At 55.6% G+C, this 54,466-nt stretch carries 61 protein-coding genes and 2 tRNA genes (2 of these 63 cut by a window edge); 30 read left to right on the top strand and 33 right to left on the bottom strand.

What is annotated here, in order from left to right; translation table 11 throughout:
- The 4 genes from fdhF to ycgZ form a co-directional block, all read right to left on the bottom strand.
- Window positions 1–622: the start of a formate dehydrogenase subunit alpha gene (gene fdhF, locus P346_RS17600; RefSeq protein ID WP_032657806.1), read on the bottom strand. The gene continues 1,529 nt to the left of window position 1, outside the view; 622 of the gene's 2,151 nt are visible here — the first part of the coding sequence; its start codon is at window positions 620–622; its stop codon lies beyond the left edge, outside the window.
- Window positions 623–813: 191 nt separating this feature from the next.
- The gene (locus P346_RS17605) at window positions 814–1,092 is read right to left on the bottom strand and encodes a biofilm/acid-resistance regulator YmgB/AriR (RefSeq protein WP_023311323.1); all 279 of its coding nucleotides are present in this window, start codon (window positions 1,090–1,092) and stop codon (window positions 814–816) included.
- Window positions 1,093–1,121: 29 nt separating this feature from the next.
- Window positions 1,122–1,442 (bottom strand): hypothetical protein, encoded by a 321-nt coding sequence (locus P346_RS0121445; RefSeq protein ID WP_032657804.1) that lies wholly within the window; start codon window positions 1,440–1,442, stop codon window positions 1,122–1,124.
- Window positions 1,443–1,446: 4 nt separating this feature from the next.
- On the bottom strand, window positions 1,447–1,686 hold the full coding sequence (gene ycgZ / locus P346_RS17610; RefSeq protein WP_029739771.1) for a regulatory protein YcgZ: 240 nt from the start codon (window positions 1,684–1,686) through the stop codon (window positions 1,447–1,449).
- Window positions 1,687–2,023: 337 nt separating this feature from the next.
- Here ycgZ and P346_RS17615 point away from each other — a divergent pair, with 337 nt between their 5' ends.
- The 9 genes from P346_RS17615 to ldtE all read left to right on the top strand — a co-directional run bounded on the left by P346_RS17615 (window position 2,024) and on the right by ldtE (window position 11,102).
- Entirely contained in the window at window positions 2,024–3,244 is a 1,221-nt protein-coding gene (locus tag P346_RS17615; RefSeq protein ID WP_032657802.1) for a diguanylate phosphodiesterase, read from the top strand.
- A 188-nt stretch (window positions 3,245–3,432) separates the two neighbouring features.
- Window positions 3,433–4,161, top strand: coding sequence for a MerR family transcriptional regulator (locus tag P346_RS17620; RefSeq protein WP_032657801.1), 729 nt, complete (start codon window positions 3,433–3,435; stop codon window positions 4,159–4,161).
- Between the two features lie 312 nt (window positions 4,162–4,473).
- On the top strand, window positions 4,474–4,842 hold the full coding sequence (sufA, locus tag P346_RS17625) for a Fe-S cluster assembly scaffold SufA (protein WP_008500631.1): 369 nt from the start codon (window positions 4,474–4,476) through the stop codon (window positions 4,840–4,842).
- Between the two features lie 8 nt (window positions 4,843–4,850).
- Complete coding sequence (gene sufB / locus P346_RS17630; protein WP_032657798.1) at window positions 4,851–6,341, top strand: Fe-S cluster assembly protein SufB; 1,491 nt, start codon at window positions 4,851–4,853, stop codon at window positions 6,339–6,341.
- A gap of 9 nt (window positions 6,342–6,350) precedes the next feature.
- The gene (gene sufC, locus P346_RS17635) at window positions 6,351–7,097 is read left to right on the top strand and encodes a Fe-S cluster assembly ATPase SufC (RefSeq protein ID WP_032657795.1); all 747 of its coding nucleotides are present in this window, start codon (window positions 6,351–6,353) and stop codon (window positions 7,095–7,097) included.
- Window positions 7,072–8,343: a Fe-S cluster assembly protein SufD gene (gene sufD / locus P346_RS17640; RefSeq protein WP_032657793.1), complete on the top strand. Its 1,272-nt coding sequence runs from the start codon at window positions 7,072–7,074 to the stop codon at window positions 8,341–8,343. Before sufC ends, sufD begins: the two co-directional genes overlap by 26 nt.
- Window positions 8,340–9,560: a cysteine desulfurase SufS gene (gene sufS, locus P346_RS17645; protein WP_032657790.1), complete on the top strand. Its 1,221-nt coding sequence runs from the start codon at window positions 8,340–8,342 to the stop codon at window positions 9,558–9,560. The genes sufD and sufS overlap by 4 nt, the downstream gene beginning before the upstream one ends.
- 14 nt (window positions 9,561–9,574) lie before the next feature.
- A complete protein-coding gene (sufE, locus tag P346_RS17650; protein WP_028012869.1) occupies window positions 9,575–9,991 on the top strand; it encodes a cysteine desulfuration protein SufE in 417 nt (138 codons plus the stop codon).
- A 97-nt stretch (window positions 9,992–10,088) separates the two neighbouring features.
- Complete coding sequence (gene ldtE / locus P346_RS17655) at window positions 10,089–11,102, top strand: L,D-transpeptidase LdtE (RefSeq protein ID WP_032657787.1); 1,014 nt, start codon at window positions 10,089–10,091, stop codon at window positions 11,100–11,102.
- A gap of 60 nt (window positions 11,103–11,162) precedes the next feature.
- Here the strand turns inward: ldtE and lpp are convergent, their stop codons facing one another.
- From lpp to P346_RS17675, 5 genes are all read right to left on the bottom strand, one after another.
- Window positions 11,163–11,399 carry a murein lipoprotein Lpp gene (lpp, locus tag P346_RS17660; RefSeq protein ID WP_001082307.1) on the bottom strand — a complete coding sequence of 79 codons (237 nt, stop codon included), beginning with the start codon at window positions 11,397–11,399 and terminating at the stop codon, window positions 11,163–11,165.
- Between the two features lie 309 nt (window positions 11,400–11,708).
- Window positions 11,709–13,130 carry a pyruvate kinase PykF gene (gene pykF, locus P346_RS17665; RefSeq protein ID WP_029739779.1) on the bottom strand — a complete coding sequence of 474 codons (1,422 nt, stop codon included), beginning with the start codon at window positions 13,128–13,130 and terminating at the stop codon, window positions 11,709–11,711.
- Between the two features lie 7 nt (window positions 13,131–13,137).
- Window positions 13,138–13,434 (bottom strand): protein YnhH, encoded by a 297-nt coding sequence (gene ynhH, locus P346_RS23710; RefSeq protein WP_418921897.1) that lies wholly within the window; start codon window positions 13,432–13,434, stop codon window positions 13,138–13,140.
- Between the two features lie 73 nt (window positions 13,435–13,507).
- Window positions 13,508–14,653 (bottom strand): trans-sulfuration enzyme family protein, encoded by a 1,146-nt coding sequence (locus P346_RS17670; RefSeq protein WP_032657785.1) that lies wholly within the window; start codon window positions 14,651–14,653, stop codon window positions 13,508–13,510.
- A gap of 11 nt (window positions 14,654–14,664) precedes the next feature.
- On the bottom strand, window positions 14,665–16,035 hold the full coding sequence (locus P346_RS17675; protein WP_032657782.1) for a pyridoxal-phosphate dependent enzyme: 1,371 nt from the start codon (window positions 16,033–16,035) through the stop codon (window positions 14,665–14,667).
- Window positions 16,036–16,435: 400 nt separating this feature from the next.
- Here P346_RS17675 and P346_RS17680 point away from each other — a divergent pair, with 400 nt between their 5' ends.
- The 4 genes from P346_RS17680 to fumD all read left to right on the top strand — a co-directional run bounded on the left by P346_RS17680 (window position 16,436) and on the right by fumD (window position 19,400).
- Window positions 16,436–17,458 carry a methionine ABC transporter ATP-binding protein gene (locus tag P346_RS17680; RefSeq protein ID WP_032657779.1) on the top strand — a complete coding sequence of 341 codons (1,023 nt, stop codon included), beginning with the start codon at window positions 16,436–16,438 and terminating at the stop codon, window positions 17,456–17,458.
- Window positions 17,451–18,119 (top strand): methionine ABC transporter permease, encoded by a 669-nt coding sequence (locus tag P346_RS17685; RefSeq protein WP_008500617.1) that lies wholly within the window; start codon window positions 17,451–17,453, stop codon window positions 18,117–18,119. Before P346_RS17680 ends, P346_RS17685 begins: the two co-directional genes overlap by 8 nt.
- A 148-nt stretch (window positions 18,120–18,267) precedes the next feature.
- Window positions 18,268–19,080, top strand: a complete 813-nt coding sequence (locus P346_RS17690) for a MetQ/NlpA family ABC transporter substrate-binding protein (RefSeq protein WP_008500616.1) — start codon at window positions 18,268–18,270, stop codon at window positions 19,078–19,080.
- Window positions 19,081–19,190: 110 nt separating this feature from the next.
- Window positions 19,191–19,400 carry a fumarate hydratase FumD gene (fumD, locus tag P346_RS17695; RefSeq protein ID WP_008500615.1) on the top strand — a complete coding sequence of 70 codons (210 nt, stop codon included), beginning with the start codon at window positions 19,191–19,193 and terminating at the stop codon, window positions 19,398–19,400.
- Here fumD and P346_RS17700 read toward each other — a convergent pair.
- From P346_RS17700 to P346_RS17715, 4 genes are read right to left on the bottom strand one after another with little or no spacing between them, the layout of a single operon-like run.
- Window positions 19,381–20,067, bottom strand: coding sequence for an amino acid ABC transporter permease (locus tag P346_RS17700; RefSeq protein ID WP_032657777.1), 687 nt, complete (start codon window positions 20,065–20,067; stop codon window positions 19,381–19,383). The genes fumD and P346_RS17700 overlap by 20 nt on opposite strands.
- Window positions 20,051–20,827 carry an amino acid ABC transporter permease gene (locus tag P346_RS17705; protein ID WP_032657775.1) on the bottom strand — a complete coding sequence of 259 codons (777 nt, stop codon included), beginning with the start codon at window positions 20,825–20,827 and terminating at the stop codon, window positions 20,051–20,053. Before P346_RS17705 ends, P346_RS17700 begins: the two co-directional genes overlap by 17 nt.
- The gene (locus P346_RS17710; RefSeq protein WP_032657772.1) at window positions 20,827–21,642 is read right to left on the bottom strand and encodes an amino acid ABC transporter ATP-binding protein; all 816 of its coding nucleotides are present in this window, start codon (window positions 21,640–21,642) and stop codon (window positions 20,827–20,829) included. The genes P346_RS17705 and P346_RS17710 overlap by 1 nt, the downstream gene beginning before the upstream one ends.
- A gap of 2 nt (window positions 21,643–21,644) precedes the next feature.
- Entirely contained in the window at window positions 21,645–22,475 is an 831-nt protein-coding gene (locus tag P346_RS17715; RefSeq protein ID WP_193743809.1) for an ABC transporter substrate-binding protein, read from the bottom strand.
- A gap of 245 nt (window positions 22,476–22,720) precedes the next feature.
- On the opposite strand from P346_RS17715, the gene P346_RS23435 reads away from it, so the two are divergent.
- Window positions 22,721–22,888 carry a hypothetical protein gene (locus tag P346_RS23435; protein WP_014831607.1) on the top strand — a complete coding sequence of 56 codons (168 nt, stop codon included), beginning with the start codon at window positions 22,721–22,723 and terminating at the stop codon, window positions 22,886–22,888.
- Window positions 22,889–22,980: 92 nt separating this feature from the next.
- Here the strand turns inward: P346_RS23435 and P346_RS23095 are convergent, their stop codons facing one another.
- Window positions 22,981–23,121, bottom strand: a complete 141-nt coding sequence (locus P346_RS23095) for a hypothetical protein (RefSeq protein WP_003857665.1) — start codon at window positions 23,119–23,121, stop codon at window positions 22,981–22,983.
- Between the two features lie 125 nt (window positions 23,122–23,246).
- Here P346_RS23095 and P346_RS17730 point away from each other — a divergent pair, with 125 nt between their 5' ends.
- A complete protein-coding gene (locus tag P346_RS17730) occupies window positions 23,247–24,029 on the top strand; it encodes an MBL fold metallo-hydrolase (protein WP_032657770.1) in 783 nt (260 codons plus the stop codon).
- A gap of 72 nt (window positions 24,030–24,101) precedes the next feature.
- A complete protein-coding gene (locus tag P346_RS17735; protein WP_023311344.1) occupies window positions 24,102–24,737 on the top strand; it encodes a carbonic anhydrase in 636 nt (211 codons plus the stop codon).
- Between the two features lie 28 nt (window positions 24,738–24,765).
- Here the strand turns inward: P346_RS17735 and P346_RS17740 are convergent, their stop codons facing one another.
- The 4 genes from P346_RS17740 to mdtK form a co-directional block, all read right to left on the bottom strand.
- Complete coding sequence (locus P346_RS17740; protein ID WP_032657767.1) at window positions 24,766–26,361, bottom strand: FAD-NAD(P)-binding protein; 1,596 nt, start codon at window positions 26,359–26,361, stop codon at window positions 24,766–24,768.
- 118 nt (window positions 26,362–26,479) lie between these two features.
- Window positions 26,480–26,556: transfer RNA gene (locus P346_RS17745), tRNA-Val, on the bottom strand.
- Window positions 26,557–26,560: 4 nt separating this feature from the next.
- Window positions 26,561–26,637 (bottom strand) — tRNA-Val (locus P346_RS17750).
- Window positions 26,638–26,790: 153 nt separating this feature from the next.
- Complete coding sequence (gene mdtK / locus P346_RS17755) at window positions 26,791–28,164, bottom strand: MdtK family multidrug efflux MATE transporter (protein ID WP_032657765.1); 1,374 nt, start codon at window positions 28,162–28,164, stop codon at window positions 26,791–26,793.
- Between the two features lie 225 nt (window positions 28,165–28,389).
- Here mdtK and P346_RS17760 point away from each other — a divergent pair, with 225 nt between their 5' ends.
- Window positions 28,390–29,034, top strand: coding sequence for a riboflavin synthase (locus P346_RS17760; protein WP_023311347.1), 645 nt, complete (start codon window positions 28,390–28,392; stop codon window positions 29,032–29,034).
- Between the two features lie 32 nt (window positions 29,035–29,066).
- Here P346_RS17760 and cfa read toward each other — a convergent pair whose 3' ends face one another.
- Together cfa and punC are read right to left on the bottom strand one after the other, a co-directional pair.
- On the bottom strand, window positions 29,067–30,215 hold the full coding sequence (gene cfa / locus P346_RS17765) for a cyclopropane fatty acyl phospholipid synthase (RefSeq protein WP_032657763.1): 1,149 nt from the start codon (window positions 30,213–30,215) through the stop codon (window positions 29,067–29,069).
- A 298-nt stretch (window positions 30,216–30,513) separates the two neighbouring features.
- On the bottom strand, window positions 30,514–31,713 hold the full coding sequence (gene punC, locus P346_RS17770) for a purine nucleoside transporter PunC (protein ID WP_032657760.1): 1,200 nt from the start codon (window positions 31,711–31,713) through the stop codon (window positions 30,514–30,516).
- A 114-nt stretch (window positions 31,714–31,827) separates the two neighbouring features.
- Here punC and punR point away from each other — a divergent pair, with 114 nt between their 5' ends.
- Window positions 31,828–32,739 (top strand): DNA-binding transcriptional activator PunR, encoded by a 912-nt coding sequence (punR, locus tag P346_RS17775; protein ID WP_023311350.1) that lies wholly within the window; start codon window positions 31,828–31,830, stop codon window positions 32,737–32,739.
- A gap of 17 nt (window positions 32,740–32,756) precedes the next feature.
- Here punR and purR read toward each other — a convergent pair whose 3' ends face one another.
- On the bottom strand, window positions 32,757–33,782 hold the full coding sequence (gene purR / locus P346_RS17780) for an HTH-type transcriptional repressor PurR (protein WP_023335431.1): 1,026 nt from the start codon (window positions 33,780–33,782) through the stop codon (window positions 32,757–32,759).
- A 297-nt stretch (window positions 33,783–34,079) separates the two neighbouring features.
- On the opposite strand from purR, the gene cydH reads away from it, so the two are divergent.
- Window positions 34,080–34,169 carry a cytochrome bd-I oxidase subunit CydH gene (gene cydH / locus P346_RS23090; RefSeq protein ID WP_008500596.1) on the top strand — a complete coding sequence of 30 codons (90 nt, stop codon included), beginning with the start codon at window positions 34,080–34,082 and terminating at the stop codon, window positions 34,167–34,169.
- A 163-nt stretch (window positions 34,170–34,332) separates the two neighbouring features.
- A complete protein-coding gene (locus P346_RS17790) occupies window positions 34,333–35,499 on the top strand; it encodes an MFS transporter (RefSeq protein ID WP_032657758.1) in 1,167 nt (388 codons plus the stop codon).
- Between the two features lie 38 nt (window positions 35,500–35,537).
- Here the strand turns inward: P346_RS17790 and sodB are convergent, their stop codons facing one another.
- Window positions 35,538–36,119, bottom strand: coding sequence for a superoxide dismutase [Fe] (sodB, locus tag P346_RS17795; RefSeq protein WP_023311353.1), 582 nt, complete (start codon window positions 36,117–36,119; stop codon window positions 35,538–35,540).
- A gap of 122 nt (window positions 36,120–36,241) precedes the next feature.
- Complete coding sequence (locus P346_RS17800; RefSeq protein ID WP_032657756.1) at window positions 36,242–37,015, bottom strand: C40 family peptidase; 774 nt, start codon at window positions 37,013–37,015, stop codon at window positions 36,242–36,244.
- 338 nt (window positions 37,016–37,353) lie between these two features.
- Between P346_RS17800 and grxD the strand changes: the two genes are divergently transcribed.
- Entirely contained in the window at window positions 37,354–37,701 is a 348-nt protein-coding gene (gene grxD, locus P346_RS17805; protein WP_003832760.1) for a monothiol glutaredoxin 4, read from the top strand.
- A 77-nt stretch (window positions 37,702–37,778) separates the two neighbouring features.
- On the opposite strand, the gene rnt is transcribed toward grxD, so the two are convergent.
- The 5 genes from rnt to eptA form a co-directional block, all read right to left on the bottom strand.
- On the bottom strand, window positions 37,779–38,438 hold the full coding sequence (rnt, locus tag P346_RS17810; RefSeq protein WP_032657753.1) for a ribonuclease T: 660 nt from the start codon (window positions 38,436–38,438) through the stop codon (window positions 37,779–37,781).
- A 95-nt stretch (window positions 38,439–38,533) separates the two neighbouring features.
- Complete coding sequence (gene gloA, locus P346_RS17815) at window positions 38,534–38,941, bottom strand: lactoylglutathione lyase (protein ID WP_013096923.1); 408 nt, start codon at window positions 38,939–38,941, stop codon at window positions 38,534–38,536.
- 100 nt (window positions 38,942–39,041) lie between these two features.
- On the bottom strand, window positions 39,042–40,139 hold the full coding sequence (locus P346_RS17820) for an alkene reductase (protein WP_023311356.1): 1,098 nt from the start codon (window positions 40,137–40,139) through the stop codon (window positions 39,042–39,044).
- Window positions 40,140–40,192: 53 nt separating this feature from the next.
- Window positions 40,193–40,792, bottom strand: coding sequence for a TetR/AcrR family transcriptional regulator (locus P346_RS17825; RefSeq protein WP_029739798.1), 600 nt, complete (start codon window positions 40,790–40,792; stop codon window positions 40,193–40,195).
- A gap of 41 nt (window positions 40,793–40,833) precedes the next feature.
- On the bottom strand, window positions 40,834–42,459 hold the full coding sequence (eptA, locus tag P346_RS17830; protein WP_032657751.1) for a phosphoethanolamine transferase EptA: 1,626 nt from the start codon (window positions 42,457–42,459) through the stop codon (window positions 40,834–40,836).
- Between the two features lie 149 nt (window positions 42,460–42,608).
- Between eptA and P346_RS17835 the strand changes: the two genes are divergently transcribed.
- From P346_RS17835 to sodC, 3 genes are all read left to right on the top strand, one after another.
- Window positions 42,609–42,848 carry a DUF1289 domain-containing protein gene (locus tag P346_RS17835; protein WP_032658320.1) on the top strand — a complete coding sequence of 80 codons (240 nt, stop codon included), beginning with the start codon at window positions 42,609–42,611 and terminating at the stop codon, window positions 42,846–42,848.
- A 48-nt stretch (window positions 42,849–42,896) separates the two neighbouring features.
- A complete protein-coding gene (locus tag P346_RS17840) occupies window positions 42,897–43,793 on the top strand; it encodes an aldo/keto reductase (protein ID WP_032657749.1) in 897 nt (298 codons plus the stop codon).
- 81 nt (window positions 43,794–43,874) lie between these two features.
- Window positions 43,875–44,393: a superoxide dismutase [Cu-Zn] SodC gene (gene sodC, locus P346_RS17845; RefSeq protein WP_032657747.1), complete on the top strand. Its 519-nt coding sequence runs from the start codon at window positions 43,875–43,877 to the stop codon at window positions 44,391–44,393.
- On the opposite strand, the gene P346_RS17850 is transcribed toward sodC, so the two are convergent.
- From P346_RS17850 to P346_RS17860, 3 genes are read right to left on the bottom strand one after another with little or no spacing between them, the layout of a single operon-like run.
- On the bottom strand, window positions 44,372–46,405 hold the full coding sequence (locus tag P346_RS17850; protein WP_032657744.1) for an FUSC family protein: 2,034 nt from the start codon (window positions 46,403–46,405) through the stop codon (window positions 44,372–44,374). The two genes, sodC and P346_RS17850, sit on opposite strands and share 22 nt — an antisense overlap.
- Window positions 46,405–47,265, bottom strand: a complete 861-nt coding sequence (locus tag P346_RS17855; RefSeq protein WP_032657741.1) for an efflux RND transporter periplasmic adaptor subunit — start codon at window positions 47,263–47,265, stop codon at window positions 46,405–46,407. Before P346_RS17855 ends, P346_RS17850 begins: the two co-directional genes overlap by 1 nt.
- A gap of 2 nt (window positions 47,266–47,267) precedes the next feature.
- Complete coding sequence (locus P346_RS17860) at window positions 47,268–47,504, bottom strand: DUF1656 domain-containing protein (protein WP_032657739.1); 237 nt, start codon at window positions 47,502–47,504, stop codon at window positions 47,268–47,270.
- Window positions 47,505–47,690: 186 nt separating this feature from the next.
- On the opposite strand from P346_RS17860, the gene slyA reads away from it, so the two are divergent.
- Complete coding sequence (gene slyA, locus P346_RS17865) at window positions 47,691–48,131, top strand: transcriptional regulator SlyA (protein WP_032651029.1); 441 nt, start codon at window positions 47,691–47,693, stop codon at window positions 48,129–48,131.
- A gap of 35 nt (window positions 48,132–48,166) precedes the next feature.
- On the opposite strand, the gene P346_RS17870 is transcribed toward slyA, so the two are convergent.
- Together P346_RS17870 and slyB are read right to left on the bottom strand one after the other, a co-directional pair.
- A complete protein-coding gene (locus P346_RS17870) occupies window positions 48,167–49,528 on the bottom strand; it encodes a sensor domain-containing diguanylate cyclase (protein ID WP_032657736.1) in 1,362 nt (453 codons plus the stop codon).
- 199 nt (window positions 49,529–49,727) lie between these two features.
- The gene (gene slyB, locus P346_RS17875; protein ID WP_023311367.1) at window positions 49,728–50,195 is read right to left on the bottom strand and encodes an outer membrane lipoprotein SlyB; all 468 of its coding nucleotides are present in this window, start codon (window positions 50,193–50,195) and stop codon (window positions 49,728–49,730) included.
- Between the two features lie 255 nt (window positions 50,196–50,450).
- Between slyB and anmK the strand changes: the two genes are divergently transcribed.
- The 5 genes from anmK to pdxY all read left to right on the top strand — a co-directional run.
- A complete protein-coding gene (anmK, locus tag P346_RS17880) occupies window positions 50,451–51,575 on the top strand; it encodes an anhydro-N-acetylmuramic acid kinase (protein WP_032657734.1) in 1,125 nt (374 codons plus the stop codon).
- Between the two features lie 93 nt (window positions 51,576–51,668).
- Window positions 51,669–51,992 carry a C-type lysozyme inhibitor gene (mliC, locus tag P346_RS17885; protein WP_023335447.1) on the top strand — a complete coding sequence of 108 codons (324 nt, stop codon included), beginning with the start codon at window positions 51,669–51,671 and terminating at the stop codon, window positions 51,990–51,992.
- A 57-nt stretch (window positions 51,993–52,049) separates the two neighbouring features.
- Window positions 52,050–52,706 carry a pyridoxamine 5'-phosphate oxidase gene (gene pdxH / locus P346_RS17890; protein ID WP_024909355.1) on the top strand — a complete coding sequence of 219 codons (657 nt, stop codon included), beginning with the start codon at window positions 52,050–52,052 and terminating at the stop codon, window positions 52,704–52,706.
- 125 nt (window positions 52,707–52,831) lie between these two features.
- Entirely contained in the window at window positions 52,832–54,106 is a 1,275-nt protein-coding gene (gene tyrS / locus P346_RS17895) for a tyrosine--tRNA ligase (RefSeq protein ID WP_032657730.1), read from the top strand.
- A gap of 66 nt (window positions 54,107–54,172) precedes the next feature.
- A protein-coding gene (pdxY, locus tag P346_RS17900) for a pyridoxal kinase PdxY (protein ID WP_032657728.1) crosses the window boundary here: on the top strand, window positions 54,173–54,466 show its beginning. The gene runs 567 nt beyond the window's last position; the window shows 294 of its 861 coding nt (coding positions 1–294); the start codon lies at window positions 54,173–54,175; the stop codon falls past the right edge of the window.

Raw genomic sequence — 54,466 nt, 5'->3', positions numbered from 1 at the left:
TTTCAATACGCCGCGGATCGCAGACGATAATTTTTGCGCCGTTTTCCCGCGCTTTCAGCACCCGGCGGGCGACGATAGGGTGGGAGTCCGCGCAGTTATAGCCAAACACCAGAAGGCATTTTGAGTTTTCAATGTCGCTGATTGAGTTGCTCATTGCGCCGTTGCCGAGCGTTTCCTGTAAACCGGCCACGGAAGGGCCGTGACAGACGCGCGCGCAGCAGTCCACGTTGTTGGTGTTCAGCACCGCGCGGGCAAATTTTTGCATTACATAGTTTGTTTCATTGCCGGTTCCGCGAGAGGATCCGGTGGTCATGATTGACCGCGGCCCGTGCTGCGCTTTAATGCTGCTGAGCCTGTGGGCGGTGTAGCGGATAGCCTCTTCCCAGGTAACGGGAGTGAATGCCTCGCCTTTATGGTAGCGGATCATCGGCTGGGTCAGGCGCGGGGTGAGCAGACGGGTATCGTTGAGGAAGTCCCAGCCGTAAAAGCCTTTCAGACACAGGGAGCCCTGGTTTGTGACGCCTTCTGCGGCTTCGGCACGGATGATACGGTTATTTTCAATGACAAGGTTTAATTTACAGCCTGCACCGCAGTAGGGGCAGACGCTGGCGATCTTTTTCATCAATAACAGACCTGTTAAGAAATGAAGCAAAGTTGACTGGAAAACCCAGTCCCGTAAGCAGAGGTAAGCAGGAACCGTGCCAGGTTGGCTTTGCTGGTTTAACAGGGTGTTAAGCGGGGAAGGCGCGTGTCATCGTCAGAACATGCGTCAGTTTTGACGATGACACGAAAGCAGGATGAGTGGCCGTGAAATTACAGGTCGTCCATGGTGTAGCCCACGACAATTTCCAGCGTCTTGCGAATAACATCCGCCTGGACAACATCGTGTGTCGCTTCCAGCGTTTGAATGAGCCAGAGGATTATCGCTTTGTTGGACAGATGGCCTTCGGAGGCCAGAACACAGCGTACTGCAGTAGAAAAAACAGCGGACTCTTCAGCAAAACGATCGCCTGCGTGACGGAAATATTCCGACAGCGCACTGTCTAAAAAAGCAGAGTGGTATTCGGGTTGAAGCTGAATATTTTGTCTCATTTGTTCTCACCGTAGCTGTTAAATTGCAGTCAATGTATTTTTTTGGGGTCGGACGGTTTTCCACTTCCAAATAACGGCACAACATTGTCTCTGTTATCGTTGAGAGGTCCCTCTCTGTTCGTTCGTCCTTGCGCGGTTCTGCGACGTGTAAAGGCGATGCTGTTTGAGCCGATCTCGGCAATCACCACCGCAAGTGTCTCCCGCCGCCGGGGATCCTTTTCATGTTCTTTCATAATCCGCAGACGCTGCAGCAATCCTTCGGTTGTCACTGGCCCCCGCTCTTTCAGAAGAGAAAGAACGGCTTCACCGATAAGCGTGTCGATCAATCGGTCTGCGTCACTGCTATTCATCACGTTACCGTTCGAAGAGCAGACCAAGCAGCATGTGGTAGTGCTCTTCCTCTTCCGGACCATCGGCCCTTTCGAGGCGGCTGAGCAGTTTGGTACAGAGCGATTTGCGATTCAGGTTTCGCCCGTCGCTGAGGATTTCGACAACCACCTGGCCCAGCGTCTCCTGCTGGGTGGGAAGCGCCGCCTTTTCGAAGTACTGTGCGATCGCTGCTGCGGAATCTGTGGCGTAACCTTTCTGCTGCATGTTTCGCTCCTGTAAAATTTTGTAATCACTAACGTTACAATTAAGGTATACACAATTCTTAAATCTGTACACTTAAAATGTACAAATTTTTAATATTTTTATGATATATTTTATAAATTGCTTTATTTTCAGTTGGTTAATTTGCTGTTGTGAGCCGGTAATGTTACAGGATATATTGTACAAAAAGGTCTGGCACTGGTAAGTTGTACAGCGCAGAAAAATGTTTCATTAACTGCCGTAAATGATTGAGATGTAAATTATTTGTCAGGCAATGAATGTGCTATAAATGATACTTATCCACCTTTTTTGTGGCCAAAACCCTAACCCCAGGAATCGCATGCTCACAACCATCATTTACCGCAGTCATATCTGCGAGGACGTTCCAGTGAAGGCGCTGGAAGCCATGGTCGCTGCAGCAAATAGTAAAAACCGGCAATCCAACGTCACGGGGATCCTGCTGTTTAACGGCACGCATTTTTTTCAGCTGCTTGAAGGGCCAGTGGAACACGTCTCTGCTATCTATGAGCAGATCTGCAACGACCCGCGCCACCATAACGTGGTGGAGCTAATGCGCGATCACGGACCTGTCCGGCGTTTTGGCAACGTGGGCATGGAGCTTTTTGATTTGCGCCACTTCGACAGGGACGAAGTGCTGCAGCAGGTGCTTAACAGGGGGACGACACGCTATCAGCTGACGTATAACGACCGCCCGCTGCAGTTTTTCCGCACCTTTGTCGAGGCCACGGAAAAAGCGAACTATTTTGAACTGCCGCCTGCGGATTCCTGGGAGTTTGTTCGCGAGGAAACGCGTTTGTCCGCTCAGCCCGAGGTGGTCGCGAAAGGGGCGGATTGCAGCTTTGCGTTCCAGCCGATAGTCGATCCGTTTATGCAGCAGGTCGTCTCCTGGGAGGCGCTTCTCCGCACGCCTGACGGCGGCGCACCGGGAGATTACTTTGCCAATCTGCCGCGTGACGAGGTGTATGCCTCTGATTTACACAGCAAGCAGGTGGCGCTGTCCATGGCCAGCGCGCTGGGGCTCCAGGACCAGACGTTATCCCTCAACCTGCGGCCCATGACGCTGGTCAACATTCCCAACGCCGTGGATTTCCTGCTCACCGCGATTGAAGCCAATGGGTTTGTACCCGAGCAAATTGTGGTGGAGTTCACCGAGAGCGAAGCCATTTCCCGTTTTGATGAATTCACGGATTCGGTCAGGCAGTTAAAAAGCGCGGGCATCAGCGTGACGATCGATCACTTTGGCGCCGGTTTTGCCGGGTTACAGCTGCTGGCGCAGTTCCAGCCCGACAGAATTAAGATTAATCGCGATCTGGTCGCGAACGTGCATAAAAGTGGCCCCCGACAGGCCATTATTCAGGCGATTATCAAATGCTGTTCCTCGCTTGAGATCCAGTTCTGCGCGGTAGGGGTAGAGAAGGCTGAAGAGTGGATGTGGCTGGAGTCCGCGGGAATTTCCCAGTTCCAGGGGCATCTTTTTGCCAGCCCGCGCCACGGCGGTATTCCCGCGATTGCGTGGCCGGAGAAAAAGTTCGACTTCTGATAAAGCTGTACACATTCCGGCAGAGTTAACTGTACGAATGGCAAATTTTATACAACAATGTATTAACAGGTGAAGGGTGAAGCAGCCCATTCACCTGAGCAAAATGCGGTCTTAGTTATACAAATGGTGTGTACAATCTGATAAGGTTGGTGCAGTTAGGTATGGAAGTTCTGAGCGTGAGGGAGTTAATGGCCTATTACAGTATCGGCGAAGTGGCCGAACGATGCGGTATCAACCCCGTTACGCTGCGTGCCTGGCAGCGCCGTTATGGATTGTTGAAGCCGCAGCGCAGCGAAGGGGGGCATCGTCAGTTTGACGATGAAGATATCCTCCGCATCGAAGAGATCAAGCGCCTGATGAAAAGCGGCGTCTCTGTCGGAAAAGTCAAAGCCTTGCTGGAAAACAAAGAAGTATTGACTCAGGGCAACTGGGCCTCGTTCCAGGAAGAGATGATGACCGTTCTGCGTTACGCCAGCCCGGCGAAGCTGCGCGCCAAAATGGGCGAGTTCCGCCGCGATCACGCGATAGACGCGCTGATCGACAATATTATCTCTCCCGTTCGTCAGCGCATGAATCAGGATCAAAACACCGTGCGCCACATGGCGAGCCTGTTTGACGGCGTCCTGATCGAATTCGCGATTGCAAGCCTGGCGGAATCCCGCAAAAAACCCGGTAAAGACGCCCTCCTGATTGGCTGGGAATGCGATGACCGCACCCACCTGTGGCTGGAAGCCGCACGCTTATCGCAGAAGGGATGGCACATTGACGTCCTGGCGGAACCTATTGATTCGCCGCGTCCTGAACTGTTCCCAGGTCAAAAAATCTTCGTCTGGACGGGGAAATCCCCAACGCCTCGCCAGCAGGAACAGCTCGACCACTGGCGTGAACAGGGGTTTGCTGTCTCATTTCATCACTGATCGTCAGAGGCCCTGAGGGCCTTTTTTGTTTTTGTCATTTTCTGAGCAAAAGCTATCTCAAAAATAGGCATTTCCGATGCATATTTTACTTTTCTCTTCCCCGTCATAAATGCCGCGATGAAATGCATTATTAATCAATGCATTGAACAAATACATCCATCCTGACTGCATCCTCTCACAGGGTCTATGCTTAATAAAAGTAGGCAAAAAGGGCGGTTTAGCCGAATGCCCCTGCTGACAGAGGGTTGAAGTGATAATCGTTATCACTAACATGGTGTTATGCCCTGATGGCTTATCAGATGAGGTGGACCTATGGAACTGCATTCAGAAACCTTTAATCCTGCCGATTTTGCCTGGCGCGGTTTAACGCTCACGCCAGCGGCGGCGGCACATATTCACGAGCTGGTGGCGAAAAAGCCCGAGATCCTCGGCGTACGTTTGGGCGTCAAACAGACCGGCTGCGCGGGTTTCGGCTACGTGCTCGATACCGTCACCGAGCCCGAGAAAGATGACCTGGTGTTCGAAACGGACGGCGCGAAGCTGTACGTCGCGCTGCAGGCCATGCCGTTTATTGACGGTACCGAAGTGGACTACGTCCGCGAAGGCTTAAACCAGTTATTCAAATTTCATAACCCGAAAGCCCAGAACGAATGCGGCTGCGGCGAAAGCTTTGGGGTATAGGCGGTACTATGTCTCGTAATACTGAAGCAACGAGTGATGTAAATACCTGGAGCGGCGGGCACCTCAACTATAAAGAGGGGTTCTTCACCCAGCTGCAGACCGATGAGCTGGCGAAAGGCATCAACGAAGATGTCGTGCGGGCGATCTCGGCGAAACGTAACGAGCCGGAGTGGATGCTGGAGTTCCGCCTGAGCGCCTTCCGCGCCTGGCTGGAGATGGAAGAGCCGCACTGGCTGAAAGCGCATTACGACAAGCTGAACTATCAGGATTACAGCTACTACTCCGCGCCCTCCTGCGGCAGCTGTGACGACACCTGCGCCTCGCAGCCCGGCGCGGTGCAGCAAACCGGTGCGGAGAACAGCTTCCTCAGCAAAGAGGTGGAAGAAGCCTTTAACCAGCTTGGCGTGCCCGTTCGCGAAGGGAAAGAGGTGGCGGTTGACGCCATTTTCGACTCCGTCTCGGTGGCGACCACCTACCGCGAGAAGCTGGCAGAGCAGGGGATCATTTTCTGCTCCTTCGGCGAAGCGATTCACGATCATCCGGAACTGGTGAAAAAGTACATTGGGACCGTGGTGCCCTCTAACGACAACTTCTTTGCGGCGCTCAACGCGGCGGTAGCCTCTGACGGCACCTTTATCTATGTGCCGAAAGGCGTGCGCTGTCCGATGGAGCTTTCCACCTATTTCCGCATCAATGCCGAAAAAACCGGCCAGTTCGAACGCACGATCCTGGTCGCGGATGAAGGCAGCTACGTCAGCTATATCGAAGGGTGCTCCGCCCCGGTTCGCGACAGCTACCAGCTGCACGCGGCGGTGGTGGAGGTCATCATCCACAAAGATGCCGAGGTGAAGTACTCTACGGTGCAAAACTGGTTCCCGGGCGACGGCAATACCGGCGGTATCCTGAACTTCGTCACCAAGCGCGCGCTGTGCGAAGGCGAAAACAGCAAGATGTCGTGGACCCAGTCAGAAACCGGCTCTGCCATTACCTGGAAATACCCGAGCTGCATCCTGCGCGGGGATAATTCTATCGGCGAGTTTTACTCGGTGGCGCTGACCAGCGGCCATCAGCAGGCCGATACCGGCACCAAGATGATCCACATTGGTAAAAACACCAAATCGACCATCATCTCGAAAGGGATCTCCGCCGGACATAGCCAGAACAGCTATCGCGGGCTGGTGAAAATCATGCCGACGGCCACCAATGCGCGAAACTTTACCCAGTGTGACTCGATGCTGATTGGCGCAGACTGCGGGGCCCATACCTTCCCGTACGTCGAGTGCCGTAACAACACGGCCCAGCTTGAGCACGAGGCGACAACGTCGCGGATTGGGGAAGATCAGCTCTTCTACTGCCTGCAGCGCGGGATCAGCGAAGAAGACGCCATCTCAATGATCGTTAACGGCTTCTGTAAGGATGTGTTCTCTGAACTGCCGCTGGAATTTGCCGTTGAAGCCCAGAAACTCCTCGCCATTAGTCTTGAACACAGCGTCGGTTAAGGAAAGCACATGTTAAGCATTAAAGATTTACAGGTTAGCGTAGAAGACAAAGCCATCCTGCGTGGCCTCAATTTTGACGTCAAGCCGGGTGAAGTCCACGCCATTATGGGGCCGAACGGTTCCGGGAAAAGTACGCTTTCTGCGACGCTGGCGGGGCGCGAAGATTATGAGGTAACCCAGGGCTCGGTCGAGTTTAACGGCAAAGATCTGCTGGAGATGTCACCGGAAGACCGCGCGGGAGAGGGCATTTTTATGGCCTTCCAGTACCCGGTCGAAATTCCGGGCGTCAGCAACCAGTTCTTCCTGCAGACGGCGCTGAATGCGGTGCGCAAGTATCGCGGCCTGGAGGCGCTGGACCGCTTTGACTTCCAGGATCTGATGGAAGAGAAGATTAAGCTGCTGAAAATGTCGGAAGATCTGCTGACCCGTTCGGTGAACGTTGGCTTTTCCGGCGGCGAGAAAAAGCGTAACGACATTCTGCAGATGGCGGTGCTGGAGCCCGAGCTGTGCATTCTGGATGAGACCGACTCCGGTCTGGACATCGACGCCCTGAAGATTGTCGCTGACGGGGTGAACTCCCTGCGCGACGGCAAGCGTTCGTTCATTATCGTCACTCATTACCAGCGCATTCTGGACTACATCAAGCCGGATTACGTTCACGTGCTTTACCAGGGGCGTATTGTGAAATCCGGTGATTTCACGCTGGTTAAACAACTGGAGGAGCAGGGCTATGGCTGGCTTACCGAACAGCAGTAATGCGCTCCAGCAGTGGCACAGGCTGTTTGAAGCCCAGGGCGGCACGCGCTCTGAGCAGGCGCAGCAGCATCTGCAGCAGATGCTGCGTCTCGGCCTGCCGACGCGTAAGCATGAGAACTGGAAATACACCCCGCTTGATGGCCTGCTGAACGCCGAGTTTGTGACCCGTCTGGCGGATCTCACCCCGGCGCAGCGTGACGCGCTGGCCGTAAACGTGGATGCCGTGCGCCTGGTGTTTGTCGACGGTGAGTTCCGTCCGGAGCTGAGCGACGCCCTTCAGGGGAGCGGATTTGAGATTGAGATAAACGACGATCGCCAGCCCCTGAGCGCCCCGGTTCAGCCTGAGGTTTTCCTCCACCTGACCGAGAGCCTGGCCCGCAGCGTAACGCACATCCGCGTGAAGCGTAACCAGCGTCCGGCAAAACCGCTGCTGCTGATGCACATCACACAGGGTCTGGACGGCGACGAAATCAACACCGCGCACTATCGCCACCATCTTGAGCTAGCAGAGGGGGCGGAGGCCACGGTCATCGAACATTACGTCAGCCTTAATGAGACGCGCCACTTTACCGGCTCCCGTCTGACGATGAACGTTGCCGCCAATGCGCAGCTTCACCACGTGAAGCTGGCGTTTGAGAACCCGCAGAGCCACCACTTTGCCCATAACGACATTTTACTTGGGCAAGATGCCGCGGCCTACAGCCATAGCTTCCTGCTCGGCGGGGCGGTACTGCGCCACAACACCAGCACGCAGCTGAACGGTGAAAACACCACGCTGCGCATCAACAGCCTGGCGATGCCGGTTAAATCTGAGGTGTGCGACACGCGCACCTGGCTGGAGCACAACAAGGGCTACTGCAACAGCCGCCAGCTGCACAAAACTATCGTGAGTGATAAAGGGCGTGCGGTGTTTAACGGACTGATTAACGTGGCGCAGCACGCCATCAAAACCGACGGGCAGATGACCAACAACAATCTGCTGTTAGGGCGCCTGGCGGAGGTGGACACCAAACCGCAGCTTGAGATCTACGCCGACGACGTGAAGTGCAGCCACGGTGCGACGGTCGGGCGCATCGACGACGAGCAGATGTTCTACCTGCGTTCCCGCGGTATCGACCAGCAGGCGGCGCAGAAAATGATTATCTATGCGTTTGCCGCCGAACTGACGGAAGCGCTGAACGATGGTCAGTTAAAACAGCAGGTGCTGGCGCGTATCGGTCAGCGTCTGCCTGGAGGCGAAGCATGAGTTTTCCCGTCGAGAAAGTACGGGCAGATTTTCCGGTTCTGACCCGTGAAGTGAACGGTCTTCCTCTGGCCTATCTGGACAGCGCGGCCAGCGCGCAGAAGCCGAACCCGGTCGTGGATGCGGAAGCCGAGTTTTATCGCCACGGCTACGCCGCCGTGCATCGCGGTATTCATACCCTGAGCGCCGAGGCGACCCAGCGTATGGAAAACGTGCGCACGCAAATTAGCGCCTTCCTCAATGCAAAATCGCCTGAAGAGCTGGTCTTCGTGCGCGGAACCACCGAAGGGATCAACCTTGTCGCTAACAGCTGGGGCAACGCGCAGGTCCACGCGGGGGATAACATCATCATCACCCAGATGGAGCACCACGCCAATATCGTGCCGTGGCAGATGCTCTGCGAGCGCGTTGGCGCGCAATTGCGCGTCATTCCGCTCAACGTTGACGGGACGCTGCAGCTCGAGCAGCTCGACGCACTGCTGGATGATAAAACGCGGCTGGTGGCGGTCACCCAGGTCTCTAACGTGCTCGGGACTGAAAACCCGGTGGCAGAGATTGTCGAAAAAGCCCATCAGGCCGGCGCGAAGGTGCTGATTGACGGCGCCCAGGCGGTGATGCACCACGCGGTTGACGTTCAGGCGCTGGACTGCGATTTTTACGTCTTCTCAGGCCACAAGCTCTACGGGCCGACCGGGATTGGCGTGCTGTACGTGAAGGAAGATATCCTGCAGGCGATGCCGCCGTGGGAAGGGGGCGGATCGATGATCGCCACCGTCAGCCTGACGGAAGGCACCACCTACGCGCGCGCGCCGTGGCGTTTTGAGGCGGGTACGCCCAATACCGGCGGGATTATCGGGCTGGGGGCGGCGGTTTCCTACGTCTCCGCGATCGGCCTTGAGAGCATTCAGGAGTACGAACAGCTGCTGATGCACTATGCGCTTGCCGAGCTTGCCAGCGTGCCGGATCTGACCCTCTACGGGCCTGCCGACCGGCAAGGGGTGATCGCGTTCAATCTCGGAAAACATCACGCCTATGACGTGGGCAGTTTCCTCGATAACTACGGCGTGGCGGTCCGTACCGGGCACCACTGCGCCATGCCGCTGATGGCGTTTTACCAGGTGCCGGCAATGTGCCGCGCGTCGCTGGTGATGTACAACACAACGGAAGAGGTCGACAGGCTGGTGGCGGGGCTTAAGCGTATTCACCAGCTGCTGGGCTAACGGAGAGGCAAAAGATGGCAGAACTGCCGGACAGAGACAAATTGCTGCGCAACTTTGGGCGTTGCGCAAACTGGGAAGAGAAGTATCTCTATATCATCGAGCTGGGGCAGCGTCTGCCGCCGCTCGGTGAAGAGGCGCATAACCCGGAAAATATTATTCAGGGCTGTCAGAGCCAGGTATGGATTGTGATGGAACAGTCTGACGACGGCACGATAGCACTGCACGGCGACAGCGATGCGGCCATTGTTAAAGGGCTTATTGCGGTCGTCTTTATTCTTTACCACCGGATGTCGGCGCAGGATATTGTGGCGTTCGACGTCCGCCCGTGGTTTGAAAAAATGGCCCTGACCCAACACCTCACCCCGTCTCGTTCCCAGGGACTGGAAGCGATGATTCGCGCCATTCGCGCCAAAGCTGCAATCCTTAGCTAGACTTACAGAACAGCATTCATTCTGTTTCGCGAGGTGGTTCCCGCCTCGCTGGTTTTTCAGCTTTCTGGCGTCCTGCCAGTGAATAAGGAATCTCAGCATGAAGCGCGCGTCTCTCATAACTCTATTACTCCTCAGTTCGCTCGGCGCACTTAATTCGGCCCGCGCGATGGACTATCCGTTGCCGCCCGCAGGCAGTCGCCTGATTGGGCAAAATCAAACCTACACGATACAGGAAGGGGATAATAAGCTGCAGACCATCGCCCGCCGGTTTAATACCGCGGCGCAGGTGATCCTGGAAACGAACAACACCATTGCGCCGGTCAACCCCGCGCCGGGAACCGTGATTACCATCCCGTCGCAGATGCTGCTGCCGGACACGCCGCGCGAGGGCATTGTGGTGAACCTTGCAGAGCTTCGGCTCTACTACTTCCCGCCGGGAGAAAACATCGTTCAGGTCTTCCCGCTCGGCATTGGACAGCTGGGGCTGGAAACGCCGGTCACGACCACGCGCGTAAGCCAGAAAATCCCGAATCCCACCTGGACACCCACGCCGGGCATCAGAGCACGCTCTCTGGAGCAGGGAATTAAATTACCGCCGGTGGTGCCTGCCGGGCCAAATAACCCGCTGGGACGCTTCGCACTGCGTTTAGGCGTGGGTAATGGGGAATATCTCATCCACGGCACCAGCGCGCCGGACAGCGTTGGCCTGCGGGTCAGCTCAGGCTGTATGCGGATGAACGCCCCGGACATTAAAGCCCTGTTCGAACAGGTGCGGGTTGGCACGCGGGTACAGATTATCAACGAACCCGTGAAGTTCTCCGTGGAGCCGGATGGAAAACGCTATATTGAAGTCCACCGCCCGCTGGCGCAGGCTGAGGGAGAAAACCCGCAGGTCTCGCCCATTACCCATTCCGCAGACTTTGCGACCTTTGTTTCTCAGGCGGGAAGCGATAAGGTGCTGATTGAGAAAGCCCTGTCACGCCGCGCCGGGATCCCGGTTATCGTGTCGTCAGGGAGCGGCCCGTCGGCCAGCAATAGCGTGTTGTCGGTGCAGAACAGCCGGGTGTCTGCTGCGGTAGCGGAGAATGAAGGGGAGAAGGTGACGCAGTAGCCGTTTGACGCAGGCAAAAAAAATGGCGCACAATGTGCGCCATTTTATTAACAGGTACTATTACTTACGGTATTTAGTAGCCTGGTTGTCCAGACGCTGGTTAGCGCGAGCTGCGTCGTCTTTAGCAGCCTGAACGTCGGAACGCATTGCGTTCACGTCGTTGCTCAGCTGGTCAACTTTAGCGTTCAGAGTCTGAACGTCAGAAGACAGCTGATCGATTTTAGCGTTGCTGGAGCAACCAGCCAGCAGAGTAGAACCCAGGATTACCGCGCCCAGTACCAGTTTAGTACGATTCATTATTAATACCCTCTAGATTGAGTTAATCTCCATGTAGCGTTACAAGTATTACACAAAGTTTTTTGGGTTGAGAATATTTTTTTGATGGGAATACACCTATTTTTGATCGTTCGCTCAAAGAAGCATCGAATCGGCCCTTTTTAAGCAAAAATCTATGTAAAAAAAGGCATTTATCATCGGATTCATCTTAGATAAATCGCAATTAAATAGAGAAACCCGATTTGCAATTTGAATGACTTTGGCTAATGCCAGGAATAAAAAAAGCGCCCTGAGGGCGCTTTTTATCAAAATTAATTCGTTCGGGAATTATTACAGCACGTGAACAGATGCGGTATTGGTGGTTCCGCTTGGTACCAGCGCGCCAGAAACCATGACCACAACGTCACCTTTCTGTGCCAGACCGCGATCAACCAGCTCCAGCGCCACTTCTTTACCCAGACGGTAGAAATCATCCGTAGAGGCGATCTCTTTCACCAGGTGAGGGATCACGCCTTTGCTCAGCACCAGCTGACGGGCCGTGGTTTCGTTGGTGGTCAGCGCCAGGATAGTCGCATCCGGGAAGTATTTACGCACTGCGCGAGCAGATTTACCGCCCTGGGTGGCAACCACGATCAGCGGTGCTTCCAGCTTCTCAGCCGTTTCTACAGCACCGCGGCAAACCGCTTCGGTGATGCGCAGCTTGCGGCTGTCGTTGTTGTAGTCCAGACGGCTTTTCATTACGCGGTCGGTACGTTCGCAGATGGTGGCCATGATGGACACCGCTTCCAGCGGATATTTACCTTTCGCGGATTCGCCGGACAGCATAACGGCATCAGTACCGTCGAGGATGGCGTTAGCCACGTCGCCTGCTTCTGCGCGGGTTGGGCGTGGGTTTTTGATCATGGAGTCCAGCATCTGCGTTGCGGTGATAACCACTTTACGCGCGCGAACACATTTCTCGATCATCATCTTCTGCGCGAAGATCACTTCTTCAACCGGGATTTCTACGCCCAGGTCGCCACGTGCAACCATGATGCCGTCAGACGCTTCGAGGATTTCGTCGAAGTTGTTCAGGCCTTCCTGGTTTTCAATTTTGGAGATGATCTGGATCTTCTCGCCGCCGTGCGCTTTCAGGTGCTCACGAATTTCAACCACGTCAGAACGCTTACGGATGAAGGATGCCGCAACGAAGTCAACGCCTTGTTCACAGCCGAAGATCAGGTCCTGTTTGTCTTTTTCAGCCAGTGCTGGCAGTGCGATAGAAACGCCCGGCAGGTTAACGCCTTTGTTTTCGCCAAGGTCGCCGTTGTTCAGCACTTTACAGATAACCTTGTTGCCTTCGATCGCGGTGACTTCCATACCGATCAGACCATCGTCTACCAGCACGGTGTTACCGACTGACAGGTCGTTGGTGAAGCCTTCATAGGTCACTGCAACGATTTCGCTGTTGCCGACAACGGATTTGTCGGTGGTGAAGGTGAAGGTCTGGCCCGCTTTCAGAGAGACGTCGTTACCGCCTTCCAGTTTGATGGTACGGATTTCTGGACCTTTGGTGTCCAGCAGGATGGCCGCTTTTTTACCGGTCTTGCTCATCACGTTGCGCAAGTTCTGGATACGCTGACCGTGTTCTGCGTAGTCACCGTGGGAGAAGTTCAGACGCATCACGTTCATGCCGGCGTCCAGCATTTTGGTCAGCATCTCTTCAGATTCGGTTTTCGGGCCGATAGTACAAACAATTTTCGTCTTTTTCATGACAGTCTTAGTCTTTAAGTTGGGAAGGATATGGAAATCTCGCTCCGGGGGCGCACCGCCGCGGAGTCAAACCTGTGTTGCAAAAGAGTATATGACACGCACTAAGGATAGGAGACATCAAATGAGCGTGCAGAAGAAAGTGTGCCTGAGTGACAGCCCAACGAAGGAGAGGAGAAGTTGTACGTTGTTTTTTGTATTCCAAGCGCTGAAACCATTCACCAGGGATTAGGCGCGCATTATACGCTGATTTTAAGATAAAAGGAAAATGGAAACGGTGTTTCAGAAATAATCTATGCAGTTTCACATAATATTGTTATCAAGGCGTTAAGCCATGATGACAACTTGTGGCGGCAGGTGATTGACCTGCCGCACTTTGCTTATTTTTGCAGCGCCTGGCTGAGGTCGGCAATCAGGTCTTTGGGATCTTCAATCCCGACTGACAGACGGATCAGCTGCGGCACAATGCCGTTTGCCAGGCGTTGCTCCAGCGGAATCGAGGCGTGCGTCATGCTGTAAGGCTGGCTCACCAGACTTTCCACGCCGCCGAGGCTTTCCGCGAGGGTGAACAGCTTCAGGTTGCGAATCACCTCGGTGGCGCGTTGCGCATCGCCTTTTACCACCACGGAAATCATCCCGCCGGGCAGCGCCATCTGCGTGCGGGCAAGCTGATATTGCGGATGCGATTCCAGGCCGGGATAGAACACCTTTTCGACCAGAGGATGCTGCTCCAGCCATTGCGCAATCGCCAGCGCGTTGGTGCTGTGCTTTTCGACCCTCAACGCAAGCGTGCGTATACCGCGCAGCGTCAGGAAGCTGCTGAACGGATCCAGTACGCCGCCCACCGCGTTTTGCAGATAGCCCAGCCTATCCGCCAGTTCCCTGTTGTCCCCGACAATCGCCAGCCCGGCCACCACGTCAGAATGGCCGTTCAGGTATTTGGTGGCGGAGTGCAGCACGATATCGAAACCCGACTCCAGCGGACGGTGGATCACCGGCGACGCGAAGGTGTTATCCGCCACGCTGATGACGTTATGACGACGCGCGATCGCCGCAATGGCCGCCAGATCCGCCAGCTTCAGCAGCGGGTTGGTTGGCGTTTCGACCCACACCATGCGGGTATCCGGGCGGATGGCGGCCTCAAGCCCGGCCAGGTCGTCCGGTTTAACCCAGCTGACCTGCAGGCCTGTGCTGCGCTTGCGCACGTTTTCAATCAGGCGGTACGTCCCACCGTAAACGTCATCGATGGCGACAATATGGCTGTCTTTATCCAGCAGTTCGAGCACCGTGGAGATGGCCGCCAGACCGGAGGCGAAGGCGTAGCCGCGCGTGCCGCCTTCCAGTTCGGCGATGGCGGTTTCCAGCGCGTGGCGGGTGGGGTTGCCGCTGCGGGAATACTCATAGCCGGTATGCTCGCCGGGTGACGGTTGCGCAAACGTTGAGGTGGCGTAAATCGGCGGCATGACGGCGCCGTGCTGGTCGTTGAACTCGCCGCTGTGTACGCTCAGGGTAGCCAGGTTTTTCATCATCTATTCCTTTATTGCTGAAGACGGTTGCGCCAGGCGGTCAGAACGTCGCTGCGCGTAATCAGACCGAGAAAACGGTCGTTGTCATTAATCACGGCCACCAGACCGCGGTCGAAGATGGCGTTCAGGGCGCTTTCCGGGGCGTGTTTATCCAGAAACTCCACCTGACGCGTCATGGCTGCCGTCACCGGAAGCGCGAAGCGATCGCCGTCGCCGCCGATGTGCCGCAGGAGATCCCACTCGTCGATAATGCCCACCACCTTGCCGTTCTCCAGTACCGGCAGCTGGGAGATGTCATACAGACGCATGCGTGCCAGTACGGTGGAAAGCGTGTCGTCCGGGGCGGCGGTGACGGTGGCACCTTCGTCGTGGCGCAGGGCGATGTAGTCGGAGAGATCGCCGGCCTGAGGGCGGGTGATGAGCCCCTGCTGTCGCATCCAGTCATCGTTGAACATCTTCGAGAGATACTTATTGCCGCTGTCGCAGGCGAAGGTCACCACGCGTTTCGGCGCGGTCTGCGCCTGGCAATATTTCAGCGCGGCCGCCAGCAGCGTGCCGCTGGAGGAGCCCGCCAGAATGCCTTCCGTTTTCAGCAGATCGCGCGCGGTGGTGAAGGCCTCGCGGTCGGTAATGCGCCAGGCGCGATTCACCCCTTCAATGTGGGCCAGCGGCGGAATAAAGTCTTCGCCAATACCCTCAACCAGCCAGGAGCCCGCGTCGTGATAGCGCCCGGTTTCCACCTGGTCGGCCAGAACGGAACCGGCCGGGTCAGCCAGGACAAACTCCGTGTGAGGAGAGTGCTCGGCGAACCACGCCTGCAGGCCGCCCAGCGTACCGCCTGAGCCGACGCCCACCACGATGGCGTCGATCCTGCCGTCAAGCTGCTCGTACAGTTCCGGTGCCGTGGTGGTGCGGTGCGCCAGCGGGTTGGCTTCGTTATTGAACTGGTCGATGTAAAACGCGCCGGGCAGCTCGTTGGCCAGGCGCTGGGCGTAATCCTGGTAATAGGCAGGGTGGCCCTTGTTAACGTCGGAGCGGGTCAGCACCACCTGGGCACCCAGCGCGCGCAGGTGGAAAATCTTCTCGCGGCTCATTTTGTCCGGCACCACCAGGATCAGCGAGTAGCCTTTCTGGGCGGCGATCAGGGCCAGGCCGAGTCCGGTATTCCCCGCCGTCGCCTCAATAATCGTGCCGCCCGGCTGCAGCTGCCCGGTACGCTCCGCTTCGTTAATCATCGACAGCGCGACGCGATCCTTAATAGAACCGCCCGGATTCTGGTTTTCCAGCTTCAGGAACAGCGAGCAGGGACCGGTATCAAGCTTGTGCAGCTGGATAAGCGGGGTACGACCAATCAGTTCAGTGACGGAGTGATAAATCGTCATGATGTTTTCCTTTCTGGATGTCATGACGGGATGATAGGGCGGTGAAATTTTCTCAATAAAGAACCATTCACTGCTCTTTAGAACAGAAAAGAATATATATGCCTTTTTTGGAAGTCAGGACAGCAAGACGTAAAGTTGTCTGGATGTGAGGATGGCTATATCGGCATGAAATGCTGCAAAAATGACCGTTTTTCGCGGGCATCTTCCGGCAGATATGCATCCGGCAGATAATCATTGCTGAAATTGGTCTAAATGCTTCCCACCCGCTCAATCCGCTGTTTATTTCTGAAAGTTATAACAAATTCTTTTTTGGTCATTTAAAACCTGATAACGCCTGTTTACTATCGTTTGGACATCCATACTGCTAAACAGCCATGCGCGAAACGGATAAAGAATAAGAATGATCGTACTCAGGAATATTTCGAAGGTTTTTGACAACGGAAAGGTCGCGCTGACTGCCGTTGATAACGTCAATTTGACGATAGAGCAGGGACAGATTTACGGAATTATCGGCTACAGCGGGGCCGGGAAAAGCACGCTGATTCGTCTGTTGAACGGCCTGGAAAAACCCAGCGCCGGAAGCGTCACCATTAACGGGCAGGATATCTCTGCCGCAAAGGGTGAAGCGTTGCGCCAGGCGCGTCTGAAAATCAGCATGGTGTTCCAGCACTTCAACCTGCTGTGGTCGCGCACGGTGAGCGAGAACATCGCTTTCTCGATGCAAATCGCCGGTGTGCCAAAAGCCAGCATCAAGGCGCGCGTCGCCGAGCTGGTGGAGCTGGTCGGCCTGAAGGGGCGTGAGAATGCCTACCCGTCCCAGCTGAGCGGCGGGCAAAAGCAGCGCGTCGGCATTGCGCGCGCTTTGGCTAACAGCCCTGACGTGCTGCTCTGCGATGAGGCCACTTCGGCGCTCGACCCGCAGACCACCGATCAGATCCTCGATCTGCTGCTGGATATTAACCGCCGCTTCAGGCTGACCATCGTGCTGATCACCCACGAGATGCACGTGGTGCGCAAAATCTGCGACCGCGTGGCGGTGATGGAGAACGGTAAAGTGGTGGAAGAGGGCGACGTGCTGAGCGTCTTTACCCATCCGCAGCAGCCGATTACGCAGCAGTTTGTCCGCCAGGTGAGCCAGTACGCCGAAGAGGAAACCTTCAATACCGAACTGGCAAACGATCTGGAAGGTACGGTCATCAGGCTGACCTTTACCGGGCACAGCACCCATAAGCCGATCGTGGGTGAACTGACCCTGCGCTACGGCCTGCCGTTTAACATCCTGCACGGGAAAATGACGCAAACCGCCCACGGCGTGTTTGGTCAGCTCTGGGTGCACGTGGTGGCATCCGATGAACAACTGAACAATATCCTCGCCGACCTGCAGCACAGCGATATTGAAGGCGAGGTGATTAAACATGGCTGAGAATCTCTTTCCGCATCTCAAGTGGGATCAGCTCTGGGCGGCGACGCTGGAGACGCTGTACATGACCGCGCTGTCCGGCGTGGCGACGTTTGTGCTGGGCATCGTGCTGGGGCTGGCGCTGTTTTTAACCGCGCGCGGCGGACTGTTCCACAACCGCACGGTCTACAGCGTCATTTCGATTGTGGTGAACGTGTTCCGCTCTATTCCGTTCATCATTCTGATTGTCCTGCTGATCCCGTTCACCAAGACCGTCGTCGGCACCATTCTTGGCGCCAACGCGGCGCTGCCGGCGCTGATTGTGGGCGCCGCACCGTTCTACGCACGCCTGGTGGAGATCGCCCTGCGTGAAGTGGATAAAGGCGTTATAGAAGCAACGCGCTCGATGGGCGCACGACTGAGCACGTTAGTGTTTCGGGTTTTACTGCCGGAATCATCACCTGCACTGGTATCGGGTATTACGGTGACGCTGATTGCGCTGGTGAGCTACAGCGCAATGGCGGGGGTGATTGGCGCCGGCGGTTTGGGAAATCTGGCTTATCTGGAAGGATTCCAGCGCAACCATGGTGACGTCACGCTGGTGGCAACGGTGACTATTCTGATCATCGTTTTCATTATCCAGTTCTGCGGCGATGTCATTACTTCACTGTTAGATAAACGCTAATACCCGTCATATTTCGAGCCTCAGGCGCGTTGGCTGCATTCGTTCACCCCAGTCACTTACTGTATGTAAGCTCCTGGGGATTCGCTCACTTGCCGCCTTCCTGTGACTCGAACTATTTAGGGTAACAACAACACACAGGAACCACATCATGAAAAAAACACTGACACTGATCGCCGCCGCAACCCTGAGCGCCCTAAGCTTCGCCTCCTGGGCCGACACCCTGACCGTGGGCGCATCCAACACGCCGCACGCCGAAATTCTGGAGCAGGCAAAGCCGATTCTGGCGAAGCAGGGTATCGACCTGGAGATTAAACCGTTCCAGGACTACATTCTGCCGAACACCGCGCTGGCGGGTCATGACATCGACGCGAACTATTTCCAGCACATTCCTTACCTGAACAGCGTGCTTAAAGATCATGCGGGCGATAAAGACTACGATTTTGTCAGTGCGGGCGCGATCCACATTGAACCAATCGGCATCTACTCCAAAAAATACAAGTCTCTGAAAGACCTGCCGGAAGGTGGCAAGATCATCATGCGTGACGCGGTTTCTGAAGAGGGGCGTATTCTCTCCATCTTTGAGAAAGAGGGCGTGATCAAGCTGAAGCCGGGCATCGACAAAGTGACCGCGCGCATCAGCGACATCGTCGAGAACCCGAAAAAGCTGAAGTTCACGCCGAACGTGGAAGCCTCTCTGCTGCCGCAGATGTACAACAACAACGAAGGCGATGCGGTGGTGATTAACGCCAACTACGCGATTGACGCGGGTCTGGATCCGGTTCACGACCCGATTGCGGTAGAGAGCGGTGAAAACAACCCGTACGCCAACATCATTACCGTGCATCGCGGTGACGAGAAGAAGAAAGATATCGTTGCGCTGGTGAACGTGCTGCACTCGAAAGAGATTCAGGACTGGATCCGCACCAAGTACAAAGGCGCGGTCATCCCAGTAAACAACTAATTTACTGATTTTACAGATGAAGCCCGGCGAGTCTCTCGCCGGGCTTCTTTTTTGTATCCGGCAGGAGAATCATTTAAGCTCAACGTTTAAAAGGCAATGGAGTGATGACGATGGGTAACGTGACCAAAGATGAAGCGCTGTATCAGGAGATGTGCCGGGTGGTCGGAAAGGTGGTGCTTGAGATGCGTGATTTAGGGCAGGAGCCAAAGCATATTGTCATTGCCGGAGTCCTGCGTACCGCGCTGGCGAACCAGCGCGTTAAACGCAGTGAACTGACAACCGAAGCGATGGAAACGGTGGTTAAAGCGCTGGCCGGGTAATGCGCCAGCGTTTCGCAAGCTGCTCGAGCGAGCAGCAGAGCAGGTAGTAGACCACGCCCGTAAAGATAAAAATGGCCGCCGGGTAGATTTGCACCCGGTTGTTGACCTGTCCCGCCACCGTGGTCAGCTCCGGTACGTTCACGATAAACGCCAGCGACGTATCCTTCAGCAGGCTGATAAAAATCCCCACCAGCGACGGCAGAATATTCCTCAGCGCCTGCGGCAGCAGCACGCGCAGGAGGGTTTGCTGCGTGCTGAATCCCTGTGACAGTGCGGCCTCATATTGTCCGGACGGTAGCGCGTTAAGCCCGGCCAATACCGAGTGCATCACCGTTGCCGCGGTAAACCAGGCCAGGGCCAGCGTGACGGTAAGCGCCCCCGGCAGATCGCCTCCGGTCATAAGCGGCAGGAGATACCACATCCAGAAAATCACGAAGATGAGCGGGATACCGCGAATCAGCTCTGCCCATAAAAAGAGGGCCTTTCGCACGAGTCCGGTAAAGCGCCAGGCCAGACACGCGAGTACTATCCCACCGGGCAGGGCGATGACGGCGGCCCCGGCAGCCATCATCAACGACAGCAGTACGCCCCCCGGTTCACCCGTTGCCGCGCGTCCCCACAGCAGATAATCGAGGTTATCGGTGATGACGTTAAGTCCGGCAATCATGTTCTTCACTCCCTGAGGCGGCGACGGCTGGGCGTTTACGTTTCGCGTCAGGTCCGATGCGAACCAGCACCATCCCCATGACCAGGCCGGTCAGCAGATAGAGTGCGGTACCAAGGGTAAATGCCTCCAGCGCGTGCGCGTTATAGCTCTCGATCTGCCTGACCTGATAGGTCAGCTCGGCAAAGCCAATTCCGCTCGCGAGCGAGGAGAGCTTCATCAGATTAAGGTACTGGCCCACGACCGGCTGCCAGGCGTTGGCCAGGCCCTGCGGCAGAAGGATGTAACGAAACAGACGCCACGCGGAGAATCCCTGCGCGAGCGCCGCCTCCCGCTGTCCGGCAGGCACGGAACGTAACCCCGACTCCACCTCTTCGATTAAAAACGCCGAGGTAAAGACGCCCAAACCCCAGGCAGAACATAAAAATTCGGGCGTAAACCACCAGACGTCGCCTGGCAGAATTGACCAGCTGTGATCCGCGTTCACCGCGTCGCGAAACGCCTGCGGTAGTCCGTTCCAGGCGGCAAAATACCAGAACAGCAGCTGTACCAGCAGCGGCGTATTGCGAAACAGCGATACCCAGCTGCTGACGATCGCGTTCCCGGGGCGTCCGCCGGAAAGGCGCAGAAGCATAAAGAGCAGTGCGAGCAGGCTGGCCAGCAGCATCCCGGCAAGCGTGACCCACAGGGTGGTGAGGAATCCGGAGAGTATCCACTGCAGAGGCTGTCCGGTCAGAACCCCCTGCCAGTCGAGCGCGGGCATTACAGATGCTCCTGATGCAGCGGGTTGAGCACCTTTTGCAGGAACCGCTGCGCGCGCGGATGCGACGGCTGGCTGAAAAACTTTGCCGGCGGCGCGGTTTCCAGAATTTGCCCGCCGTCGATAAAGACAATCCGGTCGGCTATTTCCCGGGCAAACTGCATCTCGTGGGTCACCACGATCATCGTGATCCCGCTGTGGGCGAGGGCTTTCATCACGTAAAGCACTTCACCAATCATCTCCGGATCCAGCGCGGAGGTGGGTTCATCGAACAGAATGATTTGCGGTGATGAGGCCAGGGCGCGGGCAATCGCGACGCGCTGCTGCTGTCCACCGGAAAGCTCTGCCGGGAAATGGTGGGCTTTTTCCAGCATCCCGACCTTTTCCAGCAGGGCCAGCGCGCGCTCCTGAGCTGGCTGCGGCTTCCAGCCGTGAACGTGCTCCAGCGCCAGGGTGATGTTCTGGCTGGCGGTGAGGTGGGCGTAAAGATTGAACTGCTGGAACACAAACCCCACGCGGCTGCGCAGCTGGCGCAGCCCGATGCCGGAGAGCTTTGCGGTAGGCTTGTTGTCGACCAGAATCTCTCCGCCGCTCAGGGTTTCAAGCTGGTTGATGAGACGAATCAGGGTGGATTTACCGGAACCCGAAGGGCCGAGGATGGCGACAACTTCACCGGGCGTGATGGTGAGGTTAATGTCGTTTAAAACCTGATGGTCACCGTAGCGTTTGTCCACATGACGAAACTCGACGCTGGCCTGTTCCAGATGTGAAAAATCCGCGGCACCGGCCGCGGAGTGTGAAAATAAACCTGAGAGCATAATTATCTGGCTTCTATTTTAAAGGCGCGAGGCTGTGGGGAAGGCGTGTTTGGGCCAAACCAGACGTCGTAAATTTTTGCTGCCTGACCGTTCTTCTCGAGATTAACCAGCTCGTCGTTAACGGCCTTCAGCAGCGCGGTTTCGCCTTTTTTCACCCCAACGCCAATCTCTTCTTTGCTGAGCAGATCGGGCAGGATTTTGAAGTTCGCTTTATCCGGCGCCTGCGCCAGCAGACCGGCCAGAATGGTGCTGTCCTGGGTAATGGCCTGCACGTTTCCATTGCGCAGTGCCGTCAGCGCCAGGGGAATATCGTCATAAGAGAGCACGCGTGACTGCGGGAAACGCTGGTGCAGCGCCTGCTCGCCCGTCGTTCCTTTGACCGCGCCAATACGCGCCCGGCTGTAGTCATCAAGCTTGTCCGGTGATTTAGCCGGCACCAGGAACTGCTGGCCGGTGACAAAGTAAGGGGTCGAGAAATCAATCACCTGCGCGCGTTCCGGGGTGATGGTGATATCCGCCACGATCAGGTCTGCTTTCCCGGACTGCAGCAGAGGAATACGGTTGGCCGGATTGGTGGCAACCAGTTCAAGCTTCACGCCGAGCGATTTTGCCAGCGCTTTGGCGAAGTCCACGTCGTAACCCACGATCTCGTGCGTTTTGGCATCAATAGAGCCAAACGGCGGGTTGGCGTCAAACGTGGCCACTTTCACCACCCCTGCGGCCTTAATATCCGCCAGCTGATCGGCCTGTGCCTGCGCTGAAAGCAGGCTGCCCGTCGCCAGTAATCCCAGAACCAGTGTCAGTTTGGTAAACCCTTTCATGTTTGCTGCCATAGTCATTCGCCATCCCGTTGTTTTTGTTTTACCCCGCTACGCTCCCATAAGCGAAAGCTATCGCCAAATAAGAAATCGTTCTTTGCTATGAGCAAAAAAGCATTAGTGAACAAGGTGTTAATGAGGAGTGAAAAGAACGGGATGCTATTTGCAGATCCTGCACATCGACAGTGGATTTTGGTATTTCCCCCGCGCGGCATTTGAGTGCTTAACTGAGATCAGACACGGCGAGAGAGGGTAAGACGATGAAAAAATGGATCAGCACGTTACGGCGGTTTTTTGCGACCCGACCAGTGAATGCGGAGAACAGCGCGCAACGTGTTCTTGAGTCAATCCTGCCTGTCGCCAGCCTGTATGGCGTCGACGTTGCCAACATTGACCCGGAGTGGTTCCATGATAAAACGTCACGCTGAACTGCGCCGCACGCGCGAAACGTACTGGAACGAGGTGTGCGTGACGTTTAACGAGTGAAATAAAAAAGCACCGGTTTCCCGGTGCTTTTTTATTAGATCTTGCAGGCGTCGCCGCAGTCGTCGTCGGCGACAATCGCCTGCGCTTTTTTGTCTGCATCGTCCAGACGTTCCGCATTACGCTCTTCGGCTTCATCCAGACCGTTAAAGACTAAGTTATCGAGATCAATTTCCATGTGGCACCTGCTCTGTTCAGTATGTGATTCTGGCACAGTATAGGGTAAAAAAAGCCAGCAATGTACCTCGCAGCACATAAGGATAATCCCTGCCATACTCAGTGCTTTATCGCTGAGGAGAGCACATGATTACACTCTGTAAAACCTGTGGCACCGCCTACGATACGCAGCCGGACAGTTGTCCGATTTGCGAGGACGAGCGCCAGTACGTGCCCGCCACGGGCCAGGCGTGGACCGATCTCGACACCGTCACCGCCACGCATAGCAACAAATGGCAGCAGCTGGAGCCGCGGCTGTTTGGGATCAAAACGGTGCCTGCGTTTGCGATAAACCAGCGGGCGCTGTTCCTGCAAACGGCCCACGGCAATATCCTCTGGGACTGCATCGCCAACCTCGACTCCGCAACCAAAACGCTCATTACCGCCCTCGGCGGCATCAGCGCGATAGCGATTTCACATCCGCACTATTACACCACTATGCAGGAGTGGGCTGCGGCGTTTGATGCGCCTGTGTACCTGCACGCCAGCGACAGAGAGTGGGTCATGCGCGACAGCCCGGCCATTCATTTCTGGGAGGGGGATGCGCTGGAGATTTTCCCGTCGGTCACCCTGCTGCGTCTGGGCGGGCATTTTGCCGGTGGAACGGTGCTGCACTGGCAGGAGGGGGAAGGGGTATTGCTGGTGGGCGATATTCTGCAGGTCACGCCGGGTAAAGACGCCGTCTCGTTTATGTGGAGCTACCCGAATTATCTTCCGCTGCCGGCCCGCACCGTGGCGTCGGTGGTGAGTCATCTCGAAGGCAAAACCTTTGAGCGTCTTTACGGCGCGTTCGAAGGGCAGAATATCGAGGCCAGTGCGGACGAGATTGTGCAGCGGTCGGGCCAGAAATATATTGCTTGTCTGAAGTAAACCACGATGGGTAAACTTTACGAGTGTGATCTCGATCATGCCTAAACTAAAACAGATAAAAGAGACATTGCTATGCAACATATCATTGAAGGTTTTCTCAGCTTTCAAAAAGAGATTTTCCCGCAACGTAAAGAACTCTTCCGCAGTTTAGCGTCCAGCCAGAATCCCAAAGCGCTGTTCATCTCATGCTCCGACAGCCGTCTGGTCCCGGAACTGGTCACCCAGCAAGAGCCAGGACAACTCTTTGTCATTCGTAATGCTGGCAACATCGTGCCGCCTTTCGGGCCGGAGCCTGGCGGCGTGTCTGCAACCATCGAATACGCCGTGGTGGCGCTGGGCGTCACGGATATCGTGATTTGCGGTCACTCCAACTGTGGCGCGATGAAGGCGATTGCCGATAACGCGAACCTGGAACCGATGCCTGCTGTGTCACACTGGCTTCGCTATTCTGACGCGGCGAAAGCCGTGGTAGAGAAGAAAACCTGGGATAAGCCGATCGATAAAGTTAATGCGATGGTGCAGGAGAACGTGTTTGCGCAGCTGAGCAACATTAAGACCCACCCGTCCGTCGCGGTGGGCCTGCGTAATAACTCCATCCGACTGCACGGCTGGGTGTACGACATTGAAAGCGGCAAAATTCTTGCCCTGGATAAAGCGACGAAAACCTTCGTTTCGCTGTCTGAAAACCCGGAAGTCTTCTTCGAATAATCCGCGACAGCAGGGCATGGAAGCCCTGTCAGTTCTCGATATACGGTAATCTGCGCCGCGATCCCGACGCGGGTTTTTCCGCCGCCTTCGCCATTGCTTCCGCAATCTCTGCACACTCCCCCAGCCCCTGAACGAAGGGACGATCGTGCATCAGCCACGGTATCGCGCCAAAGGCGATGCGCCCGCGAACGGCGTCAGGCACTTTTAAGGTGTAATCCTCACCGATGTCCGGTATCTCTTCGCCCGTGGCTTCCAGCTGTTTGCGCAATGTCGGAAAGGGCAGATCTTTTGTTTTGAGCGGCTTTTGACCGCGCGCATCAATAAACACGTCGAAACGGTAAACGGTCTCTTGTGTGGTGATTACCGTTCGATCGCTGCCAATATCCAGCGTGTAATCGTCACCGAGCGTCGCCACGCTGATGATGCCGGCTTCGCGAAGCGCGAGCAGCCTGCGGATAGACTGCGGAGGAATGGCCGCATAGTTGTCGATAAATACGCGGGCGAGGCCTTGCTTAAAGCGCTCTCTGTCCCGTTCGTTGAGGTGGGGAACAATCTCCTGAACCACCTCATGCAGCCGAAGCACGGTATAGCGCCAGGCTACGGTGCGCCGCTCGCGTTTGTTCCGCTCAACCTCGTTGAGATTTTCTTCCGCCCAGGTAAAGGGGCCGTGCCGTTTACGATCCTCAAACCAGGCCTCACGAATGCTGTCCGCATTCTGCTTATGCAGGGATATTTTCTCGCACCACGTCGTGTCAGCGAGCTGAAGCTCTTTCACCATCAGGGTAAAAATGCGGTCGAGCAGGCCATCCGGTCCTTTGGCAATCTCGTTTTCAGCCGCGCCTTCGGTCAATACCGACAGCGGTTCGTAAGGGATAGGGCAGTAAAAATCGGCTTCCGGCAGAATGCCCGTCCGGGACATCAGGACAATCTGCAACGCGTCACTGCCTTTATCCAGCACGAATTTATCATCACGAAATTCACCGTGCTGCATTACTACCGCCATGGCCGCGTCGAGACCGCTTAACGATGTCCCCATAATACCGACGCGGCAGGGAGGAATACTGGCATCCATCAGACCGGACCACGGGCTTGGGAAGAACGTGCGCGTGGCTTCGTCCTCGTCTGGCCAGACGTGGCCGGTGGTGATAACCGCAAGGTCGAAGCGTTCAGGAAAGGCGCTGTCGTTGACGGATAGCGTGACCCCTTCTTTTGTGGAAACGATATCGGTGACCTGGGCGGATTCATGGACATCAACCTGAAACCCCAGCTTTCTGGCCTCTTTCACGATTGAACGAAAGCTGTCGCGAAAATACTCGCCCAGCAGGAGCCTGGGCAGGAACTGTCGGTCATGCAGGCGGGCTTTATCAACCTTAAAGCGCGCAAGATGGGCGTCACTCTGTTCCTTGAGCCAGTCGAGGTAGGTGATAAAAATGGGCGGGATTTCAATGCTCGCAATATTCGCCAGCATCAGACGAGAGTTATCGTCGTCGTTATAGGGCATACCCACGCCAGCGTCTTCGGATTGTTCAAAGATGGAAACTGAGAGCGGTTTGCTGTTTTTAAGGAGATGATAAAAAGTATAAATCCCTGTGGGGCCGGAGCCGATAATCGCGATTTTCTTCATCGACGGTCTTCCTGTTTTTTTTCCATAAGAAAAGCGTAGCAGGAGAATAATGATGAAAATAAGGGATTAGGAAAATTCAGGATATCAGAAGAGGATTTGCACCATTTCAGGACTGAAATGGTGCGTCCGAGTGGACTCGAACCACCGACCCCCACCATGTCAAGGTGGTGCTCTAACCAACTGAGCTACGGACGCAGAATGGTGCGTTCAATTGGACTCGAACCAACGACCCCCACCATGTCAAGGTGGTGCTCTAACCAACTGAGCTATGAACGCAACGTGTTGTCGGTGACAACGGGGACGAATATTAGCGGCACAGCACCGAGGTGGCAAGAGGGAAAATGCATTTTTCTCTCTGATTTCACGCGATTGCTTCATTACCGCGCAAAGTGAAGAGAAAGTAGCCGCCGGGTGGCGGCTACCGCGTCGTTAACGTGCCGCGCGCTGCAAAATGACCGTTGATGGCTGGCGCTGCAGGAAGCGCATTCGCATCATCATCATAATCGCCGCCGACGTCAGGCCGATGATAAAGCCCATCCAGAACCCTGCCGGACCCATGCGATCCACCACCAGATCGGTAAGCGCCAGGATATAGCCAGCCGGCAGTCCCAGCACCCAGTAGGCGATGAAGGTGATAAAGAAGATAGAGCGCGTGTCTTTATATCCGCGCAGCACGCCGCTGCCAATCACCTGGATGGAGTCAGAGATCTGATAAATCGCGGCCAGCAGCATCAGGTGCGATGCCAGCGTGACCACTTCCGGACTGTCGTTATAGAGCAGGGCAATCTGCTCGCGTAATGCAACGGTAAAGAGCGCCGTACAGACTGCCATGCAGACGCCGACGCCCAGCCCGGTCCGGGCGGCCGTTTGCGCATCCAGCGTTGAGCCCTGGCCCAGGCGGAAGCCGACGCGGATCGTCACCGCCGCCGCCAGCGACATCGGCAGAACGAACATCAGGGAGCTGAAGTTCAGCGCAATCTGGTGCCCGGCCACGTTCACAATCCCCAGCGGGGAGACCAGCAGGGCGACCACGGCAAACAGGGTCACCTCAAAGAACAGCGCGAGGGCGATAGGCAACCCTAACTGCACCAGACGCGTCATGATGTTCCAGTCCGGCGTGCTAAATCTTTTCTCGTTGCGAATATCGCGCATGGAACGGGCGCGTTTTACATAGGTGATCATCGCAAAAAACATCACCCAGTAAACGGCTGCCGTCGCCACGCCGCATCCGACGCCGCCCAGCTCCGGCATCCCGAAATGACCGTAAATAAAGACATAGTTCACCGGAATGTTGACCAGCAGGCCGATAAAGCCCATCACCATCCCGGGCTTGGTTTTCGCCAGGCCCTCACACTGGTTACGCGCCACCTGGAAAAAGAGGTAGCCGGGCGCACCCCAGAGCAGGGCGCGCAGATAGCCCACGGCTTTATCAGCCAGTGCCGGGTCAATGTTATGCATAGCGCGAATGATGTGGCCCGCGTTCCAGAGCACGACCATGATCAGCACGGAGACAAACCCTGCCAGCCAGAAACCCTGACGGACCTGATGGGCAATGCGCTCGCGACGACCCGAACCATTGAGCTGAGCGATAACTGGAGTGAGCGCGAGCAGCAGACCGTGGCCGAACAGGATGGCCGGAAGCCAGATTGACGTGCCGATAGCAACGGCCGCCATATCGGTGGCGCTGTAGCCACCTGCCATTACCGTATCCACAAATCCCATTGCGGTCTGGGCCACTTGCGCGACGATCACTGGTATAGCCAGTGCCAATAGCTGGCGCGCTTCATTCATGTACTTCTGCACGTGAACACCTTTATTTTGTAGTTATTTGAGAGACTAAAAAAGCCGCCGAAACGGGCAGCAAGAAGAAAATGCAGGGGGGTGCCAGCTATTGTAGCGGGCTTTAGCTATTTATCTAGTGAAAAAATCGCCAGAAAATGCGCTCCGCTGGCAACCTCTTTTTCCAACTGTTATTGTGGTGGGATTAAACGGTGTCACCACCGTCCGGAAAAAACAGGAGTTGTAAGCATGTTTACTGGTATTGTGCAGGGCACCGCCAAAGTGGTGTCCATTGATGAAAAACCTAATTTCCGTACTCATGTTGTTGAGCTGCCGGAATATATGCTTGAGGGCATTGAAACCGGCGCGTCGATCGCCCATAACGGCTGCTGCCTGACCGTTACCGAAATTAACGGCAACCAGATTAGCTTTGATTTAATGAAAGAGACGCTGCGCATCACCAACCTGGGCGAGCTGGCGGTGGGAGATACCGTCAACGTTGAGCGGGCGGCGAAGTTCAGCGATGAGATTGGCGGCCACCTGATGTCCGGCCACATTATGACCACCGCTGAAGTGGCGAAAATCGTGACCTCGGAAAATAACCGTCAAATCTGGTTTAAAATGCAGGATCCTTCATTAATGAAATACATCCTCTATAAAGGATTTATTGGCATCGATGGGATTAGCCTGACGGTGGGTGAAGTAACGCCAACGCGTTTTTGCGTGCATTTAATTCCTGAAACGCTGCAGCGCACCACGCTGGGTGCCAAAAAGCTGGGGCATCGCGTGAATATTGAAATCGATCCGCAAACCCAGGCGGTGGTGGATACGGTTGAACGCGTGCTGGCCGCAAAAGAAGCGGCAATAATAAAGACCGCCGCAGAAGAAGAATAAAAAAAATAACCCCGGGCTTCCGGGGTTATTTTTTAGCGTGCGACACGGAGACCGTGTTCAATCCCACGGCTGAATACTACCTGCCAGAGCTGAATATCCCGTGCGCGAAACGCCCCCGCGCAGGCATTCAGATAATAGCTAAACATCCGCTTGAATCGTTCAGAATAGTTGTCCGCAATCTCAGGCCAGGTCTCCTGAAAACGTGCATGCCATGCCATCAACGTGGTGTCGTAATCCGCGCCAAAGTTATGCCAGTCTTCCATCACGAAATGGGGTTCACTGGCGTTGGCAATCTGGCGGACTGACGGTAAACAGCCATTCGGAAAGATGTATTTGTTGATCCACGGGTCAACGTTATTGTCGGTCCGCTTAGAGCCGATGGTGTGCAGCAGGAAGATGCCGTCCGGTTTCAGATTACGATCCACCACCTCAAAATAGGTAGCGTAGTTTTTCGGCCCGACGTGCTCGAACATGCCAACGGAAACGATCCGGTCAAACTGTTCGTTCAGGTCACGGTAATCCTGCAGCCGGATATCCACATCGAGGCCCTGGCAGCGTTCCCGCGCCATTTTTTGCTGTTCCGCTGAAATCGTCACGCCGACGACGCTGACGCCATAGTGCTTCGCCATAAAATACGCCAGTCCGCCCCAGCCGCAGCCGATATCCAGCACGCGCATACCGGGCTGCAGCTGCAGCTTCTCGCTAATCAGACGCAGCTTGGCCTGCTGGGCCTCTTCAAGCGTCGATGCCTCTTTCCAGTAGGCGCAGGAGTACTGCATGAAAGGGTCAAGCATACGGCTGAACAGGTCGTTGCCAAGATCGTAGTGTTCTTTGCCAACGATCCACGCGCGTTTTTTACTTTGCAGATTGAACAGTCGGGCAGACGCGACGCGCAGGGTGTCTTTCAAGTTGCGAGGGAGTTGATTTTCAAGACCGGCACGCAGCACGCTGGCGAAAAAGGTATCCAGGCGTTCGCACTCCCACCAGCCGTCCATATAGCTTTCTCCCAGGCCTAACGATCCCTCCCGCAGCACGCGTTTAAAAAAGTCGGGATGTTTAACCTGAGGATCGGATGGCGATGATCCATTGATAGTGATGCCTGCTCGACCTAACAGTTCACTGACGATCCGGGACCAGTTATCGTCCGGAACGCTGACTTCTTCTATACACGATGAACTCATAGCTTCTCCATCACCCTACTGTGATCAGAACCTTAAAACAGCGTAGACGCTTTTTTTGGTTTGTGAGAAATCTCACGGTAAATACCGCGAGGCTAGTATCCGACGTAGAACAGAGGAAGGGAGATAACCCTTGCCGAAATGCCTTCCATGGTAAAACGGGAGCACTCCGGCTCCCGTTAACACTTAATATTTATCGTATTTAATCGAACCAAATTTAGTATAGGCTTCAAAATTTGGTGATTCAATAGAAAATTCTTAGCAACCTAATCACTGAAAATTAACATGATTTCCGGCGCGATTATGCATGTGACGTTTCAACTTGTGCACGGTTAGCCTGGTCACGCTGCGCGGCTGCCTGCATGCGATAGCCCAACACCGCCAGCGCAACGGTCACCAGCATCACGCTGGTGGTGGTCAGGAGCGGCGTGGCAATCAGCGCCGATACCACCAGGCTTGCCAGGAAGCACAGCCCCAGCTGCAGGGTGTTCTGCAGCGCGGCGGCGCGGCCTGTTGCCTGCGGGAAGGGACGCAGCGCCTGGGCTACGACAATCGGATAAATCGCCCCGTTCGCAACGGCCATCACGCAGAATGGGATCAAAATTTCGGCCAGACCGGCACCCGGAATAAAGCCAACTGCCCAGGTCCCGATGACGCTCAGCGCATACAGCACCAGCAGCCACGGCAGCATCTGCTGACCTTCCCACTTTTGCAGCGCCGCGCGACAGCCGTACCCGCCCACCAGGAACGCGATGGTCTGCGGAACATAGCTCAGGCCGATGGCTGCCGGGCTGTAGCCCATATCGTGCAGAATGAACGGCGAGCCGGTGAGCCACGCGAAGAAGCTTGCCGAGCAGGCGGCATAGATCAGGACATTACCGCGATACGCTTTGGTGCTGAGCAGGGAAGTGAAGGTAATCGGCTTCGCGTCAGCATGCGCTTCTTTTTTATGCGCGGGCTTGAGGGCGAACGCCGGCAGCATCAGGACCAGGGTAATGGCAAACAGCGTGGCGAAAATGGCCTGCCAGTCGAAATGCGCGAGGATCCAGCTGCCCAGCAGGGGGGCGAGGGCAGGTGAGAGACCCACCAGCGGCATAATGGTGGCGAAAATACGGTTTGTGCGGTTAGCCGGGTAATAGTCGGTGACCAGCGCCTGCCAGGTCACGGCCGCGGCACAGACGCCCACGGCCTGAATAAACCGCAGCACCAGCAGCCAGGTGGCATCGCGTACCCATAACATTCCCAGGCAGCCCACCGCAAAAATGGCCAGGCCCAGCAGCAGTACCGGTTTACGACCAAAGCGATCCGAGAGCGGTCCCCAGAGCAGCTGAGCGAAGGCAAAGCCGGCGAGGAATAAACTCAGGCTGGCGCTGATGGCGGCAGCAGGCGTTTGTAAATCTTCCTGCATGGCGGCAAACGCCGGCAGGTACATATCGGTGGCCAAAAAGCCCAGCACGCTTAAGCCGCCGAGCCAGACTAAAAAACCGTTCCTGGGTTGCATTATTTTATTCTCCTGAGGAGGCAGGTATACATTGGCGCTGAGTGTAGGGAGTGCAAAGCCGCTTGTGAAACGCTAATATTTGGCGGGTGCATTCAAAAATTTTGCAGGCAGAAAATGTGGTCAGATTATTCTCTTGAAGTAGTCGATGCTGTTGCGCGTAACGGCAGCTTCAGCGGTGCGGCACAGGAGCTGCACCGCGTCCCTTCGGCAATCAGCTACACGGTGCGTCAGCTTGAGGAGTGGCTGGCGGTTCCGCTGTTTGAACGGCGGCATCGCGATGTGGAATTAACGCCCGCAGGCGCGTGGTTTTTGAAGGAAGGGCGTTCTGTTATCAAAAAAATGCAGATCACCCGCGAACAGTGTCAGCAGATCGCTAACGGCTGGCGGGGACATCTTTCCATCGCGGTGGATAATATCGTTAAGCCGGAACGCACCCGGCAGATGATCGTCGACTTCTATCGTCATTTTTCTGACGTCGAGCTGCGGGTTTCGCAGGAGGTGTTCAACGGCGTCTGGGATGCGCTGGCGGACGGCAGGGCAGAGATGGCGATCGGGGCCACGCAGGCGATCCCGGTCGGGGGGCGTTACGCCTTTCGCGATATGGGGATGCTGAGCTGGAAATGCGTGGTGGCAAGCGACCATCCGCTGGCGGCGATGGAAGGGCCGCTGAGCGATGATACGCTGCGCAACTGGCCGTCGCTGGTGCTGGAGGATACGTCCCGTTCATTGCCCAAGCGTATCACCTGGCTTCTCGACAACCAGCGGCGGGTGGTGGCACCTGACTGGGAATCGTCGGCGACGTGCCTCAGCGCCGGGCTGTGCGTCGCGATGGTGCCCGTTCATTTCGCGCGTCCGCGCATCGATACTGGAGAGTGGGTGGAGCTGACGCTGGAGAATCCGTTCCCGGATGCGGCCTGCTGCCTAACATGGCAGCAAAATGATGTCTCGCCTGCGATGGCCTGGCTGCTGGATTATCTGGGAGACAGCGAAACGCTGAACCGGGAATGGTTACGGGAGCCAGCATAGCTGGCCCCGTAAGGCGATTAACGACGGTAGTCGCGGAACGGACCGTCCGCAACGGAACGGCGTTCGATAAGACGCGGGTGAACTTCAATGGACTGCGACTCTTCACGCTTGTTGACGATCCTGTCCATCAGCATGTTGAAGGCCGTTTCGCCCAGCGAATCTTTCGGCTGGTGAATGGTGGTCAGCGCTGGCGTGAAGAAGCGCGCGTTACGCACGTTGTCATACCCGATCACGGAAATATCCTGCGGTACGCGCAGGCCCAGCTCGTCGGCAGCGCAGAGCGCGCCCATCGCCATGATGTCGCCTCCGCAGAACACGGCGGTCGGACGGTGCGGCTGGGAGACGATCTGCTGCATCGCGCGATAGCCCGATTCCGGCTCAAAGTCGCCCTGCACAATCCAGTTTTCCGGCACGTTGATCAACGCTTCTTCCATCGCTTTCATAAAGCCGGCCAGACGGCCCGCGCCGGTGTTGCGCTCCAGCGGACCGGGGATCACGCCAATCTCGCGGTGGCCGCGTTCGATCAGATAACGACCGGCCATATAGCCGCCTTCAAAGGCGTTATCGATAACGGAATCGGTGAAATCCGCGCGCGCTTCGCCCCAGTCCATCACCACCATCGGAATATGGCGATACTCTTCCAGCATCGACAGCACGGACTCCGGATACTCGGAACACATCACCAGCAGGCCATCAACGCGCTTTTGCGCCATCATCGACAGGTAGGCGCGCTGTTTTTCAATGCTGTTCCACGCGTTGCCCAGAATCAGGGTATAACCTTTCTGGAAGCAGTTCTTTTCGACCGCTTCAATGATCTCGGCAAAATAGGCCGCTTCACTGCTGGTCGCCAGCAATCCAATAGACTTGGTGTGATTAACTTTGAGGCTACGCGCAACCGCGCTTGGCGAATAGTGCAGCTCTTTGATCGCTGCCCAGACGGCGTTGCGCGTCTCTTCCGCCACAAAGCGGGTTTTGTTAATTACATGTGATACGGTTGTAGTGGAAACGTTTGCGCGTTTTGCTACGTCTTTAATTGTTGCCATTAAATGTCACTCCAGACCATATCCTAAGCTCCTGAAAAACTTGAAGGTAAACGTTTGCCTTCTCTCACCCTTATCTCGCAATCTTGAATTGCGGCACGCCGGGAAAACGACACGGGACGTCAGGAGGGGGTCAATGGCCGGTACGCTAATAAATTTAGCGTGGAATTTTGTCCTATCTTGATGAAAAGGGGAAGAGGTAAAGTGGTTATCAGTATAAATCCAGGAAGATTTTTGACGTAATCTGTGCAAAAATGAGCAAGCTCACTTTTCGTGTGGGGATTAAAAGGAGAAAAATTGATGAGTTCCGATCTTAAGTTTTCGCTGTTCACCACCGTTGTTGTGCTGGCTCTGATTGTTGCGGCCGGTCTGACGGCTGCGCTGCACTGATTTACGCGGGGGGAGAGCCTTCTCCCTCCCGACTCCCCGGATTGTTACTTCTCGGGCAAAAATCTTTTGCCATTTTGTTAACTTCTCATTTTTTGTGATTGATGTCATGCTTTCCGCTTCTTTGTTCTGTGTCACCACATGACACGGCATCCGGAGTTGACGCATGAAAATCAATTTTCCCCTGCTGGCCCTGGCGATTGGCGCTTTTGGGATTGGCACCACTGAATTCTCCCCGATGGGGTTACTGCCCGTTATTGCCCGGGGCGTAGACGTCTCGATCCCTGCCGCAGGGATGTTAATCAGCGCCTACGCTATCGGCGTGATGGTCGGGGCGCCGCTGATGACGCTTCTTCTTTCGCACCGCGCGCGCCGCAATGCGCTGATTTTCCTGATGGCGATTTTCACCCTGGGGAACGTGCTTTCGGCCATTGCGCCGGACTACACCACATTGATGCTGTCCCGCATTCTGACCAGCCTTAACCACGGCGCGTTCTTTGGGCTGGGGTCGGTCGTGGCTGCCAGCGTGGTGCCAAAACACAAGCAGGCGAGCGCCGTGGCAACCATGTTTATGGGGCTGACGATTGCTAACATCGGCGGGGTGCCTGCGGCAACCTGGCTGGGAGAAGCGATCGGCTGGCGTATGTCCTTCCTTGCGACTGCCGGGCTGGGCGTGGTTGCGATGGTGGCGCTATTCTTTTCCCTGCCGAAAGGCAGCGCGGGGGAACGTCCTGACGTGCGCAGAGAGCTGTCGGTGCTGATGCGCCCGCAGGTACTCTCCGCGCTGCTCACCACCGTGCTGGGGGCAGGGGCGATGTTTACCCTCTACACCTATATTTCACCGGTATTGCATGACATCACCCACGCAACGCCTCTCTTTGTGACCGCGATGCTGGTGCTGATTGGCGTGGGCTTCTCGATCGGTAACTATCTCGGCGGGAAATTTGCCGACCGTTCCGTGAGCGGGACGCTGAAGGGCTTCTTAACCCTGCTGATTGTTATCATGGTTGCCATTCCATGGCTGGCGCGTAATGAGTTCGGGGCCGCGATTGCGATGGTCGTCTGGGGAGCCGCCACTTTCGCCGTGGTGCCGCCGCTGCAAATGCGCGTAATGCGTGTCGCGCACGAGGCGCCGGGACTTTCATCTTCCGTGAATATCGGTGCGTTTAACCTGGGTAATGCCCTGGGCGCCGCGGCCGGTGGGGCCGTGATTTCAGGTGGTCTGGGATACGGTTTTGTGCCGGTGATGGGGGCGATTATTGCCGCGCTCGGCCTGCTGCTGGTGATGATGTCGGGTCGTAAACAGCCTGAAGCGGCCTGCGCTGCGGAATAAACCAAAAACGCAGAAGGGCGAACCCTTCTGCGTGTCTCTTACGCGGCGAAGTTCTTCGCGACAAAGTCCCAGTTAACCAGTGCCCAGAAGTGCTCCAGGTAGTTCGGGCGCGCGTTGCGGTAATCAATGTAGTAAGCGTGTTCCCACACGTCCACGGTCATCAGCGGCTTAGCGCTGGTGGTCAGCGGGGTGCCCGCGTTTGAAGTGGACACGATAGCCAGTTTGCCATCCGCCTCTTTAACCAGCCACGTCCAGCCAGAACCGAAGTTCTTGATGGCTGCATCGGTAAATTTCGCTTTGAAATCCGCGAAGCTGCCAAATGCGGCGTTGATAGCGGTAGCCAGTTCACCGGCAGGTTCACCGCCGGCATTCGGTGCCAGGCAGTGCCAGTAGAAGGTGTGGTTCCACACCTGAGCCGCGTTATTAAATACGCCACCTTCTGAGCTGCGGACGATCTCTTCCAGCGTTTTGCCTTCAAAATCGGTGCCCTTGATCAGATTGTTCAGGTTGGTGACGTAAGTCTGGTGATGCTTGCCGTAATGATATTCCAGGGTTTCCGCCGAAATGTGCGGTGCCAGGGCGTCTTTTGCATACGGTAGTGCAGGTAATTCGAACGACATTGCTTCTCTCCTTATTGTATTTTGCGTTGCCAATAACCACACAGACAACAAGGACAGGATAGCAAATTGAAAGGGTATGCAAAAGAGGAACTTACCCCGCCACGGATGTGGCAGGGCAGGGGTTAGCGAATGGTTTTCGGCGTCATCACGCGACGCGCGCCGACGTAGTGGCGTAGCCAGTAGTCTTCACTGAGAGAGGTGATCTGAATATCCTGGCCGCTACGTGGAGACTGGATGAATTTCCCGTTGCCGACATAGACGCCAACGTGGTCAGCCGTGCCGCGACCCTGAGTGCGGAAGAACACCAGATCGCCGTTTTCCAGCTCACCGCGGTCAACCGGAGAGGCATCGCGAAGGTGGTACATCTCATTGGCAGTACGCGGAATGCGGAATTTGACCAGATCTTTATAGGCGTAATAGACGAGACCGCTGCAGTCAAACCCGGTACGCGGCGAGCTGCCACCCCAGTGATAAGGTTTGCCAATCTGCCCCATCAGTTTATTCATCGCGGTTTTTTGCGCTTTCTGTACTCGCACTTTATGCACTTCCGCTATTTTGGTGACCTTCGTGCATTTCGCCTTGTGGCCTTTACGCGTGATGCATTTTTCAGTAACGAGGTTAGCGGCGGTTTGCGAAGCTTTACTTTTAGCGGAGTGGGCAGTGCGGGAAGGTTTTGTTTTCGTCTTGCTGGAAGCAGTCTGTTTCGTCTGAGCCGGTGTTTTTTTCTTGTCGTTCTTAGCGGTGGTTTTTTTCTTACGTTCTGTGGCTTTCACCAGATGGTTTTTTTGTACAGCAGAATGCCGCGCCTGCTGAGAGGCGTTTGCCACTGGCGTGAAAGTGAGTGAAGTAAACAGTAAAGCACAGAGCGTGATCGAGATTTTATTTATCCGCGCCACTGGGCAGTCCCCTGATAAATGCAGGTCATCAATAATACCCGCGTGTGATTTACAAAGCCCGTCGATTCTAATCTATAAAAACCCAGAAAGTTAATAGCATTTTTCAATCTACAATCGTGTTTCGTTAGCAAGTGCAAAAAAATTCATCGTTCTGTCGCACATTTGCCCACTCCCTAAGCAAAACCCTGACTGCCGCAGGGGTAAACACCATTTGCAATGCAACTTTTCGTGACTCGGGGTAGAATGTATAAACGTGACAAAAATGTTATTTTCCGATGCCAGTCTGAACCGCTACAATGTCAGACGAATGCCGTAACAGAAGTTAAAGGAAGCAAGACATGAGCACCACTATTGAAAAAATCCAGCGCCAGATCGCTGAAAACCCGATTCTGCTGTATATGAAAGGTTCTCCGAAGCTGCCAAGCTGCGGCTTCTCCGCACAAGCGGTTCAGGCGCTGTCAGCCTGTGGTGAGCGTTTTGCTTACGTTGATATCCTGCAGAACCCGGACATCCGCGCAGAGCTGCCTAAGTACGCTAACTGGCCGACTTTCCCACAGCTGTGGGTTGACGGTGAACTGGTTGGCGGCTGCGATATCCTGATTGAAATGTATCAGCGCGGCGAACTGCAGCAGCTGATCAAAGAGACGGCGGCGAAGTACAAAACCGAAGAGCCGGACGCAGAGTAATTTTCTGCGCAAATAAAAAAGCGACCCGCTTAGTGTGGTCGCTTTTTTTTTGCCGGGTGGCGCTGCGCTTACCCGGCCTACGATTGAGGATCGGCCTCATCATCCATCGGCAGCGGCCAGCCGCCCAGACGCTTCCAGCGGTTGACGATCTCACAGAACAGCTCTGCGGTGCGCTCCGTGTCGTATAAAGCGGAATGTGCCTGCGTGCCGTCAAAAGGTATACCCGCCGTGATGCAGGCTTTTGATAACACCGTTTGTCCCAGGGCCAGGCCGCTCAGTGCGGCGGTATCGAAGGTCACAAAAGGATGGAAGGGGTTGCGCTTGAGCGCGGCGCGCTCCGCGGCGGCCATGGTAAAGCTGTGATCGAAGGTGGCGTTATGGGCCACCATGATGGCGCGGCTGCAGTTACTCTCTTTCATGCCTTTACGCACCATTTTGAAAATGGCGTGCAGCGCATCATATTCACTGACTGCGCCCCGCAGCGGGTTATGCGGATCGATACCGTTAAACGCCAGCGCTTCCGGCTGTAAGTTTGCCCCTTCGAAAGGTTCAACGTGGAAATGCAGCGTGGTGTCCGGTGTAAGCCAGCCCTGTTCATCCATCTTCAGCGTGATGGCGGCAATTTCGAGCAGCGCATCGGTTTTAGCGTTAAATCCGGCTGTTTCTACATCAATGACAACGGGATAAAAACCACGAAAACGGTCGCACAGACCGCTAAATTGAGCGTTATCGGACATCAGGGTCTCTTACAAGGGGAAAAAGCAGAGCGCATTATGGCAAATTTTGCAGGGTGATGCAGTAAAACTACGGGCGCATGTTGCGCCCTGAGGGATCAGTTGCCCAGACCGCGACCCGCGTCTTTGGCTTCAATCAGCTCGATTTTGTAACCGTCCGGATCTTCCACGAACGCAATCACGGTGGTGCCGCCTTTTACCGGGCCCGCTTCGCGCGTGACGTTACCGCCGTTGCTGCGAATGCGCTCACACGCTTCGGCCGCGTTGTCCACTTCCAGCGCGATGTGGCCGTAGGCGGTGCCCAGCTCATAGCTGTCAACGCCCCAGTTGTAGGTCAGCTCGATCACCGCTTCATCCGTTTCCGGGCCATAGCCCACGAACGCCAGCGAGTATTTGTATTCCGGGTTTTCGCTGGTGCGCAGCAGCTTCATGCCCAGGACGTTAGTGTAGAAATCAATGGAACGTTGCAGATCGCCAACGCGCAGCATGGTGTGAAGTAGGCGCATAATTTCCTCATTAACCAATGGAATAGACTGTCTTTTTGAACAGAAACGATGTTTTAGTATAGCGGCGAAGTAACGCCGCTATCAATGAACAACGGCGAGATTACAGAGAAGGGTAGTCGGTGTAGCCTTCCGCGCCGCCGCCGTAGAAGCTTTCCGGGCGCTGCGGGTTCAGGGCCGCTTTTTTCTGCAGACGGGCAACCAGATCCGGGTTGGCGATGTAGTCGCGGCCAAACGCGACGGCATCAATCAGCCCTTTGCCGATCAGGTCTTCGGCTTTCTCCGGGGTATAAGCCCCCGCACCGATGATCACCCCGTGGAAACGCTCGCGCACTTTCTGACGGAAAGCGTCAGTGTAAGGCTTACCGCCAGCCCAGTCCGGCTCGGACATGTGCAGATAGGCGATGCCGCGCTTAGCCAGCTCTTCAATCAGATACAGCGCGTCCGCTTCTTCGTTCGGACCGTTGTCGACGTTCTGGAAAGAACCGATTGGGGAGACGCGGATCCCGATACGGTCCGGGCTCCACTCCTGGCATACGGCATCAACCACTTCCAGCACCAGGCGAGCGCGGTTTTCGACGCTGCCGCCGTACTGGTCGGTACGATGGTTAGACGACGGTGACAGGAACTGGTGCAGCAGGTAGCCATGGGCGGAGTGCAGCTCAATCAGGTCAAAACCGGCTTCACGGGCGTTCGCTACTGCCTGGCGGAAGTCGTTCACGATACCCGGGATCTCGTCCAGCTCAAGCGCGCGCGGCATAGAGGTATCCACGCGGATCGCATTGCCGTTTTCATCACGCAGGGACGTACGGGTATTTGCACTCAGGGCCGAAGCGGAGACCGGAGCCTGGCCGCCAGGCTGAATGCTGCTGTGAGAGATACGACCGGTATGCCACAGCTGGACCGCAATGCGACCCTCTTCAGCGTGAACGCCCGCGGTGATTTTCTGCCATGCGGCGATCTGTTCCGGGCTGTGAAGACCCGGCGCACCCGCATAACCTTTAGCCTGAGCGGAAATCTGCGTGGCTTCGGTGATGATCAGGCCAGAGCTTGCGCGCTGACGATAGTATTCACCCATCAGTGGGGTTGGGATGTCGCCCGGCTCAATGCTGCGCAGACGGGTAAGCGGAGCCATAAACACGCGGTTTGGCGCAGTGACGGCACCCACTTTCAGTGGGGTAAATAATTTTTCAGCTGACATAAAGACTCCTGAGTAGACCAGTCGACTAGTAGTTGGGTAAATAAAAACGCCTGTTAAATGCCAGGCGCAGTAATGCTGTTTTTCACATGTGCCAGCGCGCTTTCCAGCGGCACGGCACTGCGCGAAATTTTTGCCTGCAGGTTGGCGCCTAGCCAGAGCGCATATAACACCTGCGCCTGGGTTAACGGCTCGCCGGAAAAGGCCAGCGTTTTTTCATCGCGACCTTTCTCCAGCGCCTGGGCCAGCAGGGCGATAACGCCGCGGGCACCTTTATCCATCGCCGTGCGCATATCTTCAGAAAGATCGCACACTTCTGCAGACAGCTTAACGGTCAGGCATCCGCTGATAATGCCCTGCTGACAGAACTGGTTCAGCGTTTCCTGATAGTAGTTCAGAACACGATCCCGGTAGTTACCTTCACCCGAAGCAAAGTGGGTCGCCAGACGCTGGTGGTAGCCAGCATAGTGACGCTCCAGCATCGCTACGCCAAAAGCCTCTTTGGACCGGAAGTAGTGATAAAACGACCCCTTCGGTACCTCAGCGGTTTTTAACAGCTCGCTCAACCCCATACCGGTAAACCCGCGATGCATGCAAAGCCGCTCGCCGGTCGCCAGTAAATGTTCTCGGGTATCGTGTTCAGTATTTCTGCTCATGGCCGCACTCTAATAGACCGTTCGGTCTAATGCAAGCGAGTTTACTGGCGACATGCGCTCAGGATATCCAGCTGTGGTTGATAAACCGTTGATTTCACGTCCATCATACCCAGTACGGTTGAGAATAAATTGTCCTGGGAAACCGCATTTTTTGCTGCATGGTCGCGCAAACACTGCTCGTTGACGCCAAAGTTTTTCGCGTAATCCGGTGACAGCCAGAACATAAACGGAATATGCGTTTGCTGCTCCGGCGCCAGCATGTACGGCGTACCGTGCAGATAAATACCGCTTTCACCCAGCGATTCACCGTGATCTGAGAGATAAATCAGCGCGGTATTCATGCTCGACTGGCGTGCTTTCAGCGCATCAATGGTTTTGCTGACCATGCTGTCGGTATAGAGGATGGTGTTGTCATAGGTATTTATCAGCGCCTGATGGTCGCAATCCTGAATCTCATTGGTGTCGCAGGTTGGGGTGAATTTACGGAAGTTGTCCGGGTAACGGCGATAGTATGCCGGGCCGTGGCTCCCCATCAGGTGGATAACCAGCACCGTATCTTGCTTCACGCCATCCAGCACGTTGTCCAGACGGTAGAAGTTCACATCGTCAATACAGGATTTGTCTTTGCAGAACTGATCCAGCTGCCACTGCGTCATGTCGGTATGTGGCACGCGATCGCAGGCACCTTTACAGCCGCCGTCGTTGTCGCGCCACAGCAGGTTGATACCCGCATGCTTAAGCACGTCGAGCAGTCCCTCGCGATGGTGCGCCAGGTCGGCATCGTATTTGCTGCGCGTCATGCCGGAGAACATGCAGGGAACGGAAACCGCGGTTTCAGTACCACACGAGGAGGCCTGCGGGAAGTTAATCACGTCCTGCTTTTTCAGCTCCGGGTTGGTTTCGCGTTCGTAACCGTTCAGGGAGTAGTTTGCCGCGCGAGAGGCTTCGCCGACGACAAGCACCAGAACGGTTTTCTTTTGTTGACCGGTAATCAGTGACCCTTTATGGGCATCTTCACCAATGCGCACCAGCGTTTGATCGCCGGCAAACCAGCGCATTTTGCTGTACTTCACCACGGCGCTGACATAGTTCGCCGGGGTGACCATTTTGACGATGCTTTTGTTATTGCGGAACAGCGACGCGTAATCTTTATAAAACAGCGCGGCAATCAGGATAATCACCAGCAGAGCGCCGAGCATCGCGGCAACCCGCGTCAGCAGCGCGTACCACCATTTCCCGGTACGAATGCGGATCAACGCCACCACCACGGAAGGCACGAGGCCGGCAATGACAATCCACAGGATCATCTGCGGGGTCACCAGAGCGGTCGCTTCCTGAGAGTTGGTTTCGAACACGTTCACAATCATGTTCTGATCGATCACCGCGCCATAGGTGTACATAAAGTAGGTTGCCGCGGCGCATCCGATCGTCAATACAATCAGCAGCGGCTTGCGGAGATACGGGATGTTAAGCAGGCTAAAGACAATCACCCAGCCGCAAAACAGCACCAGCGGTACGGACGCGGCAAAGAGGATGTCGTGCAGATGGGCAGGGGCGATAATGGCCCAGCTGCGCTGGATAAACAGCCCGTTAAGCAGAGTAAAGAAGAGTGCACAGCCCAGAGTAAATTTAATGTCGTTACATTGTAACTTTTTGATTAACCACATCGATCGGTAAACCCATTATTGTCATGATGGGCCGAGTATAGAGAGGGAAGATTAGTGAAACCTTAATGCCACAAATCTGTGATATAGGCCTTGCACGCGGCGCATTTAACGTCTTCACTGTAGATGAGAGGAGCTTTCGGGAGGTGAGTGTGGCAGAGCAACTGGAGTTTTTCCCCATCCAGAGCCCGTGCCGGGGTATTTGTCAGGTCGATGAACGCGGATATTGCCGCGGGTGCATGCGTACCCGCGATGAGCGTTTTAACTGGCAAAACTTTAGCGACACGCAAAAGCAGGTGGTGTTACGCCTCTGCCGACAGCGTCTTCTGCGCAAAATACGCGCAAACAAAGCGGGTGAAACCGAAGAACCCCAGCAACCTTCACTTTTTTAACACGGTAATTGCGTATACTCATGACATTACGTCCTTGAGGAAAATGTTATGGTTCAGCGAATTACCCTTGCCCCCCAGGGGCCAGAATTCTCCCGTTTTGTCATGGGCTACTGGCGCCTGATGGACTGGAATATGTCCCCCCTCCAGCTGGCGAGCTTTATTGAAGAGCACCTCGATTTAGGCATCACCACGGTCGATCATGCGGATATTTACGGTGGCTACCAGTGCGAGGCCGCGTTCGGCGAGGCGCTCAAGCTGGTTCCGGCACTCCGCGATCGCATGGAGATCGTCACGAAGTGTGGGATTGCCACCACGGCAAAACCTGAACACGCCCTCGGTCATTACATCACCGACAGCGCGCATATCATCAAGAGCGCCGAGCAGTCGCTGGTCAATCTGGCGACCGACCGTATCGACCTGCTGTTAATCCACCGTCCCGACCCGCTGATGGATGCCGATGAGGTGGCGGAAGCTTTCCTGAACCTGCACCAGAGTGGGAAAGTGCGTCACTTCGGCGTGTCTAACTTTACCCCGGCACAGTTTGCGCTGCTTCAGTCTCGTCTGCCGTTTACCCTGGCCACCAACCAGGTTGAGATCTCCCCGGTACACCAGCCGCTGCTGCTGGACGGTACGCTCGATCAGCTGCAGCAGCTGCGCATTCGCCCGATGGCCTGGTCCTGCCTGGGGGGCGGACGTCTGTTTAATGATGAGGAATTCCAGCCGCTGCGCAACGAGCTTGAAACCATCGCCCGCGAGCTCAACGCCGAGAGCATCGAGCAGGTGGTTTACGCGTGGATCCTGCGCCTGCCGTCAAAACCGCTGCCGATTATCGGTTCCGGCAAAATAGAACGCGTGCGTTCTGCGCTGGCCGCTGAAGAGCTGCAGATGACCCGTCAGCAGTGGTTCCGCATCCGTAAGGCCGCGCTGGGTTACGACGTACCATAAACCGCCTGATGGTGACTTTCCGGTGAAATCTTTGCCCCTGGTATACACTTAAGGGGCAAAAAATAACCCGCGGAGGTCACTATGAAGCGTTTTGCTCTGGCACTGGTCACGCTGGTTGTTTGCGCAGGGGCGCAGGCAGCCAGTGACGAAGTGGAAATGAGTCTCGTCACCCCACAGGGTGTGGGTCAGTCCATCGGAACGGTGAAAATCACTGAAACCGATAAAGGACTGGAGTTTGCCCCCAACCTCAAAGCCCTCCCTCCCGGTGAACATGGTTTCCATGTCCATGCCAAAGGCAGCTGCCAGCCCGCTTTAAAAGAAGGCAAACCGTCGGCGGCGGAAGCGGCAGGGGGTCACCTCGATCCGCAGCACTCCGGCAAGCATGAAGGCCCGGATGGGATGGGGCATTTAGGCGATCTGCCTGTGCTGGTGGTAAATAACGACGGTAAGGCCACCGATCCCGTTGTCGCGCCGCGGCTGAAAAAGCTGGATGAGGTGAAAGGCAAAGCGCTGATGATCCATATCGGCGGCGATAATATGTCCGATCGGCCTAAACCGCTTGGCGGCGGCGGGGCACGCTATGCGTGCGGCGTGATCTGATCCCCAATCGTTCCCGGTGGCGGTGCCTGTTCCAGCTGCGAGAGCGAGCAGTGCAGGCGCCAGATTATCGAGGCCAAATCACGGGCTGCGGGCAGATGATGCTGTGCCAGCGTATCGCAGATCCGCTGCAGTTCATTCAGCGTGGCTTCCAGCGGCCGCTGCTGGACGCCGCGCTCGCTCATGACATCGCGCAGCAGGGAGATACAAACATCACGAACCTGGGACAGCGGATCGGAACGCGTTTCCCACGCGCGAAGCTGCCAGACCACGTGCGAGCAGTTCAACAACACCACGCCCCAGCGCAGCAGCCAGCGCCGCGACAGCGCGTCTTGGCTGTTATTCAGCTGACTGACGTGATGATAGACCAGCGATTCATACTCGTTTTCACCCAGATGTGGTTTACGGCTGAGCTGGTCGACAAACCCTCTGCGTAACTCCCGAATGTGCCTGCGGCTCTTGCGTGCATCGGAGCCGGGACGCAGCACCGCGAAAGCCAGCCACGCCAGCCCCACGCCCAGGATCTTCGCCAGGTTATCATTGAGAAAGTCGGCGTAATCGTAAACCGGGGGATTCGTCACGGAGATAAACGAGCCCATAAAGACAATCAACTGTCCCCAGAGGCCCGCCAGCTTAGGCATTTGCAGCTTCAGAAGCTGCATGGTGGTTAACAGGGGAAACAGGAAAAGCAGGAACTGCCACAGATCGCTTATCTGCACCATCAGGCCAAACTTCACCACGAAGCTGAACAGCGACAACAGCACCAGCGTGCGCAGCAGCAGCGTAAGCGAGTTGAACGGCGAGGCCGCGACGGAATAAAGCACGCAGCTGATGGCGGCAAGCGTCAGGGCCGCCGTACCGGACTCCCACTGCGTGGTAATGCTCCACGCCCCCACCAGCATCAGCGCACAGAAGGTGCGAAAACCGCTCCACAGCGCTTCCAGATAGTCGGTATGGCGCGCGAGTGCCGGGCTGCCGGGGACGTTGAACTCCGTTAATGGGGTCGCGTTTTCGACGGCCGTAATCCAGCGGCTGCTGCGCAGGTACAGGCGGCAGAAGTAATTCAGGCGCTGCCAGAAGGCGCGATGGCGGTAATCGTACTCATCAACCGGGGCGAGCGGAGCGATAATCCGCGCCACGGTGTAAATGTCCGCATCCGGGCGCGCAAGGGCCGCGAGCAGCGTTTCAATCACTGCTCGGGTGTTTTCAGGCGGCGTTGGCCAGTTGAGCAGCATCCGGCGCAGGCTGGAGATGGCGCTGGTCATGCGCAGCTGCTGGTGCAGCAGATAGTTGAGCAGGGTGTTCTGGCGGCGAAAGCGGTAGTGGCTCCAGAACGCCTGAATACGCAACAGATTCATGGTCAGGATCTGTCCGATAACCTTTTCATGCGCGAGGCGGATGTCATCGCTGGTATCCGGTTGCCACAGCAGGCTCGCGTGTTCCAGTAACCGGGTATGCATGGTTTTCAGCGCGGTGATGAGCGCGGTGCCGTCGGACGTGCTGGGGAGGATCATCATCATGAAGCCGCCGCTGAGGATCCCGACAATCACTTCGCAGACGCGCGCCTGGGCAATATCCCACAGCTCGGTGGTGTCGAGCACGTTAACCACCGGAAAAGCGATGATGGCGGCGGTATAGCCCGCCAGCTGGAACGCGTAGGCGACGTTATTGGTAAAATGGGCGCAGGCCCAGGTACAGCACCCCAGCCATGCGGCCATGCTCAGCAGGAACAACCACGGATCGTTCAGCGTATGGCCGGCGATAATTAGCGCCGCGGTGGCGCCCAGCAGGCTGCCTGCAATGCGGCCAAGACTTTTACTGATCACCCCGCCGACCGTCGGAAAACTGACCACCGCCGCGGACGTCATCGCCCAGTAGGGCTCATCCAGGTTCAGGTAATAAGCCACAGTCAGCGCAAGACACATGGCAATGCCGTTACGCAGCGCGTAGCGCCACTGGGGACGCGTCGCTTTCATCCACGGCGTGTTGTGCCAGGAGAGACCCTGCAGCTTCATCACCGGTTGCCGATGGAGACAGTGCAGGTGGTGCCGGATACCAGGGTAATGTCCTGCGGTAAACGGTCAAACTCCACGCGAACTGGAACGCGCTGGGCCAGACGCACCCAGGGAACGTTCGGCTTAATGTCCGGCACCAGCCCTGAATCCGTTTCAACGCTTTGGTCGTAAATGGCCCGGCCAATGCTGGACACGTGACCCTGTAACTTTTGCGAGCCGCTGTAAAGCGTAATCGCGGCGGGCGATCCCTCGCGAATATGTCGAAGCTTGGTCTCTTCGAAATAGCCCACGACGTAGAAGGAGTGGCTGTCGACGAGGGCGAATATCGGTTGTCCCGTGGTGGCATAATTCCCCACGCGGGCCGAGAGGTTGGTCACCCATCCATCAACAGGTGCCGTAATCACGGTTTGGGTCAGTTGCCACTGCGCCTGCTTCAGCGTCGCCTCCGCCACGTTGACGTTAGCCTGCATCGCCTTAACGTTGATATTGGCGGTGTCTAAATCTTCCGCTGAGATGTAGTTTTGCGACAGGTGGCGGCGGCGGTTGGCCTCGTTGTTGGCCTTTGCCAGATCCGACTGGGCTTTCGCCAGCTGCGCCTGGGCGTTCAGGATCGCAATGTGGTACGGGGTGTCGTCGATGCGGAATAAAATGTCTCCCTTTTTGACGAACTGGTTATCCTTAACCAACAGCGTCGTAATACTTCCCGATACCTGAGGGGTAATGCTGACCTGCTCAGCGCGGACTTTGCCATCACGCGTCCAGGGTGACTGCATATAAAAATTCCACATCCACCAGCCCGCAGCCAGCGCGAGGGCAAGGACAACCAGGGTGGAAAAGTACTTTAGCGTTTTCAGGGACATATTCACCACACGGTCAAAACGGCAAGGCCCAGGCATACGGAAAGGGCAAACAGGGAAAGATCCATCAGCATGGGATGCCAGATTTCGCCGGAGTACATCCAGTCGCGAAGCAGACGATGCGCGATGAGCCAGAGGATAAAGCCCACCAGAACGGCCTTAAACAGAGGAGGAAAGTAGACTGACGCACCGAAGATCAGGTCCTGAAGGGGTAAACCCTCTGAGCGATGAAAAAACGTCACGGGCAGAAATCCTTTGCAGTGAACAGAATGCCGCGTTGGCTTGTCTTAGTATGATGAAGCATCACAATTCAGTGTAAGTCATACTTTTAAGTTCGATGAATGCAGTATTGCATTTGTTTTGGCAATACAAATGCTGCACACTATTCTAAAATCAGTATAATAACTTAGCAAGCTAATTATAAGGAGATGAAATTGGAATCGCCATTAGGTTCTGATCTGGCAAGGTTGGTACGCGTCTGGCGTGCTCTGATTGACCATCGCCTGAAACCTCTGGAACTCACACAGACGCATTGGGTCACGCTGCACAACATTCATCAGCTGCCGCCCGATCAGTCGCAAATTCAGCTGGCAAAAGCGATAGGGATTGAGCAACCGTCGCTGGTGCGCACGCTTGACCAGCTGGAAGAGAAGGGGTTGATCTCGCGGCAAACCTGCGCCAGCGATCGTCGCGCCAAGCGGATTAAACTCACCGAGAAAGCGGCGCCTATCATCACGGAAATGGAAGCCGTGATCACCAGGACGCGCGGTGAAATTCTGTCAGGTGTTTCACCGGCGGAGCTGGAAATGCTCATCAGCCTTATTGGGCGCCTTGAGCAAAACATCCATGAGCTACAGTCGCGCGACTGACAAACAACAAGGCCTTGCAGCAGCAAGGCCTTTTTTTACTTAAAGACCACCACGCGGTTACGTCCTGTCTCCTTCGCCTCATACATCGCTTTGTCGGCATTTTCCACACACGTTTCTGCGGCTATTGCGGGTGACGTTGCCGTAAACACCCCCATGCTGATGGTGATTGGTTCCGGTAGTTGACCGCCGCTGCTGGTGTTATCGAAGCTGCTCAGATTTAACCGTATGCGTTCCGCCACCTGGTACGCCGCGTCTGATGAGGTGTTGGCCAGCATCAGAACAAACTCCTCACCGCCGATACGGGCCGCGATGTCCTGGGGGCGCACGGAATCCATCAGCAGATTAGCGACAAACTGCAGGACCTTGTCGCCCTGAAGATGCCCGTAGGTGTCGTTGATACGCTTGAAGCGATCGAGATCGCTGACGATGACGGAAACAGGGCGGCTGGGTTTGGCGATATCCAGCGACTGCTTTAATGATTCATAAAAATAACTGCGGTTATACAGGCGCGTGAGCGGGTCGCGAATGGAGTTCTGGTAGGACTGCTGATACTTAACGTGCGAGTCGCGATACAGCCTGAAAACATCGTAAAGCAGAACAAAAATGATCATCAGCGTGGCGACGGTTTCAAATAAGCGAGCGCGATACCAGGAGACATCTTCAACATGTCCACCCACTAACAGCATTGAGAGCGTGACGATATAGCAGACGCAAAGAAAATTACCGCCCACCCAGAATAAATTGCGTATGCGCGTAATAAACATCAGCGTGGCTAATGTCACTACCCAGAGTGCAATTAATGCGATATTAATGAAGTGGCTCCAGAGAACCATAAACTCACGAGTTTCATTATCAACAAGATCAATGAATAAAAAGGAAGAATGGCTGGAATACATCCAGGCCAAACCTACTGCAAATACGGTAAAGAGAAACTCGCCGCTCACAATAGCGATATGCGCCAGCCGCGAAAGGGGACAATTGCGCGTGGTATAGAGTATTGCCGAAACGATTATTAGCACCGCCATTAAGAGATGGCGGAACATATAGAAGATCATCGCATCGTTGTAATTCACCGCGCTGAACTGATAGAGGTCCAGCCAGGAGGGAAAGCTGCACAGCGTTCCGACCATCAGCGATGCTGACCCGGCAAAGGCAAAAGCGAGCGATACCAGATACAACCGTTTTCGGTCACACCAGTATTTCATTGCCATAAAGCAGGCAATAAACAGATCAAACACCAGTAAAAAAATGGTGAGCGTAGGGAACAAGTGAGACGAAAAGGTAGGAACCCATTCGGCAATTTTTGAAAACAGGGCGTGTAATATGCCGATAACAGCAATGCAACCTAGACAGAACGAGATATAACGACCCTTTACAGAACGATGATTCGCAAGCATATACGGTTTTAGTGGCTTTATAATGAATTAAGGTGAGGTAATTGCGAAGAGTGTAATCAATTAGCACGCTAAATACTTTGCGCAGAAACAATATATGGCGAGGTTAATAATGGATAGGGTGAATGTATTTTGTAAATATATTTGTTGGAGTGATAAATAATGTAAATGGATGTGGTCTGAAAACCACATCCATTTTTAATTAACGTGGAGAAACGGTTACCTGGCTTCCGTTGCTTGCCAGAACAACACGCTGGCCTGCTGAGAAGCGAGTGCTGCCTTGTTTCTGAACAACCATGATCGTGCTGCCGTCGTCTTTACGGATTTCCAGCTCTACGCCCTGGGTTTTGTTCATCGCACCCTGAACGCCCTGGCCGGCAACGCCACCCGCAACGGCGCCTGCGGCTGTTGCCAGCGAGCGGCCTGTACCGCCACCGACGGTATTACCCAGGAAACCACCCAGAACGGCACCGCCGATTGCGCCCATCACGTTGCTTTCATCACCACCCTGGATCTGTACAGGACGTGCGTTAACAACGGTACCGTAAGTCACGTTCTGAACCTGTTTCGCTTCAGAAGCGCTGTAAACGTCGCCAGAAAGTGAACTGTCATTCACACAGCCAGCCAGAGTTAAACCAATCAGCGAAACGCCCAGTACACGTAAAATCATTTGAATCTCCTGTTCACCAAAAACGCCCGATTGGGGGCATCCGTTATGGCTAAATTATATGGCATAAGGGGCCATAGTTCATATCTTTGCACTAACAATAAGAAAATTGTACTTGAATTTGACTTAACGAGACATAAACAGGATCCGTCCGTGTTACCCGTCTGACATTGTTAAAAAATATTATCGCCGGATGGCAAAGCTGCGCCGTTTATGGTTGAGTGGATGTCCTTAGCCCACGCAACGTAAGGAAAGCGCATGAAATCGGGTCGCTACATTGGTGTGATGTCAGGCACCAGTCTGGATGGGGTAGATGTCGTTCTGGCCGCTATTGACGAAAACATGGTGGCGCAGCAGGCGAGCCTGACCTGGCCAATCCCCATTTCACTGAAAGAGGATATTCTGAGTATCTGTCAGGGGCAGCAGCTGACCCTCTCCCAGCTTGGACAGCTTGATGTTCGCCTTGGGGCGCTATTTGCGGATGCGGTGCAGGCTTTGATGCAAAAAGAACATCTTCGCCCGCAGGATGTGGTGGCCATCGGGTGTCACGGACAAACGGTCTGGCATGAACCCGGCGGAGATGCCCCGCATACCCTGCAAATCGGCGATAACAACCAGATTGTGGCGAAGACGGGCGTGACGGTGGTAGGCGATTTCCGTCGTCGCGATATCGCCCTTGGCGGGCAGGGCGCGCCGCTGGTACCCGCGTTCCATCAGGCGTTACTGGCGCACCCAACAGAGCGGCGGATGGTGCTCAACATTGGCGGGATCGCCAACCTGTCGATGCTCATCCCGGGGCAGCCCGTCCGCGGCTACGATACCGGCCCGGGCAATATGCTAATGGATGCCTGGATCTGGCGGCAGTGCGGACAACCGTATGATAAAAACGCCGAGTGGGCGAGCGGGGGAAAAGTGATTCTTCCGCTGCTGCAGTCGATGCTGAGCGATCCTTATTTTGCTCTGCCGGCCCCTAAGAGTACGGGGCGCGAATACTTCAATCTGGGCTGGCTTGAGCGTCAGCTGGCGCCATTCCCGGCGCTCGCGCCGCAGGATGTCCAGGCGACGCTTGCCGAGCTGACGGCCGTGTCGATCTCCGAACAGGTTCTTCTCAGCGGCGGATGTGAACGCCTGCTGGTTTGCGGCGGAGGAAGCCGCAACCCGCTGGTGATGGCGCGTCTTGCGGGGCTACTGCCGGGTACCGAAGTGACCACGACCGATGAGGCCGGCATCAGCGGGGATGATATGGAGGCGCTGGCCTTCGCCTGGCTTGCCTGGCGCACCATTGCCGGACTGCCGGGCAACTTGCCGTCGGTAACCGGCGCGCGTGAGGCGAGCGTCCTCGGGGCGATTTTCCCGGCAAATCCTCGTCATAATCAGAGTTAACTGAAATTCAGCGCGGCGCGTCATCGTTAGAATGGAACGAAACAGGAGGGCAGCCATGCCCTTCAGGACCAGGAAAGTCTTCGGAATACGCCCATGAAAAAACTTCTTCTTATTGCCGCGCCTTTATTACTGTCAGGATGCAGCGTCTATAACCAGCTTCTTGAGCGCATGCAGACCGATACGCTGGAGTATCGCTGCGACGAAAAACCGCTGACCGTGAAGCTGAATAACCCACGCCAGGAGGCCAGTTTTGTTTACGACAATAAATTGCTGACGTTGAAGCAGGGCATGTCGGCCTCCGGCGCGCGCTATACCGACGGTATCTACGTCTTCTGGTCGAAAGGCGACAGCGCCACGGTCTACAAACGCGACCGCATTGTGCTGAACAATTGCCAGCTCGAAAATCCGAAGCGTTGAGATTTTTACAGGGGCGGCGCACAATAGCGCCACCCACTCTCAATGTCAGCTAACGCCATGTCAGATAACGACGAACTGCAGCAAATTGCGCATCTGCGCCGTGAATACACCAAAGGCGGCCTGCGTCGCCAGGATCTTCCCGCTGAACCCCTCGTGCTTTTTGAACGCTGGCTGAAACAGGCCTGCGAAGCGAAACTCGCCGATCCAACGGCCATGGTTGTCGCGACGGTGGATGAAAACGGTCAACCGTATCAGCGCATCGTATTACTCAAGCATTATGACGAGAAAGGGCTGGTGTTCTATACCAACCTCGGCAGCCGCAAGGCGCACCATTTAGAAAACAATCCGCGTATCAGCCTGCTGTTCCCCTGGCACATGCTGGAACGTCAGGTAATGGTCACCGGCAAGGCGGAACGTCTCTCGACGCTGGAAGTGGTGAAGTATTTCCACAGCCGCCCGCGTGACAGCCAGATTGGCGCCTGGGTATCAAAACAGTCCAGCCGAATTTCTGCCCGCGGCGTGCTGGAAAGTAAATTCCTGGAGCTGAAACAGAAGTTCCAGCAGGGTGAAATTCCTCTGCCGAGTTTCTGGGGTGGGTTCCGCATCCCTATTGAGCAGATGGAGTTCTGGCAGGGGGGCGAGCACCGCCTGCACGACCGCTTTTTATACCAGCGCGAGAATGGCGGCTGGAAAATCGACAGACTGGCACCGTAATCCCCGAAATTTGTTGATTTAAGCGCTAGCGCACACCGCGCTTGCGCTTTATTCTATGGTCCTTTCGCATCAGGCGAAAAGTCGTGTACCGGCAAAGGTGCAGTCGTTTATACATGGAGAATTTGATGGCAAGCAGTAACTTGATTAAACAATTGCAAGAGCGGGGCCTCGTGGCCCAGGTGACGGACGAGGAAGCGTTAGCAGAGCGACTGGCGCAAGGCCCGATCGCGCTCTATTGCGGCTTCGATCCCACCGCTGACAGCTTGCATTTGGGGCATCTTGTTCCATTGTTATGCCTGAAACGCTTCCAGATGGCGGGCCATAAGCCTGTTGCGCTGGTGGGCGGCGCGACCGGTCTGATTGGTGACCCAAGCTTTAAAGCCGCCGAGCGTAAACTGAATACCGAAGATACCGTGCAGGAGTGGGTGGATAAGATCCGCAAACAGGTTGCACCGTTCCTCGACTTCAACTGTGGCGACAACTCCGCAATCGCTGCTAACAACTACGACTGGTTTGGTGGCATGAACGTGCTGACCTTCCTGCGCGACATCGGCAAGCACTTCTCTGTTAACCAGATGATTAACAAAGAAGCCGTGAAGCAGCGTCTGAACCGTGACGACCAGGGCATCTCCTTTACCGAGTTCTCCTACAACCTGCTGCAGGGCTATGACTTTGCCTGCCTGAACAAGCTGCACGGCGTTTCCCTGCAGATTGGCGGTTCCGATCAGTGGGGTAACATCACCTCCGGTATCGACCTGACCCGTCGTCTGCACCAGAACCAGGTCTTCGGTCTGACCGTTCCGCTGATCACCAAAGCAGACGGCACCAAATTTGGTAAAACCGAAGGCGGCGCGGTATGGCTCGATCCGAAGAAAACCAGCCCGTACAAATTCTACCAGTTCTGGATCAACACGGCGGATGCCGATGTTTACCGCTTCCTGAAGTTCTTCACCTTTATGGACATTGAAGAGATCAACGCGCTGGAAGAAGAAGACAAGAACAGCGGTAAAGCACCGCGCGCCCAGTACGTGCTGGCGGACGAAGTGACCAAGCTGGTTCACGGTGAAGAAGGTCTGGCTGCGGCAAAACGCATTACCGCAAGCCTGTTCAACGGTACCCTGAGCGATCTGAGCGAAGCGGACTTCGAACAGCTGGCGCAGGACGGCGTGCCGATGGTTGAGATGGAAAAAGGGGCTGACCTGATGCAGGCGCTGGTGGACTCTGAGCTCCAGCCTTCGCGCGGTCAGGCGCGTAAAACCATCGCGTCTAACGCTATCACCATCAACGGTGAGAAACAGGCCGACCCGGAATACACCTTCGTTGACGGTGACCGTCTGTATGGTCGCTACACGCTGCTGCGTCGCGGTAAGAAAAACTACTGCCTTGTCTGCTGGAAATAAATAACAGTCTCCAGGGGCGTGGGAAACCACGCCCCTTTTGTTTTTTCAGGGTTTGGTAAGAAAAAAATGAAGAACATCCTCGCCATTCAGTCCCACGTTGTTTTTGGACACGCGGGCAATAGCGCCGCGGAATTCCCGATGCGTCGCCTCGGCGTCAACGTCTGGCCCCTTAATACCGTGCAGTTCTCTAACCATACGCAATACGGCAAATGGACCGGCTGCGTAATGCCGCCTTCGCACCTCACCGAGGTTGTACAGGGGATTGCCGATATCGACCAGCTTAAACGCTGCGACGCCGTGCTGAGCGGCTACCTCGGCTCAGCGGAGCAGGGGGAGCATATCCTCGGCATCGTACGCCAG

It is taken from the genome of Enterobacter sp. DC1 (assembly GCF_000568075.1).
GTDB classification, from domain to species: domain Bacteria; phylum Pseudomonadota; class Gammaproteobacteria; order Enterobacterales; family Enterobacteriaceae; genus Enterobacter; species Enterobacter asburiae.
This window is presented reverse-complemented; position numbering and strand designations above follow the sequence as displayed.

What these genes read in the sequence shown, in the direction of transcription:
- rnt (WP_032657753.1), bottom strand. Translation starts at nt 38,438, where the DNA reads ATGTCCGATAACGCTCAATTTAGCGGTCTGTGCGACCGTTTTCGTGGT.
- ldtE (WP_032657787.1), top strand. Translation starts at nt 10,089, where the DNA reads ATGAAGCGCGCGTCTCTCATAACTCTATTACTCCTCAGTTCGCTCGGC.
- P346_RS17700 (WP_032657777.1), bottom strand. Translation starts at nt 20,067, where the DNA reads ATGATTGCCGGACTTAACGTCATCACCGATAACCTCGATTATCTGCTG.
- P346_RS17685 (WP_008500617.1), top strand. Translation starts at nt 17,451, where the DNA reads ATGGCTGAGAATCTCTTTCCGCATCTCAAGTGGGATCAGCTCTGGGCG.
- sufE (WP_028012869.1), top strand. Translation starts at nt 9,575, where the DNA reads ATGGCAGAACTGCCGGACAGAGACAAATTGCTGCGCAACTTTGGGCGT.
- P346_RS0121445 (WP_032657804.1), bottom strand. Translation starts at nt 1,442, where the DNA reads ATGAATAGCAGTGACGCAGACCGATTGATCGACACGCTTATCGGTGAA.
- slyB (WP_023311367.1), bottom strand. Translation starts at nt 50,195, where the DNA reads ATGATTTTACGTGTACTGGGCGTTTCGCTGATTGGTTTAACTCTGGCT.
- punR (WP_023311350.1), top strand. Translation starts at nt 31,828, where the DNA reads ATGTGGTCAGATTATTCTCTTGAAGTAGTCGATGCTGTTGCGCGTAAC.
- pykF (WP_029739779.1), bottom strand. Translation starts at nt 13,130, where the DNA reads ATGAAAAAGACGAAAATTGTTTGTACTATCGGCCCGAAAACCGAATCT.
- sufA (WP_008500631.1), top strand. Translation starts at nt 4,474, where the DNA reads ATGGAACTGCATTCAGAAACCTTTAATCCTGCCGATTTTGCCTGGCGC.
- P346_RS17705 (WP_032657775.1), bottom strand. Translation starts at nt 20,827, where the DNA reads ATGCCCGCGCTCGACTGGCAGGGGGTTCTGACCGGACAGCCTCTGCAG.
- cydH (WP_008500596.1), top strand. Translation starts at nt 34,080, where the DNA reads ATGAGTTCCGATCTTAAGTTTTCGCTGTTCACCACCGTTGTTGTGCTG.
- P346_RS17615 (WP_032657802.1), top strand. Translation starts at nt 2,024, where the DNA reads ATGCTCACAACCATCATTTACCGCAGTCATATCTGCGAGGACGTTCCA.
- P346_RS17620 (WP_032657801.1), top strand. Translation starts at nt 3,433, where the DNA reads ATGGCCTATTACAGTATCGGCGAAGTGGCCGAACGATGCGGTATCAAC.
- purR (WP_023335431.1), bottom strand. Translation starts at nt 33,782, where the DNA reads ATGGCAACAATTAAAGACGTAGCAAAACGCGCAAACGTTTCCACTACA.
- punC (WP_032657760.1), bottom strand. Translation starts at nt 31,713, where the DNA reads ATGCAACCCAGGAACGGTTTTTTAGTCTGGCTCGGCGGCTTAAGCGTG.
- cfa (WP_032657763.1), bottom strand. Translation starts at nt 30,215, where the DNA reads ATGAGTTCATCGTGTATAGAAGAAGTCAGCGTTCCGGACGATAACTGG.
- P346_RS17855 (WP_032657741.1), bottom strand. Translation starts at nt 47,265, where the DNA reads ATGTCCCTGAAAACGCTAAAGTACTTTTCCACCCTGGTTGTCCTTGCC.
- sodC (WP_032657747.1), top strand. Translation starts at nt 43,875, where the DNA reads ATGAAGCGTTTTGCTCTGGCACTGGTCACGCTGGTTGTTTGCGCAGGG.
- P346_RS17730 (WP_032657770.1), top strand. Translation starts at nt 23,247, where the DNA reads ATGATTACACTCTGTAAAACCTGTGGCACCGCCTACGATACGCAGCCG.
- slyA (WP_032651029.1), top strand. Translation starts at nt 47,691, where the DNA reads ATGAAATTGGAATCGCCATTAGGTTCTGATCTGGCAAGGTTGGTACGC.
- P346_RS17605 (WP_023311323.1), bottom strand. Translation starts at nt 1,092, where the DNA reads ATGAGACAAAATATTCAGCTTCAACCCGAATACCACTCTGCTTTTTTA.
- P346_RS17675 (WP_032657782.1), bottom strand. Translation starts at nt 16,035, where the DNA reads ATGACGATTTATCACTCCGTCACTGAACTGATTGGTCGTACCCCGCTT.
- P346_RS17825 (WP_029739798.1), bottom strand. Translation starts at nt 40,792, where the DNA reads ATGAGCAGAAATACTGAACACGATACCCGAGAACATTTACTGGCGACC.
- P346_RS17670 (WP_032657785.1), bottom strand. Translation starts at nt 14,653, where the DNA reads ATGAAAAACCTGGCTACCCTGAGCGTACACAGCGGCGAGTTCAACGAC.
- P346_RS17790 (WP_032657758.1), top strand. Translation starts at nt 34,333, where the DNA reads ATGAAAATCAATTTTCCCCTGCTGGCCCTGGCGATTGGCGCTTTTGGG.
- tyrS (WP_032657730.1), top strand. Translation starts at nt 52,832, where the DNA reads ATGGCAAGCAGTAACTTGATTAAACAATTGCAAGAGCGGGGCCTCGTG.
- gloA (WP_013096923.1), bottom strand. Translation starts at nt 38,941, where the DNA reads ATGCGCCTACTTCACACCATGCTGCGCGTTGGCGATCTGCAACGTTCC.
- P346_RS23435 (WP_014831607.1), top strand. Translation starts at nt 22,721, where the DNA reads ATGAAAAAATGGATCAGCACGTTACGGCGGTTTTTTGCGACCCGACCA.
- P346_RS17680 (WP_032657779.1), top strand. Translation starts at nt 16,436, where the DNA reads ATGATCGTACTCAGGAATATTTCGAAGGTTTTTGACAACGGAAAGGTC.
- P346_RS17735 (WP_023311344.1), top strand. Translation starts at nt 24,102, where the DNA reads ATGCAACATATCATTGAAGGTTTTCTCAGCTTTCAAAAAGAGATTTTC.
- pdxH (WP_024909355.1), top strand. Translation starts at nt 52,050, where the DNA reads ATGTCAGATAACGACGAACTGCAGCAAATTGCGCATCTGCGCCGTGAA.
- sufS (WP_032657790.1), top strand. Translation starts at nt 8,340, where the DNA reads ATGAGTTTTCCCGTCGAGAAAGTACGGGCAGATTTTCCGGTTCTGACC.
- P346_RS17870 (WP_032657736.1), bottom strand. Translation starts at nt 49,528, where the DNA reads ATGCTTGCGAATCATCGTTCTGTAAAGGGTCGTTATATCTCGTTCTGT.
- anmK (WP_032657734.1), top strand. Translation starts at nt 50,451, where the DNA reads ATGAAATCGGGTCGCTACATTGGTGTGATGTCAGGCACCAGTCTGGAT.
- P346_RS17740 (WP_032657767.1), bottom strand. Translation starts at nt 26,361, where the DNA reads ATGAAGAAAATCGCGATTATCGGCTCCGGCCCCACAGGGATTTATACT.
- P346_RS17760 (WP_023311347.1), top strand. Translation starts at nt 28,390, where the DNA reads ATGTTTACTGGTATTGTGCAGGGCACCGCCAAAGTGGTGTCCATTGAT.
- eptA (WP_032657751.1), bottom strand. Translation starts at nt 42,459, where the DNA reads ATGTGGTTAATCAAAAAGTTACAATGTAACGACATTAAATTTACTCTG.
- fumD (WP_008500615.1), top strand. Translation starts at nt 19,191, where the DNA reads ATGGGTAACGTGACCAAAGATGAAGCGCTGTATCAGGAGATGTGCCGG.
- P346_RS17690 (WP_008500616.1), top strand. Translation starts at nt 18,268, where the DNA reads ATGAAAAAAACACTGACACTGATCGCCGCCGCAACCCTGAGCGCCCTA.
- mliC (WP_023335447.1), top strand. Translation starts at nt 51,669, where the DNA reads ATGAAAAAACTTCTTCTTATTGCCGCGCCTTTATTACTGTCAGGATGC.
- sufC (WP_032657795.1), top strand. Translation starts at nt 6,351, where the DNA reads ATGTTAAGCATTAAAGATTTACAGGTTAGCGTAGAAGACAAAGCCATC.
- sufD (WP_032657793.1), top strand. Translation starts at nt 7,072, where the DNA reads ATGGCTGGCTTACCGAACAGCAGTAATGCGCTCCAGCAGTGGCACAGG.
- P346_RS17715 (WP_193743809.1), bottom strand. Translation starts at nt 22,475, where the DNA reads ATGGCAGCAAACATGAAAGGGTTTACCAAACTGACACTGGTTCTGGGA.
- ycgZ (WP_029739771.1), bottom strand. Translation starts at nt 1,686, where the DNA reads ATGCAGCAGAAAGGTTACGCCACAGATTCCGCAGCAGCGATCGCACAG.
- grxD (WP_003832760.1), top strand. Translation starts at nt 37,354, where the DNA reads ATGAGCACCACTATTGAAAAAATCCAGCGCCAGATCGCTGAAAACCCG.
- P346_RS17710 (WP_032657772.1), bottom strand. Translation starts at nt 21,642, where the DNA reads ATGCTCTCAGGTTTATTTTCACACTCCGCGGCCGGTGCCGCGGATTTT.
- P346_RS17840 (WP_032657749.1), top strand. Translation starts at nt 42,897, where the DNA reads ATGGTTCAGCGAATTACCCTTGCCCCCCAGGGGCCAGAATTCTCCCGT.
- sufB (WP_032657798.1), top strand. Translation starts at nt 4,851, where the DNA reads ATGTCTCGTAATACTGAAGCAACGAGTGATGTAAATACCTGGAGCGGC.
- P346_RS17820 (WP_023311356.1), bottom strand. Translation starts at nt 40,139, where the DNA reads ATGTCAGCTGAAAAATTATTTACCCCACTGAAAGTGGGTGCCGTCACT.
- P346_RS17850 (WP_032657744.1), bottom strand. Translation starts at nt 46,405, where the DNA reads ATGAAGCTGCAGGGTCTCTCCTGGCACAACACGCCGTGGATGAAAGCG.
- lpp (WP_001082307.1), bottom strand. Translation starts at nt 11,399, where the DNA reads ATGAATCGTACTAAACTGGTACTGGGCGCGGTAATCCTGGGTTCTACT.
- P346_RS23095 (WP_003857665.1), bottom strand. Translation starts at nt 23,121, where the DNA reads ATGGAAATTGATCTCGATAACTTAGTCTTTAACGGTCTGGATGAAGCC.
- sodB (WP_023311353.1), bottom strand. Translation starts at nt 36,119, where the DNA reads ATGTCGTTCGAATTACCTGCACTACCGTATGCAAAAGACGCCCTGGCA.